Annotated in this window: 60 protein-coding genes (2 of these 60 cut by a window edge); 40 read left to right on the forward strand and 20 right to left on the reverse strand. The window is 70.8% G+C overall.

Going from position 1 to position 55,110, the window contains the following annotated elements; translation table 11 throughout:
* Positions 1–101 carry the final stretch of a response regulator gene (locus tag ACFO0C_RS07805; RefSeq protein WP_378065868.1) on the forward strand. 526 nt of this gene lie to the left of the window's left edge, so the window shows 101 of its 627 coding nt (coding positions 527–627); its start codon lies off the left edge, out of view; it ends in the stop codon at positions 99–101.
* 113 nt (positions 102–214) lie between these two features.
* Here ACFO0C_RS07805 and ACFO0C_RS07810 read toward each other — a convergent pair whose 3' ends face one another.
* Positions 215–1,402 (reverse strand): FAD-dependent oxidoreductase, encoded by a 1,188-nt coding sequence (locus tag ACFO0C_RS07810; RefSeq protein ID WP_378065869.1) that lies wholly within the window; start codon positions 1,400–1,402, stop codon positions 215–217.
* Positions 1,403–1,438: 36 nt separating this feature from the next.
* On the opposite strand from ACFO0C_RS07810, the gene ACFO0C_RS07815 reads away from it, so the two are divergent.
* Positions 1,439–2,248 (forward strand): AraC family transcriptional regulator, encoded by an 810-nt coding sequence (locus ACFO0C_RS07815; protein WP_378065870.1) that lies wholly within the window; start codon positions 1,439–1,441, stop codon positions 2,246–2,248.
* A 137-nt stretch (positions 2,249–2,385) separates the two neighbouring features.
* A complete protein-coding gene (locus tag ACFO0C_RS07820; protein WP_378065871.1) occupies positions 2,386–2,793 on the forward strand; it encodes a VOC family protein in 408 nt (135 codons plus the stop codon).
* Positions 2,794–2,991: 198 nt separating this feature from the next.
* On the opposite strand, the gene ACFO0C_RS07825 is transcribed toward ACFO0C_RS07820, so the two are convergent.
* On the reverse strand, positions 2,992–3,495 hold the full coding sequence (locus ACFO0C_RS07825) for a hypothetical protein (RefSeq protein WP_378065872.1): 504 nt from the start codon (positions 3,493–3,495) through the stop codon (positions 2,992–2,994).
* Between the two features lie 109 nt (positions 3,496–3,604).
* Here ACFO0C_RS07825 and ACFO0C_RS07830 point away from each other — a divergent pair, with 109 nt between their 5' ends.
* From ACFO0C_RS07830 to ACFO0C_RS07845, 4 genes are all read left to right on the forward strand, one after another.
* Positions 3,605–4,096, forward strand: coding sequence for an HXXEE domain-containing protein (locus tag ACFO0C_RS07830; protein WP_378065873.1), 492 nt, complete (start codon positions 3,605–3,607; stop codon positions 4,094–4,096).
* 339 nt (positions 4,097–4,435) lie between these two features.
* On the forward strand, positions 4,436–4,915 hold the full coding sequence (locus ACFO0C_RS07835) for a hypothetical protein (RefSeq protein ID WP_378065874.1): 480 nt from the start codon (positions 4,436–4,438) through the stop codon (positions 4,913–4,915).
* Positions 4,916–4,932: 17 nt separating this feature from the next.
* A complete protein-coding gene (locus ACFO0C_RS07840; RefSeq protein WP_378065875.1) occupies positions 4,933–5,103 on the forward strand; it encodes a LuxR C-terminal-related transcriptional regulator in 171 nt (56 codons plus the stop codon).
* Between the two features lie 12 nt (positions 5,104–5,115).
* On the forward strand, positions 5,116–5,790 hold the full coding sequence (locus tag ACFO0C_RS07845; protein ID WP_378065876.1) for an MBL fold metallo-hydrolase: 675 nt from the start codon (positions 5,116–5,118) through the stop codon (positions 5,788–5,790).
* A 21-nt stretch (positions 5,791–5,811) separates the two neighbouring features.
* On the opposite strand, the gene ACFO0C_RS07850 is transcribed toward ACFO0C_RS07845, so the two are convergent.
* From ACFO0C_RS07850 to ACFO0C_RS07870, 5 genes are all read right to left on the reverse strand, one after another.
* Entirely contained in the window at positions 5,812–6,708 is an 897-nt protein-coding gene (locus ACFO0C_RS07850) for a hypothetical protein (RefSeq protein WP_378065877.1), read from the reverse strand.
* Positions 6,709–6,720: 12 nt separating this feature from the next.
* Entirely contained in the window at positions 6,721–7,866 is a 1,146-nt protein-coding gene (locus tag ACFO0C_RS07855) for an LCP family protein (protein ID WP_378065878.1), read from the reverse strand.
* Between the two features lie 119 nt (positions 7,867–7,985).
* Positions 7,986–8,228: a hypothetical protein gene (locus ACFO0C_RS07860; protein ID WP_378065879.1), complete on the reverse strand. Its 243-nt coding sequence runs from the start codon at positions 8,226–8,228 to the stop codon at positions 7,986–7,988.
* 92 nt (positions 8,229–8,320) lie between these two features.
* The gene (locus tag ACFO0C_RS07865) at positions 8,321–9,958 is read right to left on the reverse strand and encodes a RecQ family ATP-dependent DNA helicase (protein WP_378065880.1); all 1,638 of its coding nucleotides are present in this window, start codon (positions 9,956–9,958) and stop codon (positions 8,321–8,323) included.
* Between the two features lie 68 nt (positions 9,959–10,026).
* On the reverse strand, positions 10,027–10,152 hold the full coding sequence (locus tag ACFO0C_RS07870; RefSeq protein ID WP_275413259.1) for a hypothetical protein: 126 nt from the start codon (positions 10,150–10,152) through the stop codon (positions 10,027–10,029).
* A 123-nt stretch (positions 10,153–10,275) separates the two neighbouring features.
* On the opposite strand from ACFO0C_RS07870, the gene ACFO0C_RS07875 reads away from it, so the two are divergent.
* Positions 10,276–11,844, forward strand: coding sequence for a glycoside hydrolase family 3 protein (locus ACFO0C_RS07875; protein WP_378065881.1), 1,569 nt, complete (start codon positions 10,276–10,278; stop codon positions 11,842–11,844).
* Positions 11,845–11,915: 71 nt separating this feature from the next.
* Here ACFO0C_RS07875 and ACFO0C_RS07880 read toward each other — a convergent pair whose 3' ends face one another.
* A complete protein-coding gene (locus ACFO0C_RS07880) occupies positions 11,916–12,203 on the reverse strand; it encodes a GNAT family N-acetyltransferase (RefSeq protein ID WP_378065882.1) in 288 nt (95 codons plus the stop codon).
* Positions 12,204–12,246: 43 nt separating this feature from the next.
* Between ACFO0C_RS07880 and ACFO0C_RS07885 the strand changes: the two genes are divergently transcribed.
* From ACFO0C_RS07885 to ACFO0C_RS07915, 7 genes are all read left to right on the forward strand, one after another.
* Positions 12,247–12,573: a hypothetical protein gene (locus ACFO0C_RS07885; protein WP_378065883.1), complete on the forward strand. Its 327-nt coding sequence runs from the start codon at positions 12,247–12,249 to the stop codon at positions 12,571–12,573.
* A 43-nt stretch (positions 12,574–12,616) separates the two neighbouring features.
* Positions 12,617–13,438 carry a DUF1206 domain-containing protein gene (locus tag ACFO0C_RS07890; RefSeq protein ID WP_378065884.1) on the forward strand — a complete coding sequence of 274 codons (822 nt, stop codon included), beginning with the start codon at positions 12,617–12,619 and terminating at the stop codon, positions 13,436–13,438.
* Positions 13,439–13,561: 123 nt separating this feature from the next.
* The gene (locus ACFO0C_RS07895; protein WP_378065885.1) at positions 13,562–14,731 is read left to right on the forward strand and encodes a mechanosensitive ion channel family protein; all 1,170 of its coding nucleotides are present in this window, start codon (positions 13,562–13,564) and stop codon (positions 14,729–14,731) included.
* Between the two features lie 48 nt (positions 14,732–14,779).
* Positions 14,780–15,214 carry a phage holin family protein gene (locus tag ACFO0C_RS07900; RefSeq protein ID WP_378065886.1) on the forward strand — a complete coding sequence of 145 codons (435 nt, stop codon included), beginning with the start codon at positions 14,780–14,782 and terminating at the stop codon, positions 15,212–15,214.
* Complete coding sequence (locus tag ACFO0C_RS07905) at positions 15,211–15,573, forward strand: DUF3618 domain-containing protein (RefSeq protein ID WP_378065887.1); 363 nt, start codon at positions 15,211–15,213, stop codon at positions 15,571–15,573. Before ACFO0C_RS07900 ends, ACFO0C_RS07905 begins: the two co-directional genes overlap by 4 nt.
* Entirely contained in the window at positions 15,573–15,845 is a 273-nt protein-coding gene (locus tag ACFO0C_RS07910; protein WP_378065888.1) for a DUF4235 domain-containing protein, read from the forward strand. Before ACFO0C_RS07905 ends, ACFO0C_RS07910 begins: the two co-directional genes overlap by 1 nt.
* Before the next feature lie 357 nt (positions 15,846–16,202).
* Positions 16,203–16,406, forward strand: coding sequence for a cold-shock protein (locus tag ACFO0C_RS07915; RefSeq protein WP_011905669.1), 204 nt, complete (start codon positions 16,203–16,205; stop codon positions 16,404–16,406).
* Positions 16,407–16,526: 120 nt separating this feature from the next.
* Here the strand turns inward: ACFO0C_RS07915 and ACFO0C_RS07920 are convergent, their stop codons facing one another.
* Both ACFO0C_RS07920 and ACFO0C_RS07925 read right to left on the reverse strand, forming a co-directional pair.
* Complete coding sequence (locus ACFO0C_RS07920) at positions 16,527–16,757, reverse strand: hypothetical protein (RefSeq protein WP_378065889.1); 231 nt, start codon at positions 16,755–16,757, stop codon at positions 16,527–16,529.
* On the reverse strand, positions 16,751–17,728 hold the full coding sequence (locus ACFO0C_RS07925; protein WP_378065890.1) for an aldo/keto reductase: 978 nt from the start codon (positions 17,726–17,728) through the stop codon (positions 16,751–16,753). The genes ACFO0C_RS07920 and ACFO0C_RS07925 overlap by 7 nt, the downstream gene beginning before the upstream one ends.
* Positions 17,729–17,800: 72 nt before the next feature.
* On the opposite strand from ACFO0C_RS07925, the gene ACFO0C_RS07930 reads away from it, so the two are divergent.
* Both ACFO0C_RS07930 and ACFO0C_RS07935 read left to right on the forward strand, forming a co-directional pair.
* On the forward strand, positions 17,801–18,565 hold the full coding sequence (locus tag ACFO0C_RS07930; protein WP_378065891.1) for a trans-aconitate 2-methyltransferase: 765 nt from the start codon (positions 17,801–17,803) through the stop codon (positions 18,563–18,565).
* Between the two features lie 11 nt (positions 18,566–18,576).
* Complete coding sequence (locus tag ACFO0C_RS07935) at positions 18,577–19,599, forward strand: adenosine deaminase (protein ID WP_378065892.1); 1,023 nt, start codon at positions 18,577–18,579, stop codon at positions 19,597–19,599.
* Here ACFO0C_RS07935 and ACFO0C_RS07940 read toward each other — a convergent pair.
* From ACFO0C_RS07940 to ACFO0C_RS07955, 4 genes are all read right to left on the reverse strand, one after another.
* Positions 19,590–19,736 carry a hypothetical protein gene (locus ACFO0C_RS07940; RefSeq protein ID WP_378065893.1) on the reverse strand — a complete coding sequence of 49 codons (147 nt, stop codon included), beginning with the start codon at positions 19,734–19,736 and terminating at the stop codon, positions 19,590–19,592. The two genes, ACFO0C_RS07935 and ACFO0C_RS07940, sit on opposite strands and share 10 nt — an antisense overlap.
* 15 nt (positions 19,737–19,751) lie before the next feature.
* Positions 19,752–21,974: an RICIN domain-containing protein gene (locus ACFO0C_RS07945; RefSeq protein ID WP_378065894.1), complete on the reverse strand. Its 2,223-nt coding sequence runs from the start codon at positions 21,972–21,974 to the stop codon at positions 19,752–19,754.
* A 251-nt stretch (positions 21,975–22,225) separates the two neighbouring features.
* Positions 22,226–23,647, reverse strand: coding sequence for a HAMP domain-containing sensor histidine kinase (locus tag ACFO0C_RS07950; protein WP_378065895.1), 1,422 nt, complete (start codon positions 23,645–23,647; stop codon positions 22,226–22,228).
* Positions 23,648–23,649: 2 nt separating this feature from the next.
* On the reverse strand, positions 23,650–24,339 hold the full coding sequence (locus tag ACFO0C_RS07955) for a response regulator transcription factor (protein WP_043525920.1): 690 nt from the start codon (positions 24,337–24,339) through the stop codon (positions 23,650–23,652).
* A gap of 96 nt (positions 24,340–24,435) precedes the next feature.
* Here ACFO0C_RS07955 and ACFO0C_RS07960 point away from each other — a divergent pair, with 96 nt between their 5' ends.
* From ACFO0C_RS07960 to ACFO0C_RS07975, 4 genes are all read left to right on the forward strand, one after another.
* Entirely contained in the window at positions 24,436–25,347 is a 912-nt protein-coding gene (locus tag ACFO0C_RS07960; protein WP_378065896.1) for an ADP-ribosylglycohydrolase family protein, read from the forward strand.
* A 53-nt stretch (positions 25,348–25,400) separates the two neighbouring features.
* Positions 25,401–27,398 carry a threonine--tRNA ligase gene (thrS, locus tag ACFO0C_RS07965; RefSeq protein ID WP_378065897.1) on the forward strand — a complete coding sequence of 666 codons (1,998 nt, stop codon included), beginning with the start codon at positions 25,401–25,403 and terminating at the stop codon, positions 27,396–27,398.
* Positions 27,399–27,501: 103 nt separating this feature from the next.
* Positions 27,502–29,535: a diguanylate cyclase domain-containing protein gene (locus tag ACFO0C_RS07970; RefSeq protein WP_378065898.1), complete on the forward strand. Its 2,034-nt coding sequence runs from the start codon at positions 27,502–27,504 to the stop codon at positions 29,533–29,535.
* A gap of 72 nt (positions 29,536–29,607) precedes the next feature.
* Positions 29,608–30,063: an HIT family protein gene (locus ACFO0C_RS07975; protein ID WP_378066080.1), complete on the forward strand. Its 456-nt coding sequence runs from the start codon at positions 29,608–29,610 to the stop codon at positions 30,061–30,063.
* Here ACFO0C_RS07975 and ACFO0C_RS07980 read toward each other — a convergent pair.
* On the reverse strand, positions 30,013–30,621 hold the full coding sequence (locus ACFO0C_RS07980) for a TetR/AcrR family transcriptional regulator (protein WP_378065899.1): 609 nt from the start codon (positions 30,619–30,621) through the stop codon (positions 30,013–30,015). The genes ACFO0C_RS07975 and ACFO0C_RS07980 overlap by 51 nt on opposite strands.
* Positions 30,622–30,675: 54 nt before the next feature.
* Here ACFO0C_RS07980 and ACFO0C_RS07985 point away from each other — a divergent pair, with 54 nt between their 5' ends.
* Positions 30,676–31,845, forward strand: coding sequence for an FAD-dependent monooxygenase (locus ACFO0C_RS07985; RefSeq protein WP_378065900.1), 1,170 nt, complete (start codon positions 30,676–30,678; stop codon positions 31,843–31,845).
* On the opposite strand, the gene ACFO0C_RS07990 is transcribed toward ACFO0C_RS07985, so the two are convergent.
* Positions 31,842–34,004, reverse strand: coding sequence for an elongation factor G-like protein EF-G2 (locus ACFO0C_RS07990; protein WP_378065901.1), 2,163 nt, complete (start codon positions 34,002–34,004; stop codon positions 31,842–31,844). The two genes, ACFO0C_RS07985 and ACFO0C_RS07990, sit on opposite strands and share 4 nt — an antisense overlap.
* Positions 34,005–34,181: 177 nt before the next feature.
* Here ACFO0C_RS07990 and pgsA point away from each other — a divergent pair, with 177 nt between their 5' ends.
* Genes pgsA through ACFO0C_RS08010 form a run of 4 tightly spaced genes read left to right on the forward strand, consistent with a single transcriptional unit; the run spans position 34,182 to position 37,398 of the window.
* The gene (pgsA, locus tag ACFO0C_RS07995) at positions 34,182–34,802 is read left to right on the forward strand and encodes a phosphatidylinositol phosphate synthase (protein WP_378065902.1); all 621 of its coding nucleotides are present in this window, start codon (positions 34,182–34,184) and stop codon (positions 34,800–34,802) included.
* On the forward strand, positions 34,799–35,665 hold the full coding sequence (locus ACFO0C_RS08000) for a phosphatidylinositol mannoside acyltransferase (RefSeq protein ID WP_378065903.1): 867 nt from the start codon (positions 34,799–34,801) through the stop codon (positions 35,663–35,665). Before pgsA ends, ACFO0C_RS08000 begins: the two co-directional genes overlap by 4 nt.
* An 8-nt stretch (positions 35,666–35,673) precedes the next feature.
* Positions 35,674–36,810: a glycosyltransferase family 4 protein gene (locus tag ACFO0C_RS08005; RefSeq protein WP_378065904.1), complete on the forward strand. Its 1,137-nt coding sequence runs from the start codon at positions 35,674–35,676 to the stop codon at positions 36,808–36,810.
* Between the two features lie 30 nt (positions 36,811–36,840).
* Entirely contained in the window at positions 36,841–37,398 is a 558-nt protein-coding gene (locus ACFO0C_RS08010; RefSeq protein WP_378065905.1) for a hypothetical protein, read from the forward strand.
* A 78-nt stretch (positions 37,399–37,476) separates the two neighbouring features.
* Here ACFO0C_RS08010 and pdxS read toward each other — a convergent pair whose 3' ends face one another.
* Complete coding sequence (gene pdxS / locus ACFO0C_RS08015; protein WP_360325349.1) at positions 37,477–38,373, reverse strand: pyridoxal 5'-phosphate synthase lyase subunit PdxS; 897 nt, start codon at positions 38,371–38,373, stop codon at positions 37,477–37,479.
* 132 nt (positions 38,374–38,505) lie between these two features.
* On the opposite strand from pdxS, the gene pdxT reads away from it, so the two are divergent.
* Genes pdxT through ACFO0C_RS08030 form a run of 3 tightly spaced genes read left to right on the forward strand, consistent with a single transcriptional unit; the run spans position 38,506 to position 40,459 of the window.
* A complete protein-coding gene (gene pdxT / locus ACFO0C_RS08020; protein ID WP_378065906.1) occupies positions 38,506–39,102 on the forward strand; it encodes a pyridoxal 5'-phosphate synthase glutaminase subunit PdxT in 597 nt (198 codons plus the stop codon).
* Between the two features lie 18 nt (positions 39,103–39,120).
* Positions 39,121–39,873: a YebC/PmpR family DNA-binding transcriptional regulator gene (locus tag ACFO0C_RS08025; protein ID WP_378065907.1), complete on the forward strand. Its 753-nt coding sequence runs from the start codon at positions 39,121–39,123 to the stop codon at positions 39,871–39,873.
* A gap of 31 nt (positions 39,874–39,904) precedes the next feature.
* Positions 39,905–40,459: a Uma2 family endonuclease gene (locus ACFO0C_RS08030; protein ID WP_378065908.1), complete on the forward strand. Its 555-nt coding sequence runs from the start codon at positions 39,905–39,907 to the stop codon at positions 40,457–40,459.
* Here ACFO0C_RS08030 and ACFO0C_RS08035 read toward each other — a convergent pair.
* Positions 40,456–40,974, reverse strand: a complete 519-nt coding sequence (locus ACFO0C_RS08035) for a hypothetical protein (RefSeq protein ID WP_378065909.1) — start codon at positions 40,972–40,974, stop codon at positions 40,456–40,458. The two genes, ACFO0C_RS08030 and ACFO0C_RS08035, sit on opposite strands and share 4 nt — an antisense overlap.
* Positions 40,975–41,075: 101 nt before the next feature.
* Between ACFO0C_RS08035 and ruvC the strand changes: the two genes are divergently transcribed.
* The 8 genes from ruvC (at position 41,076) to ACFO0C_RS08075 (ending at position 50,200) form a co-directional block, all read left to right on the forward strand.
* Entirely contained in the window at positions 41,076–41,603 is a 528-nt protein-coding gene (gene ruvC, locus ACFO0C_RS08040; protein ID WP_378065910.1) for a crossover junction endodeoxyribonuclease RuvC, read from the forward strand.
* A complete protein-coding gene (ruvA, locus tag ACFO0C_RS08045; RefSeq protein ID WP_378065911.1) occupies positions 41,600–42,202 on the forward strand; it encodes a Holliday junction branch migration protein RuvA in 603 nt (200 codons plus the stop codon). The genes ruvC and ruvA overlap by 4 nt, the downstream gene beginning before the upstream one ends.
* Positions 42,199–43,245 (forward strand): Holliday junction branch migration DNA helicase RuvB, encoded by a 1,047-nt coding sequence (gene ruvB, locus ACFO0C_RS08050; RefSeq protein ID WP_378065912.1) that lies wholly within the window; start codon positions 42,199–42,201, stop codon positions 43,243–43,245. The genes ruvA and ruvB overlap by 4 nt, the downstream gene beginning before the upstream one ends.
* A gap of 157 nt (positions 43,246–43,402) precedes the next feature.
* A complete protein-coding gene (gene yajC, locus ACFO0C_RS08055) occupies positions 43,403–43,798 on the forward strand; it encodes a preprotein translocase subunit YajC (protein WP_378065913.1) in 396 nt (131 codons plus the stop codon).
* A 163-nt stretch (positions 43,799–43,961) separates the two neighbouring features.
* Positions 43,962–45,878: a protein translocase subunit SecD gene (gene secD, locus ACFO0C_RS08060; RefSeq protein ID WP_378065914.1), complete on the forward strand. Its 1,917-nt coding sequence runs from the start codon at positions 43,962–43,964 to the stop codon at positions 45,876–45,878.
* A 1-nt stretch (position 45,879) separates the two neighbouring features.
* Positions 45,880–47,049 (forward strand): protein translocase subunit SecF, encoded by a 1,170-nt coding sequence (gene secF, locus ACFO0C_RS08065; protein WP_378065915.1) that lies wholly within the window; start codon positions 45,880–45,882, stop codon positions 47,047–47,049.
* An 81-nt stretch (positions 47,050–47,130) separates the two neighbouring features.
* A complete protein-coding gene (locus ACFO0C_RS08070; RefSeq protein ID WP_378066081.1) occupies positions 47,131–47,673 on the forward strand; it encodes an adenine phosphoribosyltransferase in 543 nt (180 codons plus the stop codon).
* 133 nt (positions 47,674–47,806) lie between these two features.
* On the forward strand, positions 47,807–50,200 hold the full coding sequence (locus ACFO0C_RS08075; RefSeq protein WP_378065916.1) for a RelA/SpoT family protein: 2,394 nt from the start codon (positions 47,807–47,809) through the stop codon (positions 50,198–50,200).
* 148 nt (positions 50,201–50,348) lie between these two features.
* Here ACFO0C_RS08075 and ACFO0C_RS08080 read toward each other — a convergent pair whose 3' ends face one another.
* Together ACFO0C_RS08080 and ACFO0C_RS08085 are read right to left on the reverse strand one after the other, a co-directional pair.
* Positions 50,349–51,233, reverse strand: coding sequence for a peptidylprolyl isomerase (locus ACFO0C_RS08080; RefSeq protein ID WP_378066082.1), 885 nt, complete (start codon positions 51,231–51,233; stop codon positions 50,349–50,351).
* A 32-nt stretch (positions 51,234–51,265) separates the two neighbouring features.
* A complete protein-coding gene (locus ACFO0C_RS08085) occupies positions 51,266–52,147 on the reverse strand; it encodes a peptidylprolyl isomerase (protein WP_378065917.1) in 882 nt (293 codons plus the stop codon).
* A 189-nt stretch (positions 52,148–52,336) separates the two neighbouring features.
* On the opposite strand from ACFO0C_RS08085, the gene ACFO0C_RS08090 reads away from it, so the two are divergent.
* The 3 genes in view from ACFO0C_RS08090 to ACFO0C_RS08100 are tightly spaced (at most 37 nt apart) and all read left to right on the forward strand, a layout consistent with a single transcriptional unit that may run on beyond the window.
* On the forward strand, positions 52,337–53,035 hold the full coding sequence (locus ACFO0C_RS08090; protein WP_378065918.1) for an MBL fold metallo-hydrolase: 699 nt from the start codon (positions 52,337–52,339) through the stop codon (positions 53,033–53,035).
* Positions 53,036–53,059: 24 nt separating this feature from the next.
* Positions 53,060–54,370, forward strand: a complete 1,311-nt coding sequence (gene hisS / locus ACFO0C_RS08095) for a histidine--tRNA ligase (RefSeq protein WP_378065919.1) — start codon at positions 53,060–53,062, stop codon at positions 54,368–54,370.
* A 37-nt stretch (positions 54,371–54,407) separates the two neighbouring features.
* Positions 54,408–55,110: the 5' portion of an acyl-ACP desaturase gene (locus tag ACFO0C_RS08100; protein WP_378065920.1), read on the forward strand. Its footprint extends 227 nt past the window's final position; the window shows 703 of its 930 coding nt (coding positions 1–703); its start codon is at positions 54,408–54,410; its stop codon lies off the right edge, out of view.

Below are 55,110 nucleotides of genomic sequence, written 5' to 3' on the forward strand. Positions count from 1 at the left end.
TCAAGACCCACCTGCTGCACGCCTACGCCAAACTCGGGGTCCGCGACCGGGCGGCCGCCGTCGCCACGGCCATGGAGCAGGGACTCATCCGCCGCGATTGATCCGGTACGGCCACGCCGGGTCCCGTGGCTGTCCCCGCGAGGCAGGCGGCCCTCCCGGCCGCGACGCGACCGCCGGGCCGGATGCGGTGGTCACCGTCACCCCACGCCCGCTGTCACGTGGCCGGCGGCCGCCAGCTGAGAATCGGGTCCATCTGGCGCAGGACGGTGTCCGGCCCGAACCGCCCGGCCAGCGCCATGGCCGTGTTCCGGAGCAGCTCGGCCACCGGGTTGCCGATCCCGGCGACACGCCCCACCCGCCGGGAGGCCCGGGCGACCTCGGTGGTGCGCGGCAGCCGCGCGGCCGTGTAGGCGGGCAGATCACCGGCGTGCCGGGCCAGGATCAGCGCGTCCTCGAGAGCCTGGCACGCGCCCTGCCCGAGGTTGGGCGTCATGGCGTGGGCGGCGTCGCCGAGCAGCGCGACCCGCCCGGCATGGAACCGTGGCAGTGGCTCGTCGAGACAGCGGATGTCGGTCCGCACCACCTCGGTGGCCGCCGCGATCAACGACGGGACCGGCTCGTGCCAGCCCCCGAAGAGCCGCAGCATCTCCGCCCGCTCCGCACCGTCCGAGGCCGCCGTGGTGCCTGGAGACGCCGCCGTGCCGTCTGGGGCCGCTGCCGTGTGACTGGGCGGGGCCGCCGTGCCGGCCGGGGCGGGGGCCGTCGCGTAGGCGTAGACACGGCCGTCGCCGAGCACCGCCGTGCCGAAGATCAGGCCGCCGCCCCACGTCTCGGACGGCATCAGGGTGCCGCCCGGATGCGGGACGACGATGCGCCAGCTCGTCACACCTGTGTGGACGGGGCCGGGATGCGACGGGAACAGTTTCGTCCGTACCGCTGAATGAAGTCCGTCCGCCGCGACCACCAGATCGGCGGTGAGCGTCCCGGCCGCGGTGACCACCCGGCCCGTCTCCGAGTCGACGTCCTCGGCCGGCAGGCCGAGACGGACCGTGCCCGGCTCCAGCGCCCCGGCGAGGGTGTCGACGAGAGTGGCCCGGTGCACGACGATGACGGGCTCGCCGTAACGGTCCGCGGCCTTGGTCGCATCGGTCCGGGAGATCCACCGGCCGTCCGGGCGACGGATCCCGGCGGCGCCCTGCAGCGAGGCGAGCCCGCGGATGTGCCCGCCGACGCCGAGAAGGTCCAGGACACGCAGCGCGTTCGGGGCGACGGCCAGCCCGGCACCGACCGGATCGAGGGACGGCGCGCGCTCCAGAACGGTCACCTCCCAGCCGGCCCGGCGCAACGCCAGCGCGGAGGCGAGCCCACCGATCCCGGCACCGATCACGACTGCGTGCGACATCCCCGCATCGTCGCAGAGAGCGGGCAGAATCGGGGAATGGACGAGTATGCGCGGGCCCGCCCGGCCCCGGCGCTGCGGCCGCACATCGGCTTCTACTCCGGGTACCGTCAGCGCGGCCTCGCCCCGGCGGTCCACCGGGGTCTGCCGTCGCCCTACCTGACGCTGATCTTCACGCTGGACGAGCAGCTGGTCGTCGACGCACACCCGGATCCACGGCAGGCGCCCGGGCGTTACCGGTCACTTCTCGGCGGCCTGCATCTCACCCCCGCCCTGATCAGTCACGACGGCAACCAGTCGGGGGTGCAGGTCGCGGTCCGCCCGGAGGGCTGCCGGGCGCTGCTGGGGCTGCCGGCCGCCGAACTGGCGAACCTCGACGTGGACGCGGCCGCCGTCTTCGGCGAGGCGTTCGTCGGTGAGGTCCGGGAGCGGCTGGCCGCGGCCGCGGACTGGCCGGACCGGTTCGCCGTCCTCGACCGGGTGCTGGGCGGCCGGTTGCGCGACACCACCGGCCCGGCACCGGTCACCCGAGCGTTCCACCTGGTCAACGACGGTGTCCCGGTGGCTGTGGCGGCTGAGTGGATCGGCTGGAGCGGGCGCCATCTGACCGACCGGTTCCGCGCCGAACTCGGCATCCGCCCCAAGGAGGCCGCCCGGATCGCCCGTTTCGACCGGGCCCGCCGCTCGATCCGCCCCGGTGTCCGCCTCGCCGACGTGGCCGCCGCCCACGGTTACGCCGACCAGTCCCACCTGGTCCGCGACTTCCGGGCCTTCGCGGGTTGCGCCCCGTCCCGCTGGCTGGCCGATGAGTCACCGCCCTTCCAGCCCGGCGAGCCGGACTTCTGCTGACCCGACGTGCCGCTGTCGCGCTGACCTGCCATGCCGTTCCTGCGCTGGTCCGGCGTGTCGTCGTTCCTCTGGTCCGATCGGCGGACGGGTTCGGTTTCGTCCAAGCCTGACGGCCCGCCGGCCGCGACGATGAGGCGATGACCGACACGAAGACCCCGCCACCGCAGGTGTGGCCGACACTGCGGGCGAACGACGCCCGCGCCCTGATCCGCTTCCTCACCGAAGCGTTCGGCTTCGAGGAGACGGTCGTCCACGGCGAGGGGGAGGTGGTCCATCACGCCCAGCTCGGCTGGCCGCTCGGCGGTGGCATCATGCTCGGCTCGGTCCGCGACGACCCGGACGACCCGTGGGCTCTCACACCGGGAACGTTCGGCGCCTACGTCGTCGCCGACGACATCGACGCGCTGCACGCCCGCGCGGCCGCCGCCGGGGCCGAGATCCTCCGCGAGCCGTTCACCACCGACTACGGTTCCCGCGACTTCACGGCCCGCGACCCGGAGGGCAACCTCTGGCAGTTCGGCACCTACCGCGGCGAACCACGCTGACCGGCCGGGTCGCGGCGCCGGCTGGAGGCCGCGACCGGGGGCGTTGGCGTGCCGGCTGGAGGCCGCGACCCGGGAGCTGCGGCGTGCCGGCTGGAGGCCGCGACCCGGGGCCGCGGTGCACCGGCCGGAGGTCGCCACCCGGGGGCCGCGACCGTGCGGCCCGGCCCCTGGGCCACGAGCCGAGGGAGGGGGCCGGGATCAGGCCGCGAGGGCCTTGGCGAGGTCGTCGCGGAAGGTCCGCTCGCTCTCGGTGACCGTCTCGGCGCCGATGCCGAGGACGCCGCCGCTGGAGGCCGCACCCACCACCTCGTCGGCGATCGCCACGATCCAGTGGCGGTAGGTCTCGGCGTCGGCCGGGGACGCCTTCGCGGCCAGCAGCGCCGCCACCTCACCGGCCCGGGCGACGACGTCCGCCGCGTATCCGGCCGGGTCGCCCGGCTGGATCACCGGGGGCTCCTCGCCGATCTCCGGGTCGCCGGCCTCGGCGACGGCGGCCGTCGCAGCCGCCGCGACCAGCGTGCTCGCCGACGACCGGGCTTCGGAGATGCGGTCCAGCCCGGCGGCGCTCTCGGCCCGGGTCTTGCGTGCACTGTCCGGGCTGGCGGCGCTGGCGGCGGTGAGCACCGACTGCGGCAGGCCGGTCAGCAGACCCCATTCGGCGTCGGTGAACCCCAGTTCGGCATAGAGCGGTCGATCCGTCACGCGCTTGTCCCTTTCTCACGTCGGCCGGCCCCGGCGAGAGCAGCCGGCGGCCGTCAGCATTCTTACCTACCCCTTTCCGCCGTCGTTGCATCCTGTGACGATCGAATCCATGTCTCGCCGGCTGGTCTGTTCCGGACTCTTCGTCGCCTGGGCGGTCCATGACGTGGAGGAGGTGCTGACCGCGTCCGCCTGGTCGGCCCGGACCGTGCCGCGTCTGCTGGCCGAGGGCTGGCCACCCGCCCTGGTGGACGGCATCGGCACGACGACACCCCGGTTCGCGCTGGCGGCCGTCGTGGTCGGGGTGGCGGTGCTGGCCGCGGCCGTGCAGGGCGTGCGGACCGACGGCCACTCGGCGTTCTTCCGGGCGGCCGTCCTGGTGTTCGGCTGGCACGGCGTGATCCATGCCGGACAGGCCCTGCTGGTGCGCGGCTACGTCCCCGGCCTCGTGACGGCGATCCTGCTGGTCATCCCGTACTCGATCCTGACGTGGCGTCACCTGCGCCCGGACCTCGTCCCCACCCGCACCGTCGTGATCGTGGCGGTCGCGGCCGTAGCCCTGACCGTCGCCGCCCAGACACTGTCCCGCGTGCTGCTTCCCTGACCACGGCCAGCCGGTGGGGGTGACCGGTACCGGCGGATTCAGCCCGGCGGTCGCGTCGCGGTCGTGCCCCCGCAGCCCCGTCGCGGTGTGGCGACGGGACCCGACCGATGCGGTCGTGGGCGGCGGACGGCGTACCGGATCAGGGTCTTGCCTCGTAGACCGAGGTGCCGGCGGCCGGTTCGACGATCATCCACGTGCCGTCGGGGGTGAGCCGGGAGCGCACGTGCCGGGCCGCGCCGAGCGGATCACCCATGTCGTGCAGCGCGTCGAACGTCGTGACCAGCTCGAACGGGCCGCGACCTGCCCGAACCGGCCGCCCTCGGCCTGGCGCTGCGCCGGTTGTCCCGGGTCAACCGGTACTGGGGCGACCGCCCGGCCGCCGAGACCGCCGCCACCGAGGCCGTCGACGTGCTGGAGAAGGTGGGCGACGACGCGGCGCTGGCGTCCGGTCTCAGCAACCAGTCGCAGCTGCACGCCCTCGCCGGTCAGGCCGACGCCGCCGTCACCGCGGGGGAGCGGGCCGTCGTCCTGGCCCGCGCGACCGGTTCGACCGGTGTGCTGTCGCACGCGCTGAACAACGTCGGCTACGCGCTCTGGGACCGCGGTGACCCGCGGGGCCGGCGGCTGCTGGAGGAGAGCCTGTCGGTCGCCCGGGACGCCGGCGAACTCCTCGACGAGGGCATGGCCTACGCCGAACGCCACGCCCGCTGGGAGGAGAACGCCCCGGCGATGATGCGCCGGCCCGCACTCGTGGTGCTCGGCCTGGTCCGGGCCCGCCGGGGACTGCCCGGCGCCGACATCGAGATCCGGCCGGCCTGACCGGTCGGCAGGCCGAGGTGCTCCGCCTGCTCGCCGACGATCTGCGCAACCCGGAGATCGCCGCCCGCCTGGTCCTCTCGGTCCGTACCGTCGACGCCCACGTCGCCGCGGTGATGGCGAAACTGGCCGCCGGTAGCCGCCGGGACGCGGTGGACCGAGCCAGATCCCTCGGGCTTCTCGGCGACTGAGAGAATCATGGTGTGCGAGAGGTGGTCGACGGGGTCTTCGAGCTCCGCCTGGGTTACGTCAACGTGCACCTGGTCGTCACCGACGACGGTGTGGTGCTGGTCGACACCGGTCTGCCCGGCCGGTCGCCGCTGATCGAGCGCGGCCTGCACGGCATCCGCCGCTCGCTCGGCGAGGTGACCACGATCCTGGTCACCCACCATCACCCCGATCACGTCGGCAGCCTCGCCACCCTGCGGGAGCGCACCGGCGCCCGGGTGATCGCGCACGCCGCCGAGGTGCCGTGGATCGGCGGTCACATGCCGCCCGCGCAGCCGGTGGGTGTCCTGGCCAAGCTGGTGGGCCGGATGGTCGGCACGGTCGAGCCGACGAAGGTCGACCAGCTGATCACCGCCGACGGTTCCGAGCCGCTGCCCGGTTTCACCGCCCTGCACACGCCCGGCCACACCCGCGGGCACGTCTCCTACCTGCTGGACCGTGCTGGTGGCGTGCTGTTCGCCGGTGACGCCGCCGCCAGCCGCCGGGGGCGGGTGACCGGCCCGCCGCGGGTGGTCACCGCCGATCCGGTCCGCGCCGGCGAGAGCCTGGCCCGTCTGGCCGAGCTCGAGTTCGACCACGCCGTCTTCGGCCACGGCAAGGCGGTCTCCGGCCTGGCCGTCGAGGCGTTCCGCAAAGCCGTCGCCGGCTGACAGTCGGTCGCCGCAGGCCGGTCAGTCCAGCAGGACGTCGTCCAGGTCGGTGAGTTCCAGGCCGTGCCCGGCCAGGAACGCCACGGCATCGGCCTCCCGGTCCCGGGCCCGCAGGCTGCGCACCACGATCAGGCCGGCCTCCCAGAACCACTCGTCGTCCTCCCGGCCCGCCCACGGCCGGGCCACCGCTTCGGCCTCGGCATACCGGCCCAGCTCCAGGAGCAGGAAGCCCTCCCGGGTCCGCAGGTCACCGTGGCCGACGGGGTCGCGGCGGGCCCGTGCCAGTGCCTGCTCCCGGCGGCCGAGCAGACCCTCCAGCCGGCACAGCTCGGCCCGCAGCGACGGCGAGACATCCTCACCGAGCAGAGTGTCCACGCGGGACACCAGCTCCGCCGCTTGCGGAGGGGTCCCGGTGGCCCGGCTCAGTGCCTCCAACGTCACCCTGGTCTCGGCGGCGGTGTCGCCCGCGTCCCGGTGGAGATCGGCGGCCTCCAGCAGCGGGACGGCGGGGTCACGGTGGCCGGGGTACCGGACGGACTGTTCCAGCAGGACGGCACGGGACGGCACCGATGCGGGCAACCGGGGTGCCGCCAGCAGCGCGCCGAACAGCGCGCCGATCTCCGCCTGGTGGTCGCGGCGGTGTTCGTACAGCTCGATCAGCAGCCAGCGCGCGGCCGTCGCGTCGTCGGTGAGCCCGGCCCGGTCCAGATCGCGCCGGGCCCGCTCGGCGGACTCGGTCGCATCGTCCCACCGGCCGGTGTCGCGCAGCAGGCGGGCCAGGTCGAGGCGGAGCCGTGCCGCACCGGCCGGGTCACGGGCCGCGGTCCGTGCGGCGATCGCGCGGACGAGGGCGTCGGCGGCCCGGCCGCTGTGGCCGGGGACCGGTTCAGCGTGCCCGGAGACCGGTGGATGCGGCATCGGGGGAGCCGTTCAGTTCGTCTCGTTGATGTAGGTCGGGTGGTCGAGCAGGAACGCCGCCACCTTGTCCTCGGTGACGGCCTCGAAGAAGTCGTCGACACCGGGCAGGAACTGCTCACCCAGGTAGCCGCCGCCGTAGACGCCCTCACCCGGCAGCTTCACCGTGATCATGTCGTCGACGTTCAGCGACTTGAGCTCCAGCGCCCAGTCCACGATGGAGTGCCCGCCGCCGGCGAAGGTGAGCGAACCGCCGGCCGCCTCCATCACGTTCAGCAGCTTGGCCGGGTCGGTGACGACGTCACGGCTCATCGCCTGCTTAGCCATCGCCTTGATGAACTGCTGCTGGTGCCGCTGCCGGTCGTAGTCGGTCATGTTCTCGCCGTACCGCTGGCGGACGTAGTCGAGTGCCTCCCACGCCTGCAGCCGCACCGGCTCGTCGCTCTTGGTGTAGACCTTCTGCGGGCCGGTGTACGGACGCGCGCAGCTGTACGACGTGTGGTCGTTCCGGCAGCGGGAGATGCGCTCCCGGGTCTTGCCGTCGGGCTGCAGGTGCTCGGACTTGACGTCCATGTCGATGACCATCTCGACGCCACCCATCGCCTCGACGATCTTCTTGAAGCCGCCGAAGTTGACGATCGCGCCGGCGTCGAACTTCCGGATCCCGGTGACGTTGCCGACCGTGGTCGCGAGCAGCTGGAACCCCTGGGCCGGGCTGTACTTGCCGTCACCGAGCCGGCTGCCGTACGCCATCGCGGCGTTGATCTTCGTCCGGTCGGCGCCGGTCCCCGATTTCGGGAACGCCGGGATGTCCACCCGCAGGTCACGCGGCAGCGAGAAGAGGTAGGCGCTGTGCCGATCGCGGGGGATGTGCGCCACCACGATCGAGTCGGCCAGCGGCGCCGTGTGGTCGTCGCGCGGGTCGATGCCGACGAGCAGGATGTTGACCGGCCCGTTGATGTCCGATTTCACCGGGGCGGCCTCGGCCGGTTTCGGCTGGATCGGGTCGAGCAGGCTCTCGTCGGTGACCGCCCCCGCATACCGCGACAGGAGGGCCTGGCCGGCCACCAGGGTGCCCGCGCCGGTGACCAGAACCACGGCCCCGATGCCGACGCAGATCCGCGCCCACAGCGGGGATCGTCGTTTCGTTGACGCAGCCACTTCCGCCTCCCCCGTGCCGGCATCGAGCGCATGATGGCACATTCACGCAACCGGCTGGGAGCGCTTCCGGAGGAGTCAGGACGAATAGTCGCCACCGCCGGCGGCAGCGCGGCCGTCCGTCAGGGTCGATGCTGCGCCCATTCCGTGCATTCGGCCCCGTATTTTGCTGCCCGGTCGGCGTCGGGGTTCCATCGCTGGTCGGTGAGCGAGCGGCGCTCACCGTCGCCGATGTCCATCCTGGTGCGCCCGGCGGCCATCAGGTCGGAGACCCACCGGCTGGGCAGCTCGTACTCGCCGCGCGTGTAGTCCTCGCCCCGCAACCCGCCCGTGGTGCCGGACGGCTCGGTGGCGGTCGCCAGCATCGCCGCGAGACCGTTCTGCTGCCCCTCGGGCGCGAGGCCCGGACATCACCCCCGGTGCGGGCGAGGCCGACGGGGCCGGTGCGCGAAAGCCGCTACTCCAGGTCGAGAAGGTTCTGCTGGATCACCACGGGGACGGACAGGGTCTTGTAGCCGACCGAATCGAAGAGGACTGTCATCCGGTCCTCTTCGTAGTTCATCACCATGCCGGTGCCCCACTCGCCGTGCCGGACCCGGGCGTGGACCGGGAACGGGCCCTCCGGCTCGGCGGCGGCGATCTCGTGGGCGGAGCCGTCGGCGCAGTTGTCGCAGTGGCCGCACGGCTTCTTCAGGTCCTCGCCGAAATAGGCCAGCAGCGTCTCGGTGCGGCACTGCCGGGACTGGGCGAAACCGCGCATCATGTCGGTCCGGGACCGCATGACCGCCTGCTGTCGTTCGTACTCCGCGCAGGCCGCCTCGGCCGCCGCGGCCGGGAGTGGCGCACGGGCCGGGACGGTCAGCTTGTGGCCGGTGCCGGCGGTGACGGCGCCGGCCTGCTCCAGCAGGTTGAGGTACTGCCCGAGCTTGCGCGGCCCGAGCCCGGTCGCCTTCTGCAGCGCGGTCTTGGAGGCCGGTCCCTTGTGGAGTTCGCCGGCCAGGGCGCTCAACTCCTCGGGATCGGGGGAGCCGCCCTGGAAGAACCGCTGGATGGCCTCGTCCTCGGAACGCCACAGCAGCAGGGCCCGAGCCTGTTCGCCGTCGCGCCCGGCCCGGCCGATCTCCTGGAAGTAGCTGTCCGGGGAGTCGGGCAGGGCGACGTGTGCGACCCAGCGGATGTTCGGCTTGTCGATACCCATGCCGAATGCCGACGTCGCCACCATGATGTCGACCTTGTCGGCGGAGAACTCCTCGTGGCGCTGCTCGCGCAGGCCGGTGGCCATCCCGCCGTGGTAGTAGGCGGCCGGGTAGCCGGCGGAGGTGAGCCGGTCGGCGAGTTCCTCGGCGGCACGCCGGGTGGCGACGTAGATGATGCCGGGCCGCTGCTCCTCGTCGAGCATCGCGGTCAGCTTGCGCCACCGGTAGTTGTCGTCGGGACAGTACGCCACCTCGAGGAACAGGTTGCGCCGGTCCAGCCCGGACACATGGATCTCGGGTTTCCTCAGCCTGAGCCGGGCGATGATGTCCTCGCGGACCGGCGGTGACGCGGTGGCGGTGAGTGCGAGGATCGGCGGCCGGCCGATCTGGTTGATCATGTCGCCGAGAGCGAGGTAGTCGGGCCGGAAGTCGTGGCCCCACGCGGAGATGCAGTGAGCCTCGTCGACGGCGACCAGGCCGGGCTTGAGCGCCCGCACCTCGGCCTGCCGGGCCGGGTCGCTGAGCTGCTCCGGGGTGATGAAGAGGAACTCGGCCTCGCCGCGGCGGACCGCCTCGATCGCCTCGCGCTGCTCCTTGGGCGTCTCCTGGGAGCTGACCCGGACCGCGCGGATCCGGGAGTCGCCGCGTTCGTTGAGGGCGGCGATCTGGTCCTGCTGGAGGGCGAGCAGCGGCGAGATGACCACGGTCGGGCCGGGCAGCAGCACCGCCGGGATCTGGTAGATCGCCGATTTCCCGGCACCGGTCGGGAGCACCACGAGGGCGTCCTTGCGGCGCAGCACGGCGCGCATCGGCTTGAACTGGCCGGGCCGCAGGGTGCGCCAGCCGAACTGGTTGCGGGCGACCCGGCGCAGGCGCGGGCCGTAGATCGGCAGTTTCATCGAGGGGAGGCTATCCGATCTTCGGGAGCGGGCCGGAGTCATGCGAACGCATGGCCGCCCCGTTACCCCTATTTGCCCCCGAACATGCGGCGGATCGCCCAGAGCAGGAACAGAACGGCCAGGGCGATGCCGAGGAGTCGCACGGCGTGCACCTCGGACCAGTCGACACCCGTTGCGGCGAGGGGAGTGAGCACGTGCACATCCTAGCGAGCGGGATGCCACAGCAAATAGAAAGGTTTGTTGACTAAAGTCTGGGAGGGGTGTGAACATAGGTCCCCGTAACGGGGGAGCCGAACGCATCGGAGGTACGGGGCCACATGTCCATTCACGGCGAATTGCCGGAACTGGCCGCTGCGGTACTGCAACCGGGCTTCGTGGGAACGTCCGCGCCGGACTGGGTCCGCCGCTGGCTCGCTGCCGGGCTCGGGGGCGTGGCCCTCTTCGCCCGCAACGTGGAGTCACCCGCTCAGGTGGCCGCGCTCACCGCGCAGCTCCGCTCGGAGTACCCCGATGTGATCGTTGCCATCGACGAGGAGGCCGGCGACGTCACCCGGTTCGAGTCGCGGCACGGGAGCTCGCGCCCGGGCAATCTGGCCCTCGGCGCGGTCGACGACGCCGAGCTGACCGAGCTGGTCGCCCGCGATCTGGGCCGGGAGCTGGCCGATGCCGGCATCACGCTCGACTACGCCCCGGACGCCGACGTCAACAGCAACCCCAGGAACCCGGTCATCGGGGTACGGGCATTCGGCGCCGAACCTCACCTGGTGGCCCGGCACACCTCCGCCTTCATCCGCGGGCTCCAGTCGGCCGGGGTGGCCGGTTGTGCCAAGCACTTCCCGGGTCACGGCGACACGGCTGTCGACTCGCACCACGACGTCCCGCTGATCGCCCGGTCCGAGGCCGAGCTGGCCGAGTGCGAGCTGGTCCCGTTCCGTGCGGCGATCGCGGCCGGCGCCCGCTCGGTGATGACCGGTCACCTGCTGGTCCCGGCCTACGACCCGGAGCTGCCGGCCACGCTCAGCCCGCGCATCCTGACCGGCCTGCTCCGCGAGGAGCTGGGCTTCGACGGCCTGATCGTCACCGACGGCATCGAGATGCAGGGGGTGCGCCGCCGCTTCGGCCTGGAGGGCGCCGCGGTCCGTGCGATCGCCGCCGGCGTGGACGCCATCTGCGTGGGCGGTGACCACGCCGACGAGCAGACCGCGATCCGCCTGCGGGACGCCATCGTCGCCGCGGTCCGCTCGGGCGAGATCCCCGAGGAGCGGCTGCGCGACGCCGTCCGGCGGGTGCGCGAGCTGGCCGCCTGGACCACCCGCACGCAGGTCGCGACCGGTGCCCGGGCGATCGCCGATGCCGCGGCCGGCGCCGAGGTCGCGGTGCTCGGCTCGACCGTCGGTTTCGCGGCCGCGCGCCGGGCGGTGCGGATCACCCGCGGCCCGCAGGGCCCGTCCCTGCCGGTGGCCGGGATCCCGCACGTGGTCGAGTTCGCGCCGCCGCGCAACATCGCGATCGGCAGCGAGACGCCGTGGGGTGTCGGCCACCCGCTCAGCGAGCTGCTGCCGGGCACCACGGCCGTCCGCTTCGAGGCCGGCGATCTGGAGCCGCTGGCCGACCCGTCGGTGCCGGTGCTGGCCGGCGCCGGGGAGCGGCCGCTGGTCCTGGTGGTCCGGGACGTGCACCGGCACCCGTGGATCGAGCGGACCCTGGCCGGTGTCCTCGCGGTGCGCCCCGACGCGATCGTCGTCGAGATGGGCATCCCGGTCACGGTGACCGGCGGGGTGCACATCGCCACCCACGGGGCGACCCGCGCGCTGGGCCGGGCCGCCGCCGAGATCATCGCCGGGGTCGACGTCCCGGAGCCGGCGCCGCAGCCGGTCGCCGCCTGAACCTTGCATCCCGGGGGCCGTCCCGCCTTCGCCGCGTCCACGAGACCACGGCGGAGGCGGGACGCCGCGTTTCAGCGGGTGACCACCAGGTCCTGGTAGCCGGGGTGTTCGGCGATCCACCTGGCGAAGAACGGGCAGGACGGGATGACCCGGTCGCCGCGCTCGCGGATCTGATCGAGGGTCTGCCGGGCCAGCTCGCCGGCCAGGCCACGGCCGCGCATCGCCGGCGCGGTCTCGGTGTGCAGGATGTTCACCACGCCGTCGCGCAGGCGGTAGGTGGCGAGCGCGCCCACCTCGCCGTCGACGACCAGTTCGAATCGATGCTCAGCGGTGTTGTCGTGGACCGGGTACTCGTTCACTCTTGTCACCTTAGGTTTGCTCGTACCCCGTACCGTCGAAAGGGTGTTGATCTCTATGCCGCGCCGCCGCATCGCCGCCGCTCTCGCCTCGGCCGTCCTCGGCCTCGGGCTGCTCACCGGTTGCGGTGACGACGTCAGCTGTGGCCTCGACCAGTGCACCGTGACCATCGCCCGGGAGACCAACGCGAGCGTCGAGGTGCTCGGGGTGGAGGCCAAGTTCGTGTCCGCCGACGACAGCACGGTGACGCTCGACGTCGCCGGCGAGCAGATCCAGGTCACCAAGGGCCAGCAGGCCGTCGACGTCGGCGGGCTCCAGGTCTCGCTGTCGAGCGTGACGCAGGACGCCGTGCAGATCCAGGTGTCCCGGTGACACCGGGGTTTGGCGATCGTCGCCGCTGGTCACATTGGGGGGCATGACAGCAGCCTCGAACGTCAGGAACACCGCGTCACGGGCCGCCGAGAGCAAGCCCCTGGAGCTTCTGGCCCGGGGCGGGTTCGTCGGATACGGCATCATCCACCTGCTCTTCGCCTGGATCGCGCTGCAGGTGGCGCTCGGAGGCTCCGGACAGGACAGTGACCAGTCCGGAGCGCTCCAGACCATCGCCAAGCAGCCGTTCGGCAAGACTCTCCTGATCGTCATCGCCGTCGGCCTCGTCGCCATGGCGATCTGGCAGGCCTTCGAGGCCGCGATCGGCGAGAGCGGCCCGCAGGACCGCCGGGCGATGGCCGAGCGGGTCCTCTCCGGCGCCCGCACGATCCTCTACGGCTACCTCGCGTGGACCGCGGTCAAGGTCGTCCAGGGCGCCGACGCCTCGATGGGCGACTCCAACGCCGGCAACGCCTCCGGCCTGATGGACTCCGACGGCGGCCGCTGGCTGGTCGGCCTGATCGGGCTGGTGGTGCTCGGCGTCGGTGTCGGCATGGCGATCTACGGCTACAAGAAGAAGTTCACCCGGCACCTGAACACCCAGCAGATGCCGGCCGGCACCCGCCAGCCGATCATCCGCCTGGGCATGGCCGGCTACACCGCCAAGGGCGTGGCCTACGCGATCGCCGGTCTCCTCGTGGTGGCCGCCGCGGTCAACTACGACCCGGAGAAGGCCCGTGGCCTGGACGCCGCGCTGAAGACGCTGGCCGGCTACTCCTGGGGCGTCTGGCTGCTCTTCCTGATCGCCGCCGGCATCGCGGCCTTCGGCGTCTACTGCCTCGCGCAGGCCAAGTACCGCAAGATCTGACACCTGGACGGAACGCGGCGGCGGATGTGAGCTATCTCTGACATCCGCCGCCGCCGGTGTCTCCGTCCACCACCGCGGGCAAGGCTGGACGTCGGCATGTGACGCCCGTGGGAAGGAAGCCAAGTGTCCAGTGTTGTGACCGCTCTGCTCGCCGTCGTCGGTGCGGCGGGCGCGGCGATCGTGTTCGTCGAGATCGTCCACTGGATCGTCAAACGGGTCGGACGGCGTTATCCGCTCGCCGCCGCCCTGGCCCGGACCATGCACCGGCCGTTCCTGGCCACCGTCACGCTCACCGCCGTGCAGCAGGCCGTCCGGATCTGGGCCGGTGACTTCCCCGGCCGTTCCGGCGTGGTGCACGTGCTGGTGCTGCTCTGCATAGCGGCCGCCGCCTGGCTGGTCGGCTCCACGCTGCTGGTGCTGGAGGACATGGCGCTGGCCCGGTGGCGCACCGACGTGCCGGACAATCTGAAGAGCCGCCGGATCAAGACCCAGGTGGTGATGCTGCGCCGGGTCACGGTGGCCGCCATCGTGGTGCTGACCGTCGGCGTCATGCTGATGACGTTCCCCGACATCCGGGCGCTCGGTGCCAGCGTGCTCGCCTCCGCCGGCCTGATCAGTGTCGTCGCGGCGCTGGCCGCGCAGAGCACCCTGGGCAACGTGTTCGCCGGGCTCCAGCTGGCCTTCAGCGACGCGATCCGGGTCGACGACGTGGTCGTCGTCGAGCAGGAGTGGGGACGGATCGAGGAGATCACCCTGACCTACGTCGTCGTGCAGATCTGGGACGACCGGCGGCTGATCCTGCCGACCTCCTACTTCACCACCAAACCGTTCCAGAACTGGACGCGCACCTCCTCGGCGGTGCTGGGCACGGCCGAGGTCGACGTGGACTGGGCGACCCCGATCGAGCCGGTACGGGCCGAGCTCCAACGTGTCTGCGAGGAGTCCGACCTGTGGAACCGCAAGGTCTGCGTGCTCCAGGTGACCGGGGCGACCGACGGCGTGATCCGGCTGCGGGCCCTGGTCAGCGCGAACGACGCGGCGGCCCTGTGGGATCTGCGCTGCCTGGTGCGGGAGCGGCTGGTCGGCTGGATCTGGCAGCACCAGCGGGCCGCCGTGCCGCGGATGCGCGCCGAGCTGGAGAAGGCCGCGCTCGCTCCGTCCCAGCGGGAGCCGCACCACGGGCCGGATGCGGACTCGGACGCCGCCCGGGTGTTCAGCGGTGGACTCGACGGTGACGCCCGCGGGGTGGTGTTCGGCGGACCGGTGCCGGTTGTACCGGAGAGCCAGGATTGAGGGAGCTCTGATCAGGGCATACCCCGATCACACGGAAAGGGGGACATGATGACCGATGTCGTTAACGGCGTTCCCGTCCGGCCGACGACCGAGAAGTCGACCGCGGAGCTGGTGCAGCAGGCGAGTGAGCAGCTGAGCCGTCTGGTCCGGGACGAGATCACCCTGGCCAAGGCCGAGCTGGCCGAGAAGGGCAAACGGGCCGGTATCGGTGCGGGCCTGTTCGGCGGCGCGGGCGCGTTCGGGCTGTACGGGCTGGGTGCGGCGATCGCGACCGGGATCATCGCCCTCGACCTGGTGCTGCCGCTCTGGCTGGCCGCTCTGATCGTCACGGTGACGCTCTTCGTGATCGCCGGGGTGCTCGCGCTGCTCGGTAAGAAGCAGCTGAGCCGGGCCGTCCCGCCGGAGCCGCTGGCCGCGATCGAGAGTGTCAAGGCCGATGTCGACGAAGTGAAACACGCGGTCAAGGAGCGTAGTCGGGTATGACAGACACGAACGGAGCCGCCAAGCCGGACCTGGTGGCGTTGCGCGAGGACATCCGGCAGACCCGGGCGGATCTCGGGGAGACGGTGCAGGCGCTCGCCGCGCGTGCGGACGTCAAGGCCCGCGCCCGTGAGCAGGTGCAGGAGACCAAGCAGCGGGTGCTGACCCAGGCCGCGGTGATGACCGGGCGGGTGCGCGAGGCCGCGGCCGACGCCGCCGGGCGGGTGCGCGAGACGCCCCCGCGGGAGCTGGCGCATCAGGCCGGTGTGCGGGTGCGTGCCAATCCGATGCCCACCGTGCTGGTGATCGCCGGGATAGCGGCCCTGGCCGGGATCATTCTGGTCGTCCGAGGGAGGCGTTGATGGCGGGCAAACTGTCGAAGGTCGCACTGAAGCCGGTCAACGTGGCACTCGGTTTCGCCGCCGGTGCCGCCGCCGGTTTCCTCTTCAAAGAGGCGTGGAAGCTGGTCGCCGGAGAGGACGACGCACCGGACGCCGGCGACCCGGATCGGGGCTGGGGCGAGATCCTCACCGCGGCCGCGTTGCAGGGCGCGATCTTCGCTGTGGTGAAGGCGGCGGTCCATCGTGGCGGTGCCATCACCACGCACAAACTGACCGGAACCTGGCCCGACTAGATCAACAACTGTATAGACAACTGTCTTGGCGGCTCCCCACTTCGTACCGGACTCCGTTCCGCAGAAGTGGGGGGCCTTTTCCATATCGGTCACCCATTATTGGATTCCTTCGAGGGGCAGCTTTACGGCCCGATTTTCGGGTACAGTGTGGCCAGTTTTTGCGTACGTGGTTCGCTAGCTTCCGCTGGACCCGCGGGACGCCGGCCCCACCCCGGGAGGGTCGGCAGGTGTCACAAGGGCCGAGCGGATGGGACGTCCTCTGAAAGGGCCGCCTCGCGGTACCGCTGCTCGAAAACGGTCATCGGCCCCGCGCTGCCGCGGTTGGGCGGGCCGGCATTTTCAGAAGGAGAGTTCAGCATGGCGCAAGGAACCGTGAAGTGGTTCAACGCAGACAAGGGCTTCGGCTTCATCACCGTCGACGGCGGGGGTGCTGACGTGTTCGTCCACTTCTCGGCCATCCAGACGAGCGGTTACCGCACTCTGGAGGAGAACCAGCGGGTGGAGTTCGAGATCGCCCAGGGCCAGAAGGGCCCGCAGGCGGAGCAGGTTCGCCCGCTCTGAGACCTTAGCCGCCGGTCGTGAGACCGGTTCGCCGGCCGCCTGGCGGAGGTCGGCCCGACCGTGGCCCCGCATCCTCCACGAGGTTGCGGGGCCTCTTTCGTCAGCCCTGCCCGCGGGTGATCAACTCGGCCCGCGTGAGCGCCGGCGCATCCCAATGATGATCAATAACAGACCGACGACGATCAGCGCACCGCCGACCGCCGCCCACACCGTCTGCCCGCTCATCAGGCTGTCGCCGAGGTAATCGAGCCCCTGGAGCGTCCACACGCCACCGAGCACCATGGCGAGCAGACCGAGGGACATGGTGAGCCAGCCTCTCAACCGCGGCGGCTCGGTTTCATTGTTCACCATTTGTCGTGCACCTGCGGGCGAATCAACTCATCGTAGACCGCGGTGATCATTTCTCGGGTTTCCGGCGACAGCGGCGCGAGATCGGCGGCGGCCGCGTTCGCCCGCGCTTGTTCCGGGTTACGGGCACCGGGGATCACCGCTGTCACGCCCGGCTGGTCGATGATCCAGCGGAGGGCGAATTGCGCCATGGTCGCGCCGGCCGGCACGAGCGGGCGCAGCCGGCCCACCGCCTCCAGGCCCACGCCGAAGTCGACACCGGAGAACGTCTCGCCGACGTCGAAGGCCTCGCCGTGCCGGTTGTAGTTGCGGTGGTCGTCGGCGCCGAACGTGGTGCTCGCGTCGTAGCGACCGGAGAGCAGACCGCTGGCGAGCGGGACCCGCGCGATGATGCCCACCCCGGCCTCGGCGGCGGCCGGTAGCACCCGCTCCAGCGGCTTGAGGCGGAACGCGTTGAGGATGATCTGGACGCTGGCCACACCGGGCCGGGCGATCGCGGCCAGCGCCTCCTCGACGGTCTCGACGCTCACCCCGTACGCCGCGATCCGCTTCTCCTCGACCAGGATGTCGAGGGCGTCGTAGACCTCGTCCGAGCTGAACACCGGCGTGGGCGGGCAGTGCAGCTGCACCAGGTCCAGCGTGTCCACGCCGAGGTTGGCCCGGGAGCGGTCGGTCCAGGCCCGGAAGTTGTCCAGCCGGTAGTTGGCGGGATCCTGGGGCAGCCGGCGGCCCATCTTGGTGAAGACGGTCAGGCCGGGGTGGTCTTTCCGGAACGAGCCGATGATCTGCTCGCTGCGGCCGTCGCCGTAGACGTCGGCGGTGTCGATGAAGGTCACGCCCGCGTCGACGGCGGCCTGCAGGGTCGCGTGCGCGTCGGTCTCACTGACCTCGCCCCAGTCGGCGCCGAGCTGCCAGGCTCCGAGACCGACCACGCCGACACTGCGTCCCAGCTTGCGAAAGCTTCGATTTTCCACGTGGAGACCCTACCGCCCACCTGTTAGGGTTAAACAAAACGTACGTACGGTTTAGTGTGCACGGAGGGCAACATGTGGGATCCCGCTGTCTACCGCCGTTTCGGCTCCGAGCGTTCCCGGCCGTTCTTCGACCTGGTCCGGCAGATCGGGGCGGAGAGACCACGGACCGTCGTCGACCTCGGCTGCGGCCCCGGTGAGCTCACCCGCACGCTGGCCGATCGCTGGCCGGGCGCGCGGGTCGTCGGCGTCGACTCGTCACCCGAGATGATCGGGAAGGCGTCCGCCGACCCCGGCCCGGTCGAGTTCCGCCTCGGCGACATCGCCGACTGGGAACCCACCCCGGACGTCGACGTCGTCGTCACCAACGCGGCCCTGCAGTGGGTGCCCGGCCACCAGGAGATGCTGACCCGGTGGACACGCGGGCTCCCGGCCGGCGCGTGGATCGCGATGCAGGTGCCGGGCAACTTCGCCAGTCCCGGCCACCGTGCCGTGTGGGATCTGGCGTCCTCGGCCGATCTGCGGGACGACGTCGAGCTGCGGGACGACCCCGTCGACGACGCGCAGGGCTATGCCGAGCTGCTGACCGCGGCCGGCGCGACCGTGGACGCCTGGGAGACCACCTACCTCCACCTGCTGCCCGTCGAACCGGAGCAGGACCACCCGGTGCTGCGGTGGATGGAGGGGACCGCCCTGCGCCCGGTCCGGGCGGCTCTGAGCGACGGCGAGTGGACCGCCTTCCGGGCCACGCTCGCCGAGCGAATCGCGGTGGAGTATCCGGAGCGGCACGGCCTCGTGGCATTCCCGTTCCGCCGTATCTTCGTGGTGGCTTCTACCTAGGGAGAGAACTCTTGACCGACCTGACGTCGTTCATCGCCGGCCTGCCCAAGGCCGAGCTGCACGTCCACCACGTCGGCTCGGCGTCCCCGCGGATCGTCGCCGAGCTGGCCGCACGGCACGAGGGCAGCTCGCCGGTGCCGGCCGACCCGGCCCGGCTGGCCGACTACTTCGAGTTCCGCGACTTCGCGCACTTCATCGAGGTCTACCTGAGCGTGGTCGACCTGATCCGCGACGACGAGGACGTGCGCCTGCTCACCTACGAGATCGGGCGGGAACTGGCCCGGCAGAACGTGCGGTATGCGGAGCTGACAGTCACGCCGTACTCGAGCGTCAAGCGGGGCATCGCGGCCAAGGCGTTCTGCGAGGCGATCGAGGACGCCCGGGCCGGAGCCGCCCGCGACTTCGGCGTGGAGCTGCGCTGGTGCTTCGACATCCCGGGCGAGGCCGGGCTGCCGTCGGCCGAGGAGACGCTGCGGATCGCTCTGGACGAGCGACCCGACGGGCTGATCAGTTTCGGACTCGGCGGGCCGGAGATCGGTGTTCCGCGGCCGCAGTTCAAGCCGTACTTCGACAAGGCACGCGCGGCCGGCCTGCACAGTGTCCCGCACGCCGGGGAGACCACCGGCCCGCAGACCATCTGGGACGCGCTCACCGACCTCGGCGCCGAGCGCATCGGCCACGGCATCGCCGCCGCCCAGGACGAGCGGCTGATGGCCCACCTCGCCGAGCGGCAGATCCCGCTGGAGGTGTGCCCGACGTCGAACCTGCGGACCCGGGCCGTCGCCGACCTCGACGAGCACCCGATCGCCCGGCTGGTGGCGGCCGGGGTCCCGGTCAGCGTCAACTCCGACGACCCGCCGATGTTCGGCACCACCCTGGAGCAGGAGTACGCGACCGCCGCCCGCCTGCTGAAGCTGGACGTGGACGGCGTCACGGACCTGGCCCGCGACGCCGTACGGCACAGTTTCCGCTCACCCGAGGGCAAGACCGCGCTGCTCGCCGAGATCGACGCCTACCGCGCCGCTCAGGGGTAGAGCGGGTCCTGCCAGCAGGCGACCATCGTCAGGGTGCCGATGGTGAGGATCGTCAGCCACCGCACCAGCCGACGGCGGGTGAACCGGGCCGGATTGTCGTCCGGCTCGGTCTCGGGCCTGCTCAGCACATCGGGCATCGCTTTCTTCTCCCGTCAGTCCGGCACCGCGGTCCAGCTCTGGTGCCGTTGCTCGGTGTCCTCCTGTAGCACCAGCACGCGTTGCGTGCCGAAACGCTGTGCACCCGCCCCGACCACCAGATCGCCGCCGGCGGCGCGGAGGGTGAAGCCGTACGCCGACGCCCGCAGTGTCCAGCGCGCGCCGGTGGCGGCCTGGCAGTCGCCCTGTACCAGCGGCGCCCCGGCGACCACGTCGCCGCCGAGCGGGATCACGCACCGGTTGCTGGCCTTCGAGACCAGCGAGTAGGTGTTGTTACCGGCCGGCACCAGCTGCCACTGCTGCTGGGTGCCGCCCTCGTCGCTGCCGAGCGTGACCGGGGTGCCGTCGGTGGAACGGGCCGCGTAGAGATCGGCTGCGCCACCGGTCAGCGAGTTGGTCAGCACGAACCACGAGTTCTGCACCGGGCTGGCCGCGGGCGCCGTCGTCGCGGTGCCCTTGGCCAGGTAGCCGAGTTTGCGGTTCCGGACCTCGACCAGGTACTTCGCGTCCGGCTTCAGGCCGATCAGGCGGGCCCGGGTGGCGCGGGTGGAGGCCACCGGCTCGCCGTCGACGGACACCTCGTAGTCGGCGTCGTTCGCTGCGGCGCTCCAGTTCAGCCGGACCGAGCCGCTCGTCGCCTCGCGGATCTCCAGGACCGCCTGCACGCCGTCGTTCGTCACACCGGGCGGTGCGCCGAGACCGTCGCTGTCGCCGGTGCCGGCCGGGGGAGTGGCGGTCGGGCGGTGCTGCGCGACCGGGGTCACCGCGATCTCCGGTCCGGTCGCCGAGACGGCCGGGTCCGGGATGGACGGTACGGTCGCCGAGACGCTCGGGCTCGGCGAGGTGGAGACGCTCGCGCTGGGCGCCGGTGCACCCGCCGACGGGCCGGCCGACGGGCCCGCCGAGGGCTGCGCGTCCGGGGTGTCCTGGTCGGGCACCGTGGCGCCGGGCACGTCGGGGATGTCGTCGCCGCCGTCGCTGCGGAGCAGGAACTCGCTGAGCGCCACGTTCCAGTGGTCGGCCAGGTAACTGCCGGGCTCCGGGTTGGTGCTGAAGTAGTCGTCGTGGCCGCAGTCGAGGCGGTTGTCGTTCTTCTTCGGGCACACGTTCTTCACCGGCTTGCCGGTCCGGTCCTTGCCGCAGAGCAGGTCGTACTCGTCGAGGCAGCTGCCCGCGCCGGTGGCGTTCGGTGAGTCGGTCAGCACCGCGCCCAGCGTGTGGGTCAGCTGGTGGGCGGCCATCGCGGCGCTCCAGCAGCCGGAGTCGACCCGGGCGTACGACGGGCCGCCGTTGTTGCGGTTGCCGCGGCCCGGCCGGGTGTCGTTGACGTAGGTGGCGATCCCGCAGTAGAGGTTCGTGTCGGCGAACATCAGGTACTTGCGGTCGGTCCGGTTGTAGCCGAGACCGCGCAGCGCGTCGATGGTCGACGCGAACGACCGCAACGAACCCTCCGGCAGCTGCACCTCGGCCACGTCGGCCCGGCACTCCGGCGTCGTCACGTAGCGGATGTGGCGGGAGCCGCCGGTCTCGCCGGCGCTCGCGTCGTAGATCGCGTCCACGCCGGCCGCCCAGGTGCGGAACGAGTTGAGGAACTTCCCGTACCGGCTGGCCGACGCCGCCTCGTGCAGGTAGAGCAGCTGCACGCGCTTGCCGGTACGGCCGTCGCCGGCGCACGCCACGTCGTCCGGCCCGAGGATGAAGTCGGCCTGGCCGGGCGCGGCGTCCGGGATCAGGGCCGGTGCGTCCGCGGTGATCGCGCTGCCGCCCTCGTCGCGGGCGATCTCGGCGTCACCGGGCACGCCACCGGTCTCCCGGCGGACCGCCGTCACCTCGGCGGTGCCCGCGGTCACCGGGGCGACGTCACGGCGGACCGAGAGACCGTCCGGTGCCGGGTCGGGCCCGTGCGAGCAGGTCTCCTCGAAGATCAGGTAGGCGCCGGCGCAGACCGAGCCGGATGACGCCAGCCGCAGGCCGCTGTAGACGAGCCCCTGCTCGGGGGCGTCGGCGGGCAGTGCGGTCAGGGCGTAGTCGTCCTCCGGCGGACCGTAGTTGATCACGCTCGGGCCGACCACGCCGCCGACGCCGAGGAGTGCCAGGCCGAGGGCTACCGGAAGGAGCCGGAAGGTTGCGGAGCGTGGCCGCCGAGGTTTCGGGGTCCCCGCCGCGCGGCGCCGTCCGGACGGCGACCCGCGGAACGTCGGCCGGCGATGCGCGGACACGGCGTCTCCTCGTCGAGCGGGTTGGCGGTGGGAGGGGTCCATGGGGTGACCGCCTCCCACCGCGCTCTGGCTTCGCGAATCGCGGCGATGGGGACGCGCTGCGGGTTGCGATCCGGGAAGCCGGATGGGATCTAACGGAACAGTGCCAGCCTGCGCGGAGAAGGGGAACCTTCTTAAAGCAGATATAAGCAAGCGCTGTTTCTTCCGGGGGACACGGTCCTCGACGGGGTCGCGGCGGTGGAAGCCCTTGCTCATTCCTGTCCTCGTTGCCAGCGGCGTCTGCCGGGGTCTCGCTCACGTGCCAGCCGGCCGCGGCCGACCAGGCCGAACCGGCTCGGTTGTCTCGGGGTGGCGTCCGCGTCGGCCAGCAGCATCACCACGCTGGCGCCACCCATGGTGGCCCGGTCCAGGCTGACCGAGCCGCCGGTAGCCTGAGCCACGCGGCGGGCGATGTCCAGCCCCAGTCCGGTGGAACCCTGCTGGCTCTGGCCGCGACGCAGTGCCTTCTCCGGGTCGGGGATGCCGGGACCGGCGTCGTCGATACGCAGCGCCACCCAGCCGTCACGGCGGGAGAGTGCCACCTCGAAGGCCGCACCCTGCGGGGTGTACCGGAAGACGTTGCCCAGCACCGCGTCGAGCGCGGCGGCCAGCTCGGCCCGGGCCACCGGCACGGGGATGCGCAGGTGTGCGCCGACCACCCGGTACTGCCGGTCCTGGTCGGAGGCGAGCGCCGACCAGAACATCATCCGTTCCCGGACCACCTCGCTGGCGTCGCAGAGCCCGTCCTCCGGCTCGGTGGCGACCCGGTCCGCGACGGCCTGCCGGGTGGTGGTGATCAGGTGGTTGACCTCGTCCTCCAGCGTGGTGATCGCGGTCCGGATGCGCCGGATGCCGCGACGCCGGTCCACCTCGTCGGCGGTCAGGTCGATGATCTGGGTGTCGTCCGGGTCGAGGGCCTCGGCGTCCAGGCGCAGCGCGGTCAGCGGGGTCCGCAGCCGGTGCGACAGGTCGGCGACCAGCTCACGCTCGTCGGTCCGGGAGGTGACCAGGCGGTCGGCCATCCGGTTGAAGGCGTAACCGGCCTCGGCCAGCTCGCGTGGGCCGGACGGCTGGATGCGCATCTCCAGGTCGCCGTCACCGACCGCGAGGGCCGCGTCGACGAGGTTGCGGGCCGACTCGACGGCGCCGCGGGCCAGCCGGTCCACCACGAAGACGGCGCCGCCGACGAGCACCACGGCCAGGCCGAGCAGCAGCCACCAGTCACGCGCGGTGTTGTGGTTGAGCGCGCTGTCCGGCACGAACGCCTCGACCACCAGCGTCTTACCGGCCACGGTGACCGGCTGGAGCCGGACCGTCCCGCCGCCGACGCCCTCGATCGTGGGCCCGGCCGCGACCGCGGCCCGGTCGATCAGCTCCGCGTCGGCCCGCCCGCCGGAGGAGGCGGCCAGGCCCGGTGTGTGCACGACGACCGAGCCACCGGTCGCGGCGACAGCGGCGGCGACACCTTTCTCCCCGGCGCCGGCGGTTATCGCGCCGGCCACCGTCGAGGTGCGCTGCGCGGCCTCGGCCAGCGCGGCCTCCCGGTGGTCGTTGCGCAGCTCCCAGCCGAGCGGGACCAGGAAGACCAGTGCGGCTACGGCGGTCGTGGCGGCGGTCGTATACGCCAGCCGCAACCTCAGTCCGGCGCCACCAACCGGAATCCGACCCCCCGCACGGTGCGCAGGTAGCGGGGCTTCGCCGCGGACTCGCCCAGTTTCCGGCGAAGCCAGTACAAATGCACGTCGATGGTCTGGTCCTCGCCGACCGATGGCTGTCGCCATACCTCCTCCAACAGCTCGCGACGGGAAACCACTCGGCCCGGACGGGCGGCGAGGTAGGCCAGCAGGTCGAACTCCTTGCGGGTCAGCGCCAGCGGCTGATCGCCGAGGGTGGCGCTGCGCTCGCCGACGTCGACCCGGAGCTCGCCCACCTCGTGGACGGCGGGTTGCGCGGCGCGACTGGCCCGGCCGACGCGGCGCAGCACGGTGGCTATTCGCGCGTCCAGATGGGCACCGGTGAACGGCTTCACCATGTAGTCGTCGGCGCCGGCCCGCAGCAGCCGCACGACGGTCTGCTCGTCGTCGCGGGCGGTGGCGATGATGATCGGCACATCGGTGATGCCACGGAGCATGCGCAGCGCGTCCGACCCGTCCAGGTCGGGCAGCCCGAGATCGAGAACGACCAGGTCAGGTGTCTCGGCGGCGACCCGCCGGAGCGCTTCCAGAGCGGTGCCGACGGCGTGCACGGCGTGCCCCCGGTCGGCGAGCGAACGGAGCATGGCGCCGCGCACGACATGGTCGTCTTCGACGAGCAACACCGTGGCCATGCGAAGACCGTAGCGTCCCGGACGGGGAGAACCTAAAGGGTGATCGAACGAGAGTCTTTAATGACGCTCAGTGATGGAATACGATCCGAAGTACCGATGTCATTCACACTTTTCCCCGGTACCCGTCTGACTCTGGCCCTGGAGAGCCTCGCCGGTCTCAGCGTCGGTGACGCCCTCGGAGCGCAGTACTTCGTGCCCGGCAACGCACCGGGCGACCTCCTCGAGGGCCGTGTCCCGGATCCGCCCTGGCAGTGGACCGACGACACCGAACAGGCCTGTTGCCTGGTGTCCACGCTGGCCGAGGGCGACTTCGACCGGGACGCCTTCGCCGAGCTGCTGGCCGAGCGGTTCGAGCCCTATCGCGGCTACGGTCCCGGCGCGGTCGTCATGCTCCGCGAGATCCGCGAGGGCCTGCCATGGCCGATCGCCGCGGCCGCGGCGTTCAACGGGCAGGGCTCCTGCGGAAACGGAGCGGCGATGCGGGCCGCACCGCTGGGCGCCTGGCATGCGGATTCCCTGGCCCATGCGGCGATTCAGGGGGTACGGGCCGCCGAGGTCACCCACGCGCACCCGGAGGGCCTGGCGGGTGGCGTGGCGGTGTCGGTGGCCGCCGCGTTCGCCGCCGCCGCGCGTCTCAACGGGCACCGCCCCGACCCCGGTCAGATGCTGCTCGCCGCAGCCGCGCACACGGCGCCGGGCGTGGTCCGCGACGGGCTGACCACCCCGGTACGCGGTGGTGTCGCCGAGGCGGCCGAGCGGCTGGGCAACGGCTCCCAGGCGACCGCGCAGGACACCGTTCCGTTCGCCCTCTGGGTCGCCGACCGCTACCTGGACGACTTCCCGGCGGCCGTGGCGGCGTGCGTGGTGGCCGGCGGTGACGTGGACACCACCGCGGCGATCGCCGGGGGAGTCGTGGCGGCGTACACCGGGATCGACGGCATCCCCGGTGACTGGCTCGCCCGCCGGGAGCCGCTTCCGGCGTGGCTGGCCGCCGGGAGCGGGGCCTGATCCGCAGGCGGATAGCATCAGGGCGACTCATCACCGTCTGAATGGAGATCACCGTGTCTGCACCCCGTACACCCGCCGTGGCCGACCCACTAGTCGTCCCGGCCGGGACTACGGCGGCCGACGCGGTGGCCGCCGCCGGGCTCCCGGCGCACGGGCCGAAGGCGGTCGTCGTGGTCCGTGAGGCCGACGGCCGGCTGCGCGACCTCGCCTGGTCGCCGGCCGCCGACACCGAGGTGACCCCGGTCGCGATCGACACCCCGGACGGGCTCGACGTGCTGCGCCACTCCACCGCGCACGTGCTGGCCCAGGCCGTGCAGGACGTGTTCCCCGAGGCGAAGCTGGGCATCGGCCCGCCGATCCGGGACGGTTTCTACTACGACTTCGACGTGGAGAAGCCGTTCCAGCCCGACGACCTGGCGAAGCTCGAGAAGCGGATGCAGGAGATCGTCAAGGCCGGGCAGACCTTCCACCGCCGGGAGTACGGCACGCTCGACGAGGCGAAGGCGGAGCTGAAGGCTGAGCCGTTCAAGCTCGAACTGGTCGACATCAAGGGCGACGTGGACGCGGAGGCCGCCGCGGTCGGCGCCGGCGAGCTGACCCACTACGACAACGTCGACAAGGACGGCAACCGGGTCTGGGGCGACCTGTGCCGCGGCCCGCACCTGCCGTCGACCCGGCTCATCCCGGCCTTCAAGCTGATGCGCTCGGCCGCGGCGTACTGGCGGGGCAGTGAGAAGAACCCGCAGCTGCAGCGGATCTACGGGACGGCGTGGCCGTCGCGGGACGAGCTCAAGGCGTACCTCACCCGTCTCGCCGAGGCCGAGCGCCGGGATCACCGCAAGCTGGGCACCGAGCTGGACCTCTTCTCCTTCCCCGACGAGATCGGGTCGGGTCTGGTGGTCTTCCACCCGAAGGGTGGCGTGATCAAGCGCGAGATGGAGGACTACGTCCGCGCCCGCCACATCGAGGAGGGCTTCCAGTACGTCGGCTCGCCGCACATCACCAAGGAGGGCCTGTTCCACACCTCGGGCCACCTGCCGTACTACAAGGACACCATGTTCCCCCCGATGGAGCTGGAGGGGGCGAACTACTACCTCAAGGCGATGAACTGCCCGATGCACAACCTGATCTTCAGGTCGCGCGGGCGGTCCTACCGTGAGCTGCCGATGCGCCTGTTCGAGTTCGGCACGGTGTACCGGTACGAGAAGTCCGGTGTGGTGCACGGCCTGACCCGGGTGCGCGGCCTGACCCAGGACGACTCGCACTCGTACGTGACGGCCGAGCAGGCGCCGGGCGAGATCAAGCACCTGCTGAACTTCGTCCGGTCGTTGCTCGACGACTTCGGCCTGGACGACTACTACCTGGAGCTGTCGACCCGCGACCCGGACAGCTCGAAGTTCATCGGCACCGACGAGCAGTGGGAGAAGGCCACCAGGGTCCTGGCCGACGTGGCCACCGAGTCCGGCCTGGAGCTGGTGATGGACCCGGGTGGCGCGGCGTTCTACGGCCCGAAGATCAGCGTGCAGGCGAAGGACGCGATCGGGCGTACGTGGCAGATGTCGACCATCCAGTACGACTTCAACCAGCCCGCCGGGTTCGGTCTGGAGTACCAGGCGGCCGACGGCACCCGGCAGGAGCCGGTGATGATCCACTCGGCGAAGTTCGGCTCGATCGAGCGGTTCTTCGGCGTGCTGGTCGAGCACTACGCGGGCGCGTTCCCGGCGTGGCTGGCGCCGGTGCAGGTGGTCGGCATCCCGATCCGTGACGACCACGCCGACTACCTGGCCGAGTTCGTGGCCAAGCTGAAGAAGGAAGGCATCCGGGCCGAGGTCGACTACTCGACCGACCGGATGCAGAAGAAGATCCGGACCGCGCAGCAGCAGAAGATCCCGTTCATGGCGATCGCCGGCGACGACGACGTCAACGGTGGCACGGTGTCGTTCCGCTACCGGGACGGCTCGCAGCGCAACGGTGTCACCCTCGACGAGGCCGTCGTGCACGTCGTCGAGGTGGTCCGCTCCCGGGTCAACACGGGGCCGTCGGCCGCCTGATCCGGCCCCACCCGCATCGGGTTTCCCCTCAGCTCGCAGGCTGTCCTTCCGACCGTCAGGCCGAGACGCCGGACGGCGTCTCGGCGGCGGGACGGGAGGATCGATGCGTTACCGGACACCACCGGTCGCCACGGCCGCCCTCACCCTGTCCGGGATCTGGGTGGTCCTGCACCTGACCGGTGCCGGTGGCTGGCAGTTCCAGTTCTACGGATACCGGGTCTGTGCCCCGCTGTTGCTGCTGGCCACCGCGTGGGTGGCCGGGCGGACCGGGTGGCTGGCCGCCGGCCGGGGCGCACGCCGGTTCTCGGCTCTGGTCGCGGCCTCCAACGTCACGATGACGGCCGGTTCGGCGATCGCCCTGGTCCAGGCGGTGACGACCGGGGCGGCCGTCTATCCCACCGATAACCCGGTGATCCAGGTGCTCGACCTGGTGGCGCTGCTGTTCACGCTCGCCGCGCTGCTCAGCGTGCCGGTCCGGGTCCGGTGGTCGGCCAGTGGCGTGCGGCTCGGGCTGGACATGGCCGTCGTGCTGGTCACCGCGGTCCTGTTCTGCTGGTACTTCTTCGTCCATCCGGCGTTCGGGGCCACCGACGGCACCTTCGTCCCGGTGGTCGTCCTGATCCGTACCTGCGGATTGCTGGTCGCGGTCTTCGCGGTGCTCCGGCTGGTGCTCGGCGGTGCCGCCGAGGTGAGCCGCCGGGCGCTGATGATCTGGGCCGGCGCCGGCGTCGCGGTCGTCATGGTCACCGTCCTCCAGCGGGTCCTGCCCGGGCAGTACCTGCACATCGCCCTGGCCGCGTGGGCGCTCGCCGTCCACCTGGGGTTGTGGATGACGGTGCTGCAGCACCGGAAGGTGACCGGCCACACCGAGGCGGCCCGTCCGGCGCCGGTGCAGCGGCCGACCAGCCTCACTCCCTACGTGGCGGTGGCCGCGGCGTACGCGCTGCTGGTGACCGGTCTGTTCCGCGGTCTCGACTCCGGGTCGTGGCCGCTGGTGGCCGGGGCGATCCTGCTGACCGGTCTGGTGATGACCCGGCAGTTCATCGGTCTGCGCGACAACGGCCGGCTGGTGGTGCGGATCGACGCCGGCATGCGGGCCCTGCGCGAGGCGATGGAGCGCGAGCAGGTGCTCAGCGACCTGGGCACCGGCCTGCTCACCACCAACGACTCGGCCGAGGCGCACCGGCTGGCCGTCCGGGCCGCGGCCGCCCTGGTCAGCGGGTGTCCCGCGGCGCGGGCCGCGATCATCCGGGTCACCCCGGAGGATCCGGAGAACTGGACGGTGCTGGAGGCGGCCGGGGTGCGGGCCGAGGCGGTCGAGGGCATCCGGCTGCCGGGCGAGTCCGTACCGGACGAGCTGCTGGCCCGGCTCTCCGCCGGGGAGGTGATCGCCGGTCTCGGGCCGACGGCGCTCGGCGTGACCGGTCCGGCGGTGGTCGACGACCGGCCGGTGACGTTGTTCCCGCTGCTCAACGGCACGCGGTTCTTCGGCATCCTGGCCGTGGCGGCGGAGGAGCCGCTGCCCGGCGACGTGATCGAGTCACTGCGGACGCTCCGGACCCAGGTGTCGCTGGCGCTGGACAGTGTGGCGCTGACCGAGGAGCTGACCCGGCGGGCGATGCACGACATGCTCACCGGACTGGGCAACCGGGCGCTGCTCTGGGACCGGATGGCCGCGGCCCTGGCCCGTGCGCGGCGCAGCGGCAAACCGGTCGGGGTGCTGCTGCTGGATCTCAACGGCTTCAAACCGGTCAACGACACGTACGGCCACGACGCCGGCGACACGCTGCTGAAGGTGGTGGCGGAGCGGTTGAAGACGTGTGTGCGCACCGAGGACACGGTGGCCCGGCTGGGCGGCGACGAGTTCGTGGTGCTGACCGAGGACCTGGCCGACGTGGGCGGTGCCCTGGTGGTGGCCGAGCGGGTGGTGCGGGCGCTGGACGAGCCGGTGACCGTCGGCGGGCACGAGCTGCGCACTCCGGCGAGCATCGGGATCGCCCTGACCTACGGTTCCAGCGCCCCCGACGAGGTGCTGCGGGACGCCGACGCCGCGATGTACGTGGCGAAACGGCGGGGCGGTGGCTGTTACCACGTGCACGGAACGGCCACGCCGGAAACCGCGCTCGATTCCGCATAGGATGCGATCGTGGACGAGCGGGCGGGCGCGAGTGGGCCGGACGGGCTGGAGCGACTCTGGACGCCGCACCGGATGGCCTACATCTCCGGGGAGGACCGGCCCGCCGGCTGCCCGTTCTGCCTGGCCCCTTCCCTGCCGGAGGCGGAGACCCTGGTGGTGGCCCGCGGCACGCTGGTCTACGCGGTGCTCAACCTGTATCCGTACAATCCCGGGCACCTGATGGTCTGCCCCTACCGGCACGTGGCCGACTACACCGACCTGACCGAGGAGGAGACCGTCGAGGTGGCGGCCTTCACCCGGACGGCGATGCGGGTGATGCGCGCCGTCAGCACCCCGCACGGTTTCAACCTGGGGATGAACCAGGGGGCCATCGCGGGTGCCGGCATCGCCGCCCACCTGCACCAGCACATCGTGCCGCGGTGGGGTGGCGACGCCAATTTCATGCCGGTGATCGGGCTGACCAAGGTGCTCCCGCAGTTACTCCTCGACACCCGTGACCTGTTGACCAAGGCCTGGCCCGCCGCCTAGCGCGCGGATCCCGGCGACCACCTCCTCCGGCGACGGTGCGGTCGCCGGGTCGGTCAGCCACTGGGTGAGCACGCCGGACATCAGCGCCATCTGCACCGACCCGAGCGACCGGATGGTCTCCACACCGATCTGATCCTCCGGTACGCCGGTGAGCATCGCCGCCATGCCGGAACGGCCGGCCTGCATGCCCTCGGCCATCTGCTCCCGCAGCGCCGGGTTGTGCTCGGCCTGCAGCATCGCCTCGATGCTGGCCAGCCACAGCTGCCGGTCGGCCTGGATGGAGCGGATCACCCGCCGCCAGAACCGCAGCATCGGGTCGTCGCCCGCGTCCTCGTCGGGGTCGGGGGTGGCCAGCACGGTGCCCAGCGCCTCGCCCCACTCCTCGATGGCACTGAGCATCGCGGCGGTCATCAGCGCCTCGGTCGAGCCGTAGTGATAGCCGATGGAGCCCAGGTTGGTGCCGGACAGCGCCACGACGTCGCGTGCCTTGGTGCGCGCCCAACCCTTCTCCAGCAGCGCCTTCTTGGCGCCTTTCAGCAGCTCTTCGCGGTGACCCATGGGCGTGATCCTATCGTCTATACAAAATTATAAGACATCTGTATAGTAACTCTCATGACGATCTCACGGGTACTGATCTCCGGCGCCGGCATCGGTGGTCCGGCTCTCGCCTACTGGCTCACCGGGCGGGGCTTCGAGGTGACCGTCGTGGAGCACGCCGCCGGCCTGCGCGAGGGTGGCTACAAGGTGGACGTGCGTGGCTCGGCCACCGAGGTGCTGCGCCGGATGGGCCTGCTCTCCGCCGCGCAGGCAGCCGACACCGGCATGCAGCGGATCACCTACGTCAAGAGCAACGGTGGCCCGATCGCCACCCTCCCCGCCGACCTGCTGATGGGCCGGCGCGGCGACGACCTGGAGATCATGCGGTGGGATCTGAGCCGCATCCTGCACGACGCCACCGCCGACCGGGCCCGCTACGTGTTCGGCGACTCGATCGCCGCCCTCGATGACGGTCCCGACGGCGTCGACGTCACCTTCGCGTCCGGCGCGACCGGCCGTTTCGACTACGTCGTCGGCGCCGACGGGCTGCACTCGGCGACCCGGCGCAAGGTGATGGGCGAGGTCCCGCTGAGCCACCTCGGCGCCTACATCGCCATCTACACGGTGCCCAACCTGCTCGGCATCGAGCGCGAGGAGATCATGTATTCGCGGCCCGGCCGGCTCGTCTTCGCCTACGCGATGGAGCGTGACCAGCCGGCCCGGGTCGGCCTCACCTTCGCCGCGCCCCGGCTCGACTACGACCGGCACGACGTCGCCGCACAGAAGGCGCTCGTCCGGGAGGCGTTCGACGGCCAGGGGTGGCGGGTCGGCGACTTCCTGTCGGCGATGGACGCCGCCCCCGACTTCTACTTCGACGCGATGAGCCAGGTCGAGCTGCCCCACTGGTCGTCCGGGCGGGTCGCGCTGCTCGGCGACGCCGCCCACTGCCCGGCGCCCGCCTCCGGCCAGGGCACCAGCCTGGCGCTGGCCGGGGCCTACGTGCTGGGCCGGCACCTCGGCACGCCCGGCGGGTTCGCCGCCTACGAGCGCGAGATGCGGCCGTACACGGAGAAGAACCTCGCCTTCGGCCGCAAGATGGCCAAGGACATGGTGCCCGGTGGCCGCCTCGGCATCGCCTTCCGTAACTACGGGATGCGGACCCTGAAATACCACCCGCGCAAGGAGCAGATGATCGACAGGATCCTCGCGCCGATGCACGAGGCGGCCAACGCCATCGCGATCTAACGCGCCGTGGCGTGCTCCTTGCGGACCGCGTCGGCCAGGTGCGGCGGCATCGGCTCGTGCCGGACGTACCTCCTGGTGAACGTGCCGGTGCCGGAGGTGAGGGCGCGCAGCTCCACCACGTACCGCACCAGCTCGGTCGCGGGGACCTCGGCCCGGACCGTGCTCGCCTCGCCCGTACCACCGGATTCGCTGCCCATCGGGCGGCCGCGCCGGCCGGAGAGATCGCTCATCACCGCGCCGACGAACGCCTCCGGGACCTTGACCTCGATCTCGTCGACCGGCTCCAGCAGCGTGATGGCACCCTGCTCGGCGGCGGCCCGCAGAGCCAGCGCACCGGCCGTCTGGAAGGCGGCGTCCGACGAGTCGACGCTGTGCGCCTTGCCGTCGTAGAGCGTCACCTTCAGGTCCACCACCGGATAGCCGGCCGCGATCCCCTTCTCCAGCTGGGCCCGGACACCCTTCTCCACCGACGGGATGTAGTTGTGCGGCACCGCGCCACCGACCACCTTGTCCACGAAGACGAAACCCTCGCCGCGCGGCAGCGGTTCGATCTCGATGTCGCAGACCGCGTACTGACCATGGCCGCCGGACTGCTTGACGTGCCGCCCGTGACCCTTGGCGGTCGAGCCGAACGTCTCGCGCAGCGCCACCTTGACCGGCTCGGTGTCCAGCTCGACGCCACCGGAGCGGAGCCGGTCGAGGACCACGTCGGCGTGTGACTCACCCATCGTCCACAGCACCAGCTGATGGGTCTCCGGGTTGCGCTCCAGGCGCAGCGTCGGGTCGCCGGCGACCAGCCGGGCCAGGTTCTTGGCGAGCGCGTCCTCGTCGGAGCGGGTCTTGGCCACCACGGCGATCGGCAGCAGCGGCTCCGGCATCGTCCACGGCGCCATCAGCAGCGGATTGTCCTTGCCGGACAGGGTGTCGCCGGTCTCCGCGCTGCCCGACTTGGTGATCGCGCAGATGTCGCCGGCGATCGCCTGCGGCACCTCGCGCAGCTGCGCGCCGAGCGGCGAATAGACGTGCGCGACCCGCTCGTCGGCGTCGTGGTCCGGGTGGCCGCGCTCGGCCATGCCGTGCCCGGAGACGTGCAGCGTCTGGTCCGGGCGCAGGGTGCCGGAGAAGACGCGGACCAGCGAGACCCGGCCGACGTGCCGGTCGATCGTGGTCCGCACGACCTCGGCCACCAGCGGGCCGGCCGGGTCGCACTGGATCGGGGACCGCGGTGAGCCGTCCACCCCGGTGACCACCGGCAGATCGTGCTCCAGCGGCGACGGGAAGCCGCTGACCAGCAGATCGAGCAGGGCGTCGAGGCCGACACCGGTGTGCGCGCAGACCGGGACGACGGGGTAGAAGTTGCCGCGCGCGACCGCCTTCTCCAGGTCCGGGATCAGCGCGTCGGTGCTGATCAGCTCACCGCCGATGTAGCGGTCCATGAGGGTCTCGTCCTCGCTCTCGGCGATGATGCCCTCGATCAGCGTGTTCCGGTCGTCGGCGATCGGGTTCAGGTGCTCCTGCTCGGCCTCCCGGGCGACCGGCGGATAGCCCGCCGAGTAGTCCAGCACCCGTAACGTGACCAGGCCGAGAAGGCCCGCGACCGACTGGCCGTCGTCACCGAGCATCGGCTGGAACACCGGCATCACGTTGTCGCCGAACGCCTCCTGGCAGTCCTGGAGCGCCTGGTCGTACTCGGCCCGGGGGTGGTCGAGCCGGGTGATCGCGACGGCGCGCGGCATGCCGACCGCGGCGCACTCCTCCCACAGCGCGACGGTGGAGTCGTCCACACCGTCGACCGCCGAGACCACGAACAGGGCCGCGTCCGCCGCGCGCAGGCCGGCCCGCAGCTCACCGACGAAGTCGGCGAACCCGGGGGTGTCCAAGAGATTGATCTTCACGTCGTCGTGCAGCAGCGGCGCGCAGGCCAGCGCCACCGAACGCTGCTGGCGGATCGCCGCCGGATCGTGGTCGGTCACCGTGGTGCCGTCCGCCACACCGCCGGCCCGCGAGATCGTCCCGGTCGCCGCGAGCAGCGCCTCGACCAGGGTCGTCTTCCCGGAACCGGAGTGGCCCACCAGCACCACGTTGCGAACTCTGCCGGGCTCGGTCACCACCGGCGCACCGGCGCCGGCTAGCCCTTTCTCCGAAGTCTTCTGCGCCATGCCGAGCGCTCCCGTCGTTTCCTGTTTGTTACGCCGCTGTTGTTTGAATCCCACACCCGGCGCGGTAGTGGTCGCAAGGACCTTCAGCCCTCCAAAGGTGCCGGATGGTGACGATACGGCCAACCCGGGGGCCGAGCCGTACCACCGCTGGTCGCACGCCGTTATGGTGAGACAGCCATGGCAAAGATCGTTCAAACAACGGCCCGTGCCGTCGTCTCGTACGGCGTCAACCCGCTCGCCCGTTTCCTGCTCCGGATCGGTGTGTCGCCCAACGCGGTCACCGTCGCCGGCACTGTCGGTGTGCTGATCGGCTCGTACTTCGGTTCGCAGGGACACCTCTTCTGGGGCACCGTGATCGTAACCGCGTTCGCGCTCACCGACGTGCTCGACGGCACAATGGCCCGGATGAGGGGCGGTTCCGGAAAATTCGGGGCGCTCCTCGACTCGTCCATGGACCGGATCGCCGACGGCGCCGTGTTCGGAGCCGTCGTCTACTACCTGGCCACCGAGGGCAATCCCTACGGCGGTGTGGTCGCGACCCTGATCAGCCTCGTTTTCGGTCAGGTCGTGTCGTATGTGAAGGCCCGCGCCGAGAGCCTCGGGCTGAACGCCGACGTCGGCATCGCCGAGCGCCTCGAACGGCTGCTCATCGTCGGCGCCGGCGGCCTGCTCGGTGCCGCCGGACAGGACTGGGGCATGCCCGCCGCGATGTGGGTGCTCGCCGCCCTCGCCGTGATCACCGCCTTCCAGCGCCTCGTCCACGCCGCCAAGACCGAGCCGAAGGTGCCGACAGAGTGAAGGACCGCCTGATCGACCTCGGCTACTCGGCCGGGTGGGGGATCGTCCGCGCGCTGCCGCTGCCGATCGCGAAGAAGCTGTTCCGGGCCGCCGCCGACCGCGCCTACCGGGGCAACGGGCCGGCCACCCAGCGGCTGCGCGGCAACCTGCGCCGGGTCGTCGGCGACGACATGCCGGACACCCTGGTCCGCGACGGGCTGCGGTCCTACGCCAGGTACTGGATGGAGGCGTTCCGCCTGCCGTCGCAGGGCCGGGCCGACTTCCTCAACGGGTTCTTCATGCGCCCGGAGAGCTACCAGAAACTGAAGAAGGGCGCCGCCGACGGCCGCGGCGTGATCCTGGCGCTGCCGCACATGGCCAACTGGGACGTCGCCGGTGCCTGGGTGTGCTCGCACGACTGGCCGCTGATCACGGTCGCCGAACGGCTCAAGCCCGAGTCGCTGTTCGAGCGGTTCCTGGCGTACCGGGAGAAGCTCGGCATGAAGGTGCTGCCGCTCACCGGAGGGCAGCGGCCACCACTCGACGAGCTCGCCGAACACCTGGAGAAAGGCTGGGTGGTCGCCCTCCTCGGCGACCGTGACCTCTCCAGGAGCGGCGTCGAGGTGGAGTTCTTCGGCGGCCGCACCCGGATGCCCGCCGGACCGGCGATCCTCGCCATCCGCACCGGTGCCCCGCTCTACGCCGTCGACCTGTGGTTCGACGAGCATCGCACCACGTCGCTGATGCGCGAGGTCGTCCCGCCCGCCGACGGGCCCCTCGACGAGCGGGTCAAGAAGACCACCCAGATGCTCGCCGACGCGTACGCCGCGGGAATCGCCGACCATCCGCAGGACTGGCACATGCTCCAGAAGCTCTGGCTCTAGGAGGCCCGGTGCGGATCGGGATCGTCTCGCCCTACTCCTTCGACGTCCCCGGCGGTGTGCAGAACCACATCATGGACCTGGCCGAGGCCCTGCTCGAACTCGGCCACGAGGTCAGCGTCCTCGCGCCGGCCGACGACGACGCCGACGTGCCCGCCTATGTGGTGTCCGCCGGACGGGCCGTGCCGCTGCCCTACAACGGTTCGGTCGCGCGGATCTCGTTCGGTCCGATCTCCACGGCCCGGGTCCGGCGCTGGCTCAAACAGGGCGAATTCGACGTGCTGCACGTGCACGAGCCGTTCTCGCCCAGCCTGTCGTTCCTCGCCGTCGTATCCGCCCGAGGGCCGGTCGTCGCCACCTTCCACACCGCGATGACCCGCTCCCGGGCGCTCGCCGGCCTGCAGAACTTCCTCCAGCCGGTGATGGAGAAGATCACCGCCCGGATCGCGGTCAGCGAGCTCGCCCGCAAGGTCCAGGTCGAACACCTCGGCGGTGGCGCGGTCGAGATCCCCAACGGCGTCGCGGTCCGCAAGTTCGCCTCGGCTGCGCCATTGCCCGGATGGCCCGGCGACGGCGGCACCCTCGGTTTCCTCGGGCGTTTCACCGAGCCCCGCAAAGGCTTCCCCCTGCTGCGTACGGCGTACGTCACGCTCGCCCGGCAGCGGCCCGGCCTGCGGCTGCTCGTGGCCGGGCCCGGCGACCGCGACGAGCTGTACGACGACATCCCGAAGGAGCTGCACGACCGGGTCGAGTTCCTGGGCCTCGTCTCCGAGCCGGACAAGGCCCGGATGCTGCGCAGCGTCGACGTCTACGTCGCCCCCAACACCGGCGGTGAGAGCTTCGGCATGATCCTCACCGAGGCGATGGCGGCCGGTGCCACGATCGCCGCCAGCGACCTCGACGCGTTCCGCCGGGTCCTCGACGGTGGCCGGGCCGGAGCCCTCTTCCCCAACGGCGACCAGGCATCTCTCACCCGCCTGCTCGGCGACCTGCTGGATGATCCGGCCCGCCGCGCCGAACTGGCATCGTGCGCCCGGCTCGCCGTCGGCGCGTTCGACTGGCCGAGCGTGGCCAACCGGGTACTCGAGGTGTACGCCACCGCCATCGAAGCCACCGACGGGAGGGTTTTCGACGAGGAGTGGTCCTGACCACTGGTGTCGTCACACTTGGGCACTACGATGCCCGGCATGTGGTGGGTGGTGGGAGTCGTCGTGCTGGCCGCGATCTTCTCGGCGTACCTCGGCTGGACCGCCCAACGGGTGGAGCGCCTGCACACGCGGGCGCAGTCAGCCGAGCGCGCCCTCGACGCGCACCTGATGCGCCGGGCGGCCGCCGCCGCGGTCGTCGCCGAACAGGCCGACACGGTCGAGCTCTACGCCGCCGCCCGCCTGGCCCTCGACGCCGAGCCGGGTGACCGCGAGTCCGCCGAGAACGACCTGACACGCCAGCTCCAGGCCGTCACCCTCGATCCGGCCGACCCGGCGGTCCGCACGTTGATCGCCACCAGCCGCCGGGTCGTCCTGGCCCGCCAGGTCCACACCGACCTGGTCCGCGACGCGTTGAGCGCACGCCGCCGCCTCTTCGTCCGGTTGCTGCGCCTGGCCCGCCGCTACCCCCGCCCGGAGTACTTCGACATCGTCGAGCCGGTCCTGCCCGACCTGCCGCCGCTGCTCCTCCAGGCAGTCCCGACCCCGGCCCCGCCGGCCGAGCCGCCACTCCCGGCCCAGGCCCGCTGACCCGCCACCGGCGGTGGACCGCGACGGTGTGGCGGGGATGGCGAAGGCCCCGCCGGAGCGGGGCCTTCGGGGGCGGGACTACCAGCCGCGCTCGGAGAGACGGTGGGGGACCGGCTCGTCGTCGACGTTGATGCCGACCATGGCCTCGCCGAGGCCCCGGGAGACCTTGGCGATCACGTCCGGGTCGTCGTGGAACGTGGTGGCCTTGACGATCGCGGCGGCGCGCTGGGCCGGGTTGCCGGACTTGAAGATGCCGGAGCCGACGAAGACGCCCTCCGCGCCGAGCTGCATCATCATCGCGGCGTCGGCGGGAGTGGCGATGCCGCCGGCGGTGAACAGGACCACCGGGAGCTTGCCGGCCTCGGCGACCTCCTTGACCAGCTCGTACGGGGCTTGCAGCTCCTTCGCCGCGACGTAGAGCTCGTCCTCCGGCAGGGTCTGCAGGCGGCGGAGCTCGGCGCGGATCTTGCGCATGTGGGTGGTGGCGTTCGACACGTCGCCGGTGCCGGCCTCGCCCTTCGAACGGATCATGGCGGCGCCCTCGGTGATGCGGCGCAGGGCCTCGCCCAGGTTGGTGGCGCCGCAGACGAAGGGCACGGTGAACTGCCACTTGTCGATGTGGTTCGCGAAGTCGGCCGGGGACAGCACCTCGGACTCGTCGACGTAGTCGACACCCAGCGACTGGAGCACCTGCGCCTCGACGAAGTGGCCGATCCGGGCCTTGGCCATCACCGGGATGGAGACCGTGTTGATGATGTTCTCGATCATGTCGGGGTCGGACATGCGGGAGATGCCGCCCTGCGCCCGGATGTCGGCGGGGACGCGCTCCAGCGCCATGACCGCGACGGCGCCCGCGTCCTCGGCGATCTTCGCCTGCTCGGCGTTGACCACGTCCATGATCACGCCGCCCTTGAGCATCTCCGCCATGCCGCGCTTGACGCGGGCGGTTCCGATGGCGGGCTGGTTCTCAGACATGGGGATTCGGCTCCTCGTGCGGTTTGTCGGATGAACGGGATCGTACGAACTCGTCACGTGCGTTCCGATAGCCAATCGGCCCCACGGTGGCCTGCTTTACCCCGCCCGGCCACGGCTTCCTATTGTTGGGCCGTGAACATCGGAGTGCTGGCCCTCCAGGGCGACGTGCGTGAACACCTGACCGCGCTGGCCGAGTCGGACGTGCTGGCGCGTCCGGTCCGGCGTCCCGAGGAGCTCGCCGACGTCGACGGGCTGGTGATCCCGGGCGGTGAGTCGACGGCGATCAGCAAGCTCGCGGTCACGTTCGGGCTCCTCGACCCGATCCGCAAGCGGATCGCCGACGGCATGCCGGTGTACGGGTCCTGCGCCGGCATGATCATGCTGGCCGCGACCGTGCTCGACGGCCGTGCGGACCAGGAGTCCTTCCATGGCATCGACATGACGGTGCGCCGCAACGCGTTCGGCCGGCAGGTCGATTCGTTCGAGGCCTCGGTCGAGATCGAGGACATCGAGGGCGGCCCGTTCCACGCCGTCTTCATCCGCGCCCCGTGGGTCGAGGAGACCGGCCGCGACGTGCGGGTGCTGGGGCGCGTGGCTGAGGGGACCGCCGCCGGTAGGATTGTGGCCGTTCGGCAGGGGAACCTGCTCGCCACGGCTTTCCACCCGGAGCTCACCGGCGACCTTCGTGTCCATCGGTACTTCGTCGAGATGGTCCGCCAGGCCCTTTGATCACAGCGGAGGTTACGCATGTCCGGCCACTCCAAGTGGGCGACGACCAAGCACAAGAAGGCCGTCATCGACGCCAAGCGCGGCAAGATGTTCGCCAAGCTGATCAAGAACATCGAGGTCGCGGCCCGGACCGGTGGTGGTGACCCGGCCGGTAACCCCACGCTCTACGACGCCATCCAGAAGGCGAAGAAGTCGTCGGTCCCGAACGACAACATCACCAACGCGGTCAAGCGGGGTTCCGGTGCCGAGGCGGGCGGCGCCGACTGGCAGTCGTTCATGTATGAGGGTTACGGCCCGAACGGCGTCGCCATCCTGATCGAGTGCCTCACCGACAACCGGAACCGGGCGGCCACCGAGGTGCGCACCCGGCTCACCCGCAACCACGGCTCGTTCGCCGACGCGGGTTCGGTGACGTTCCTGTTCAACCGCAAGGGCGTGGTGATCGTCCCGAAGGCCGGCTCCAGCGAGGACGACGTGATGCTCGCCGTCCTCGACGCCGGCGCCGAGGAGGTCAACGACCTGGGCGATGCGTTCGAGGTGGTCAGCGAGCCGAACGACCTGGTCAAGGTACGGACCGCGTTGCAGGGTGCGGGTATCGACTACGACTCGGCCGAGTCGTCGCTGGTGCCGACGATGACCGTCCCGCTCGATGAGGACGCGGCCCGCAAGGTGCTCAAGTTGATCGACGTCCTCGAGGACTGCGACGACGTCCAGAACATCTACTCGAACGCCGACATCTCGGATGAGGTCCTGGCGGCTATTGACGAGTGACATGATGTCCAAGGACTAGTAGGGTGAGGGGGTGACCGTGTTGACCGAGCCAGGTTTTCGCCTGCCCCCGCTCGAGGACATCGATGTCGAGGATCTCGCCGCCCTGCCCAACGAGTACCGGTATGAACTGCACGTCGGGAACCTCGTTGTCATGACGCCGTCCAGCTTCTGGCACAAGGACATGGCGGGGCGTCTCTACTTCATGCTTCGTGTGGCCGGTCTCCGCGTCTTCCAGGATCCTGGAGTGCGTGGAGCCCGGCCGCGTGACTGCCGGCTGCCGGACGTCGGAGTGGTGACCGGGCTGCCACCCGGCACGGTCGGATATTCGAATCTGGCGCCGTCTTACTTCAGCCTGGTTGTCGAGGTTGTTTCGAAGAACTCACCCAACGGTGAGTTCGTGGCGAAGAGGCTTTGGTATGCCGAGCACGGCATACCTGAGTACTGGATCGTCGAAGAAACCCCGGACCACCGGGACGATGACGGGGTGGTTACGATCCTGCGGCTGGACGAGACCGGCGACGAGCCGGACTACGTCGAGGTGCGGTCGCTGCTCCTCTCCGAACTCGAAGCGGAGTACCGGCGCTAGGCGGGGTCGACGCCGAGCCAAGTGATGTACTGGACAATCACGGCCAGGAGCAGGATGCTGCCGATCACGTAACGGAGCAGGCGGCGCCACTGGGATCTCAGGTAGGCGTGTACCCAGGCGATCTCCGCGTCGGCCAGTGCGTCCAGGCCGGCTCTGGTCGTACCCCCGATGATCTCGGCCTTGCGTAAGGCCAGGCTGCCGCCCTCGGAGAAGACCGGGACCACCGGATCCGGCGGCCGTAGGACGCGGACCTCGACCTCGTAGACCTGATCGTCGCGCCACTGGGCGGTCCGGGCCGTCAGCCGCTGCCGCATGTGACTTTCGGTGATCCCGAGGAGGCGGAGGCGCCGCCACCGGCCGGCCAGGTCGGTGAGCACGGCCAGGTAGATCTGCTCGGCCACCGGCGCGCCACCGACCAGCCGGGTGGCCTCGGCGCGCAGCCCGGGAGCGTGCAGGGTGACGAAGGCGACGTAGTCCGGTGGCGGCTCGTCGTCCATCGGCGGAATCAGGTGCATGACCGGCCTCCCGGACTCCATCGTCGAGGCGTGTCGGCGAAGGCCGCAAGAGGCTCGCGTATTAGGGTGTCGAACACACGTTCGCGAGGGGGAGGCAGTCTGTGCGGGTGCTCGGCATCGATCCGGGGCTGACGAGATGCGGCGTCGGCGTCGTCGAGGGGATGCCGGGGCGGCCGGGCAAGCTGATCGGCTACACCGTCGTGCGTAGCGACCCCGACGAGGACATCTCCCAGCGTCTGCTGCATCTGGACCGGACGCTGGCCACCCTCGTCGAGCAGTACGAGCCGGAGAGCGTCGCCGTCGAGCGGGTGTTCGCGCAGCACAACGCCCGGACGGTGATGGGCACGGCGCAGGCCAGCGGAGTGGCGATCCTGGCCGGCGCGCGGGCCGGGCTCCCCGTCCAGACGTATACGCCGAGTGAGGTCAAAGCGGCCGTCACCGGCTCCGGCACCGCCGACAAGGTGCAGGTCACCGCTATGGTGACCCGGTTGCTGAAACTGGCCGAGCCGCCGAGACCGGCGGATGCGGCCGATGCCATCGCCATCGCCATCTGCCACATCTGGCGCGGGGGCACCCGCGCTCGTCTACAAGCCGCGGCAGTGGCCGCCGCCCGCAGGAGCAGCCGATGATCGCCAGCGTGCGCGGTGTGGTCACCGCGATCCTCCACGACAGCGCCGTGGTCGAGGTGGGTGGTGTCGGCATGCGGGTCCTCTGCACGCCGGGCACGCTCGCCGGGCTGCGTACCGGCACCGAGGCGCGGCTCGCCACGACGCTCATCGTCCGCGAGGACTCGCTGACCCTGTTCGGCTTCGCCGACGAGGACGAGAAACAGCTCTTCGAGCTGCTCCTGACGGCCAACGGTGTCGGGCCGCGGATCGCGCAGGCGGTTCTCGCGGTTCATCAACCCGATGTGGTACGTCGTGCGCTCGCCGGTGGTGAGGTCGCGGTTCTGACCGCCGTCCCGGGTATCGGCAAGCGCGGCGCCGAGAAGATGATCGTCGAGCTCAAGGACAAGATCGGCCCGATCGGGCTGGGCGGGACCGGGTCGGCCGGCCTGCTCAGCGGCGGCTGGCAGGAGCAGGTCCGGCAGGGTGTGCTGGCGCTCGGCTGGACGGCGTCGCAGGCCGATCAGGCGGTGGCCGCGGTCACCGAGACGATCGACGGTGAGACGCCGCCGGTGCCGGTGCTGCTGCGCCAGGCGATCCGCCTGCTGGGCAAGACCCGATGAGCGAGGAACTCGTCTCGCCGGAGCCGTTCGACGAGGAGCTGGACGCGGAGGCCAGTGTCCGGCCGCGCCGGCTGGCCGACTTCATCGCCCAGCACCGGGTCCGTGACCAGCTGGAGCTGCTGCTCAAGGCCTCGATGGGCCGGGGCACACCACCCGATCACATCCTGCTGTCCGGCCCGCCCGGCCTCGGTAAGACGACGCTGGCCAACATCGTGGCCGCCGAGCTGGGGACCGGTATCCGTACGACGAGTGGCCCGGTGATCGAGCGTTCCGGCGACCTGGCCGCGATCCTGACCGGCCTGGCCCCCGGCGACGTGCTCTTCATCGACGAGATCCACCGGATCGCGAAACCGGCCGAGGAGCTGCTCTACAGCGCCATGGAGGACTTCCGGGTCGACGTGGTGGTCGGCAAGGGGCCGGGCGCGACGGCGATCCCGCTGGACGTGGAGCCGTTCACCCTGGTCGGTGCGACCACGCGGGCCGGTCTGCTGTCGGGGCCGATGCGTGACCGGTTCGGTTTCGTCGCGCATCTCGACTTCTACTCGCACGAGGATCTCGACGCGCTGCTGCACCGGTCGGCCCGGATCCTCGGGGTGCAGATCACGCCGGAGGGGTCGGCGGAGATCGCCCGCCGGTCCCGGGGCACACCGCGTATCGCGAACCGGCTGCTGCGCCGGGTGCGTGACTTCGCGGAGGTGCGGGCCGACGGGGTGGTGACCGAGGAGGTGTCGAAGGCGGCACTTCAGGTTTACGACGTCGACGCTCTCGGCCTGGACCGGTTGGACCGGGCGGTGCTGCGCGCGCTGATCGACTCGTTCAAGGGCGGTCCGGTCGGTCTGTCCACACTCGCTGTAGCGGTCGGCGAACAGTCCGACACGGTCGAGGAGGTCTGCGAGCCGTTCCTGGTCAGGGCCGGATTGCTGGCCCGGACCCCGCGGGGCCGGGTCGCCACCGAGGCCGGCTGGGCCCATCTGGGTAGGACTCCGCCTACGGACGGTCGCCATGGCGTGTTCCAGGGTGACCTGTTCGCCCGGGACGCGTGATCCGCGCAACTTATCCCTCGTGATGTGAACGTGACGTGTGCCGCATTCGTTATCTCCAGGTTGACCTATTAGACTCGCCGCCGTTCCATCCGGATTCGCATATCGCCGCGGCGCCCGCCCACCCGTTGCGCCGGCGGCTGACGGAAGGCCTTTTTTCGTGCGTGAGGCAAGCTATGCCCAAGCCGCCGGCGGCGGCGGTGATTTCTCGTTCTTCCTGATCATCGCGCTGTTCTTCGCCGTCTTCTACTTCTTCATGATCCGTCCGCAGCAGAAGCGGCGCCGTGAGGCGCAGGACATGCAGAACACGCTCGGTCCGGGCGACCAGATCGTGACGATCGGCGGCCTGCACGGCACCGTCACCGGCGTGGCCGACGGCGAGGTCCTTCTGGAGATCTCGCCCGGCGTCGAGGTGCGTTTCGCGCGTCCGGCGATCGCCAAGGTCGTTCAGAAGTCCGGCGAGGTCATTCCGGAGCCCGACGGTCCCGCGCCCGACGCGGAAACCGACGTGGACGAGCCGGAGAGCCCCGTCACCGAGACCCGCAAGCAGGACTGAACCGCATTTCCCCGTACGCACCGGATCCGTTGAGGTATCAACGGGCCGGTGCGTCAGCCCGCCGTTCGACAGTCGACGGCCGGTCACAGACAGATGGTGCCGCGCCGTGCGCGGCCGGAACACAGGGAGACCAAAAGCCGTGGCACGACCACCACAGGGACAAATGCATCCTGGACGCCAACTCGGCGTGCTCGGTCTGGTCTTCGCAGTCCTCTATCTGCTCGTCTTCTTCGCCGCCGGCGCGTCGGGCAGCTGGAAGGACCGGCTGGAGCCGAAGCTGGGCCTCGACCTGATCGGCGGCACCCAGGCCACCTACATCGCGTCGCAGGCCGGCGGCACGCCCGCGCCGGACGCCATGGAGAAGGCCCGCGAGATCATCCAGAGCCGCGTGGACGCGCTCGGTGTCTCCGAGGCCGAGGTCGTCATCCAGGGCAACGACACCATCGTCGTGTCGCTCGCCGGTGAGGCCAAGGAGCAGCTGAAGAGCCTCGGCCAGGCCGCGAACATGCGGTTCCGCCTGATGACCGCGGTGACCGGCGACGTGTCGGCCGCCGCGATCAACCCGCCGAGCCCGACCCCGAGCGCCTCGGCGAGCGGCAGCGCCGCCCCGTCCGGGTCGCCGTCGGTCAAGCCGTCGGCCGGCGCCAGCGGTGCCGCCCCGGCGGTCTCCTCGTCGCCGTCGACCGGTGGCCAGGGCGGCGGCATGCTCGCGCCGAGCCCGAGCGTCACCCCGTCGGCCGAGCCGTCCGCGGCGGCCCCGGCGGCGTCCGCGTCGGCCGCCGCCGCCGCTCCGGCTCCGGTCACGCCCGACGTCAACGCGCAGCGTGAGGCGATCGCGAAGAAGGTGGGCGCGGCCTGGGCCGCGGCCGAGAAGCTGACCGCGCCGGTGGACCTGACCACCGACCCGGAGGCGGGCCTGCCCTTCAAGGCGTTCGGGTCGCTGACCGGCGAAGAGGTCAACGCTCTCGACCCGAAGATGCAGTTCAACGTGCCGACGATCGGCTGTGAGCAGCTGGAGCAGCGGCCCAACGGTGCGATCGACGACATCAGCCGGGAGGTCGTCGCCTGCTACCAGGGCGCCAAGGTGACGCTGGACAAGGCCGAGGTCGTCGGTGACGACATCAGCGAGGCCGCCCCGCAGCTCGACAGCACCACCGGTCAGTGGGTCGTCTCGCTCGACTTCAAGAGCGAGGGCCAGAAGAAGTGGGCCGCCCTGACCCGTAAGGCCTTCCAGGCCACCGCCACCGAGCCCTGCTACATCGCGGCCAGCGCGTTCGGCTCCTCGGGGGAGACGCACTGCTCCGTCGCCGTGGTGCTGGACAAGACGGTCATCTCCGCGCCGCAGATCCAGGCCGTCCTGACCGGCCAGTCGCAGATCACCGGTGACTTCGACGCGGCGAGTGCCAAGGAGCTGGCCGACCAGCTGAACTTCGGCGCGATCCCGGTGACGTTCACGCCGGGCCCGGCCCAGACGATCACCGCGACCGTCGGTGACCAGCAGCTGGAGGCTGGTCTGCTCGCCGCCGCGATCGGCCTCGGCCTGGTGGCGATCTACGCGTTCTTCTACTACCGCATGCTCGGCCTGGTCATCTTCCTGAGCCTGGGCCTGTCCGCGCTGCTCACCTTCGGCGCCCTGGTCTTCCTGGGCCGCTCGATCGGCTTCACCCTGACGCTGGCCGGCATCGTCGGTTTCATCGTCTCGCTCGGTGTGGCGGCGGACTCGTTCGTCATCTACTTCGAGCGCCTCAAGGACGAGATCCACGAGGGCCGGAGCCCGCGCAGCGCGGTCCCGCGGGCGTGGCACCGGGCCCGGCGCACGATCATCTCGGCGAACGCCATCACGATCATGTGTGCCGTGGTTCTCTACATCGTGTCGATCGGCCAGGTGCAGGGCCTCGCCTTCGCGCTCGGTCTCTCGACCGTGCTCGACCTGGTCGTGGTGTTCCTGTTCCGTCACCCGATCATGACGATGCTCGCCAGCACCAAGGCGTTCCTGTCGCCCAGGGTCAGCGGCCTCGGTCGCGTCCTGCGCAGCAGCCAGACCGAGGAGTCCGTCTCCTCGCGCGTGAAGGAGGCCTGACATGGCCAATTCCTCGAGTCTCGCCAACCGCCTGTACCGTGGCGAGGCGAACATCAACATCGTCGGCCGCCGGAAGATGTGGTTCTCGATCGCCGCGGTGCTCGTGCTGATCGCGATCGGCAGCTTCTTCATCCGGAGCTTCCACCTGGGCATCGAGTTCGCCGGTGGCAGTGAGTTCTCGGTCCCGGCGCAGGTCGCCGGGAAGACCCTCACGCAGACCGAGGTCTTCGACGCGGTCAAGACCGCGGTCCAGGCGGTGGAGCCGGAAGCGCAGGTCAACGCCGCGCAGCAGGTCGGCTCCGGCAGTGAGGCCAACTTCAAGGTCCGGTCGGCCGCGCTCAGCCCGTCCGAGATGACCGAGGTCAAGGCGGCCCTCGCGACCGACCTGGGCGTCGCCGAGAGCGACATCAGCGACCAGCAGGTCTCCTCGGCCTGGGGCGGCGCGGTCATCAACAAGGCACTGCTCGGCCTGGCGATCTTCCTGGTGCTGGTGACCGCCTACCTGGTGGTCACCTTCGAGTGGCGGATGGCCGTGGCGGCGCTCGCGTCGCTGTTGCTCGACCTGCTCGTCACCGCGGGCGTCTACTCGCTGGTCGGGTTCGAGGTCACGCCGTACACGGTGATCGGCTTCCTGACGATTCTCGGTTACGCGCTGTACGACGTGGTCGTCGTCTTCGACAAGGTCCGGGAGAACACCCGGGGAATCACCGGCGGCAGCACCCGGACGTACTCCGAGGCCACGAACCTCGCGGTGAACCAGACCCTGATGCGCTCGCTGAACACCGGTCTGGTGGCGCTGCTGCCGGTCGGTGGCGTGCTGTTCATCGGTGCCGGCCTGCTGGGCGCGGGCACGCTGAAGGACCTGGGCCTGGTGCTCTTCGTCGGTATGGGTGTCGGCGTCATCTCGTCGATCGTGTTCGCCGCGCCGGTGCTGAGCTACCTGAAGGACCAGGAGCCGCGGATCAAGTCGCACAACGCCCGTGTGCTGGCCCGCCGGGCGCAGCGCTCGGAGGACGTGGCGGCCGGTGGCGAGCGTTCCCGCTCGGGTAACCGGACCGCGTCGGACGAGGTTCCGGCGTTCGCCGGTGGCACCACCCCGCGGCCGGGCGCCCGCCCGGTGGCCAAGCGGCAGGGCGGGGCCGGCAACCGGCCCGGTGGCAAGCGCCGCTGAGTTCTCCCATGCTGGGCAACGGCCCGCCGCCCCGAGGGGGTGGCGGGCCGTTCCATTAGGCTGTCCGCCGTGAGTAGCGAGATGACCGGCGACAGCGGCCCGGAGATGGCGGCGCTGGTCGCCGGCGGCACTGTCGACGTGCTGGACTTCCCGAAACCGGGCATCGTCTTCAAGGACCTGATGCCGTTCTTCGGTGACGGGCCGACGTTCCGCAAGGTGATCGACGGCATCGTCGACCACTACGGCGCCGGGTCGTTCGACGTGGTGGCCGGGGTCGAGGCCCGCGGCTTCGTGATGGCGGCGGCGATCGCCTATGCCACCGGCACCGGTGTGGTCCCGGTCCGTAAGGCGGGCAAGCTGCCGCGGCCGGCCTTCTCCGCCTCCTACGGGCTGGAGTACGGCGAGGCCACCCTGGAGGTCAGCGAGGGCGCTTTCGTGGCCGGACAGCGCGTTCTGGTGGTCGACGACGTCCTCGCCACGGGCGGCACCGCGGGTGCGACGATGGACCTGGTCGAGCAGGCCGGCGGCGTGATCGCCGGGTTCACCGTGCTGATGGAGCTGGGTTTCCTGGACGGCCGGGAGCGGCTCAGCCCCCGCAAGGTACACGCGCTGTTGACCGTTTGATCCGTCTTCGATGTTATTCGCCCGGTGGGACCTGCTTATTCGTAGGTTCGGCCGGGGTATTCGGTGAGGCGGTGCGGGTAGGATGGGCGTTCCGAACAGACCAGATGATCCCGGCGAAAGTGTGAGGAGGCCGGTGTCCAGCGACGTCGCCCCTCCGGCGGAGGGCACGGTGCAACCGACCCAGAGTCCGGGCGAGAGCCCGGCTGGCGATCCCGATCCCACCCAGTCACCAGCGCCCGCGGACGATTCCGGCAGTGGTTTCGGCCTGGCGAGCGCACCCACCGGCCGGCGGGTCCGCGCCCGTCTCGCCCGGTTCAACGCGCCGTGGCAGAGCACGCAGGTCAGTGAGGTCCTGGAGCCGCTGATCGCGACCCACCGGGCCAGTCATCCCAAGGCTGACGCACGGGCGCTGCAGAAGGCGTTCGACGTCGCTGCCCGGTGGCACTCCGGGCAGTATCGGAAGTCCGGCGACCCGTACATCACGCATCCGCTCGCGGTCGCCACGATCCTGGCCAACCTCGGGATGGACACCACGACGCTGGTCGCGGCGCTGCTGCACGACACGATCGAGGACACCGACTACTCGCTCGAGAGCATGCGCAACGACTTCGGCGCCGAGGTGGCGCTGCTGGTCGACGGTGTGACGAAACTCGATCGGGTCAAGCTCGGTGACGCGGCCAAGGCCGAGACGATCCGCAAGATGGTCGTGGCGATGGCCAAGGACCCGCGCGTCCTGGTGATCAAGCTGGCCGACCGGCTGCACAACATGCGCACCCTGACCTTCCTGCCCCGCGCCAAGCAGGAGCAGAAGGCCAAGGAGACGCTGGAGATCCTGGCCCCGCTGGCCCACCGCCTCGGTATGAACACGATCAAGTGGGAGTTGGAGGACCTGGCCTTCGGCACGCTCTTCCCCAAGCGGTTCGAGGAGATCAACCGCCTGATCGGGGAGCACCAGCCGCAGCGCGAGGCGTTGTTGCGCCAGGTGACCAACCGGGTCAGCCTCGACCTCAAGTCGGCGAAGATCAAGGCCGAGACGACCGGCCGGCCCAAGCACCTCTACTCGATCTATCAGAAGATGATCGTGCGGGGCCGTGACTTCAACGACATCTACGACCTGGTCGGCGTCCGCATCCTGGTCGACACGGTCCGCGACTGCTATGCCGCGCTGGGCGTCATCCACGCGAACTGGCAGCCGGTGCCGGGCCGGTTCAAGGACTACATCGCGATGCCGAAATTCAACATGTACCAGTCGTTGCACACGACGGTCATCGGCCCGACCGGTAAGCCGGTCGAGATGCAGATCCGGACCTTCGCGATGCACCGCACGGCCGAGTTCGGCATCGCCGCCCACTGGAAGTACAAGGAGCAGAAGGGCGCGACGATCGTCGGCCCGCCGGCGCACATCGACGAGATGACCTGGCTGCGGCAACTGCTCGACTGGCAGCGGGAGGCGAGCGACCCGTCGGAGTTCCTCGACGCGTTGCGGTTCGACCTCTCCAGCCAGGAGGTCTACGTCTTCACGCCCAAGGGCGACGTGATCCCGCTGCCGACCGGTTCGACGCCGGTCGACTTCGCCTACGCCGTGCACACCGAGGTCGGGCACAAGTGCATCGGCGCCCGGGTCAACGGCAAGCTGGTGCCGCTGGAGTCACCGCTGTCCAACGGCGACGTGATCGAGATCTTCACCTCCAAGTCGGCGACGGCCGGTCCCACGCAGGACTGGCTCGGCTTCGTGAAGAGTCCGCGCGCCCGGACGAAGATCAGGCAGTTCTTCAACAAGGAGCGGCGCGAGGAGGCGATCGAGGACGGCAAGGAGGCGATCGTCAAGGCCATGCGCAAGCAGGGCCTGCCTCTTCAGCGCATGCTGACCAGCGAAAACCTCATGACGATCGCCCGCGACCTGCACCTGCCGGACGTCGCGTCGCTCTATGCCGCGGTCGGGGAGAACGCCGTCTCCGCCCAGTCGGTGGTGCAGAAACTGGTCGCCGGTTTCGGCGGCGAGGAGGGCGCGGTCGAGGACATCGCCGAGACGGCAGTCGCGACCCGCCCGCCGCGTAACCGTAGCCAGGCCCAGGATCCGGGTGTGGTGGTGAAGGGCGTCTCCGACGTCTGGGTCAAACTGGCCCGCTGCTGCACCCCGGTCCCCGGTGACGCGGTCTTCGGGTTCGTCACCCGGTCCGGCGGTGTGAGCGTGCACCGTGACGACTGCGCCAACGCGCAGGACCTGCGTGACCAGTCCGAGCGGATGGTCGAGGTCAGCTGGAAACCGACGTCGGCGTCCACGTTCCTGGTGGCGATCCAGGTCGAGGCGCTCGACCGGCACAAGCTGCTGGCCGACGTCACCCGGGTCCTCTCCGAGGAGCGGGTCAACATCCTGTCCGCGACGGTCACCACGACCCGGGACAGGGTGGCGGTGAGCCGGTTCACGTTCGAGATGGCCGACCCGAAACACCTGGGCCACCTGGTCGCGGCGGTCCGCAAGGTGGACGGCGTCTTCGACGCCTACCGGGTCACTTCCGGCGCCTGACGAAACGAGAAAGCGGGCGAGCCCTTCCGGAGGGCTCGCCCGCTTTTCCGTGCCGCGAAGTGCATCGAGGTGCCGCGAAGTGCTTCTCAGCAACCGGGCCGGCGCCGAGGTGTGATCCTCGATGCCGGCCCGGGATGTTCTGCGGGGATCAGGCCGCGGTGAGCGTCATCGTCTTGATGACGACCTCGGTCTTCGGCCGTCCGCCACCGGGCGACGGCTCGAAGGCGCCGTCGTCGCCGGCCTTGACCACGTTACGGACGATGTCCAGGCCCTTGTTGATCGTGCCCAGCAGCGTGTAGTTGGCCGGGAGCACGGTGTCCTCGGAGCAGATGAAGAACTGGCTGCCGGTGCTGCCGGCCGCGCCGGTGTTGGCCATCGCGATCGAGCCTGCCGGGTACGGCTTCTCGGCGTTGGTCGGCAGGTTCTCCTCGACCATGGTGTAGCTCGGGCCGCCGGTGCCGTCGGTGTCGCGGTAGCCCTCGCCGGTGGCGAACGGGTCGCCGCACTGGAGGACCTTGAAGCCGTCCTTGTTGACCAGCCGGTGGCACTTGGTGTTGTCGAGGAACTTCTTCTCGGCCAGGTGCTTGAAGCTGGCGCCGGTGCACGGTGCCTTGCTCAGGTCGATGTCGGCCGAGATGGCGCCGAGGTTCGTCTCGAACGTCAGGGTGGACTTGCCGGTGTTCGGCACGTTGAACGGCGGGGTGCCGACGTCCTTGACCTTGCCGCCGCCGGACTCGTCCGCCGGGGTCCAGACGCAGTTGACCGTGCCGGGGCCGGCCGGGGGCAGGCTGGCCGCCGGGTCGGCGCCCGTGCTTGCCGAGGCGTCCGGGACGGCCGCCGCCTCGGTGGTCTTGTCGTCCTTCATCGCCTGGACGATGAAGAACGCCGCACCGGCGATGACCACGACCGCGAGGGCCGATCCGATGATCGCCTGCCGTTGCCGGCGCTTGCGGGCGGCCGCGGAGCGCTCGGCCATCTCCTTCTCGAGCCGGGCACGCGCTGCCGCACGCTGCCGGTCCTTGATCGACGACACGGTGTCCTCCATGCTGCTGTCTCTGCCTTCACTCACGACTGGGCGCCTGTCGAGGGGGCAGCGCTGGCAGCGGCGGAAGGAGCCGTGCCGGTGGCTGCCGTGCCGACGGTCAGGGTCTGGATGGTGATCTTGTCCTTGGGCTTGACCTTGTCGCCGGCGCTGTTCTCGACCGTCGGGATCTTGGCGATGGTGGCCAGCGTGTCCAGGCCACTGCTGACCTTGCCGAGGATCGAGTACTGCGGATCGGCGGTGGCGAAGTCCTTGTGGAAGATCAGGAACTGGCTGCCGTTGACGCCCTTGGGGTTGCCGAGCACGGCGACGGTGCCCTTGGGGTAGAGCACGGTGGCGGCGGCGGCCGAGGCGCTGGGTGCGGGCTCGGGGGCGGCCGGCGGGTTCTCGTCGTAGTAGGTGTAGGTGGGACCGCCCTGCCCGGTGCCGCTCGGGTCACCGCAGCGCAGCGCGCCCTCGGTGGTGAGCTCGTGGCACTCGGTGTTGTCGAAGAACTGCTTGCCCGCCAGGTACGAGAAGCTGGCGGCGGCACACGGCGAGCTGGCCACATCGATGTCCACGACGATCGGGGCACCCTTGTCGGTGGTGATCGTCATGGCCTCGGTGCCGGACTCGGGAAGGTCTTTCGTGGGCGGTGTGCCGACCTCCTTGAGGTCGGCGTTGCTCTCCACCCCCAGCGGCGTCCACAGGCACTGATCGAGGGCGCTGGTGTCGGTGGCCGCCTCGTCGTCGTCGAAGGCGCCGCCGATCCAGGCGCCCCCGGCGGCGATGAGCAGGACGGCGAGGGTGGTGCCGACGGCCGCCGAGACCCGGCGGCGGCGGCGCTCACGCTCGGCCCGGCGGGCCTGCTGCCGGTCGAATTTGGCCCGCGCGAGCTTGCGCTGCCGGTCCTTGCTGGAAGCCACCGAACGCTGTCCTTCCCTGCCTGGGATCACAGGAACGCCTGCCCGGAATCACAGGAGCACCTCTGTATGTCAAGGGGTGCGGCACGCCACACGCCCGCAAGAGTGTACGGGTACCTCCTGAGAAAGTGGCGTGCGCCCGCCCGGCTACTCTCGTTACGATTCGCACCCGATTCCCGAGAGGTTGCCACCGTGCTCGTCACCGGCTTTCCGGCCCAGGCCTTCGGCACCAACTGTTACGTGGTGGCCGCCGGTCCGGGAGAGCAGTGCCTGGTGGTCGACCCGGGCATCGGGGTTCTCGGCCAGCTCGAGGAGACCCTGGCCGAGCACCGCCTCTCACCTGCGGCGGTGCTGCTCACGCACGGGCACCTGGATCACACCTTCTCCGTCGCGCCGGTCTGCGGCGCGCGCGGCATCACGGCCTACGTGCACCCCGGCGACCGGGAGATGCTCGCCGATCCGGCCAAGGGCCTGAGCACGGACCTCACCGCGATGTTCGGCGGCCGGCTGCCCTACACCGAGCCGGAGGACGTGGCGGAGCTGACCGACGGCGCGGTCCTCACCATCGCGGGCATCGAGGTGACGGTCGACCACGCACCGGGCCATACCGGCGGGTCGGTGCTGTTCCGCCTGCCGGGTGCGGGCTCCTCGTGGGACGCCGAGGAGCTCTGTCTCTCCGGGGACGTGCTCTTCGCGGGCTCGATCGGGCGCACCGACCTGCCGGGTGGCAGCACCCCGACGATGATGACCAGCCTGCGGGACAAGATCCTGCCGCTGGCCGACGACACCGTCGTGCTGCCCGGCCACGGACCGGCCACCACCATCGGCCGTGAGCGCGCGTCGAACCCGTATCTGCGGGATCTGATCGCCGCGCCCGGTCGCTTCCTGTAGACGTTTCCGCTAGGAGAGACCCCAGTGCCCATTTCCGGCTTCCCCGAATGGCTGCCGCCCCAGCGCATCATCGAGCAGCAGGTGCTCGACCGGATCAGATCCACATTCGAGCTGTACGGTTACGCCTCCCTCGAGACGCGTGCGGTCGAGCCGCTGGAGACCCTGCTGTCCAAGGGCGAGACCTCGAAGGAGGTCTACCTGCTGCACCGCCTCCAGGAGGAGGAGGGCGTGAAGCGTGAGGACCAGCTGGGCCTCCACTTCGACCTGACGGTGCCGTTCGCCCGGTTCGTCACGGAGAACCACGGCAGGCTGCAGTTCCCGTTCAAGCGTTACCAGATCCAGAAGGTGTGGCGGGGGGAGCGGCCGCAGGAGGGCCGGTACCGGGAGTTCCTGCAGGCCGACATCGACGTGGTGAACCGGGACACTCTGCCGTTCCACTTCGACACCGAGATGCCGCTGGTGATCGGCGACGTCTTCAAGTCCCTGCCCATCCCGGCCGCGACGATCCTGGTCAACAACCGCAAGGTCTGCGAGGGCTTCTACCGGGGCCTCGGCCTCGCCGACACGGCGCAGGTGCTGCGTACGGTCGACAAGCTCGACAAGATCGGCCCGGAGAAGGTGGCGGCCGCCCTGGTGGAGACGGCCGGCGCGACCGACGCCCAGGCCGCCGCGTGCCTGGCGCTGGCCGCGATCTCGGCGACCGACGGCTCGTTCGTGGACCGGGTGCGTGCGCTCGGGGTCACCGACCCGATGCTCGACGAGGGTCTGGCCGAGTTGCTCCAGGTCGTCGAGGCGGCCAACGAGCACGCGCCGGGCCTGGTCCGCGCCGAGCTGAAGATCGCCCGTGGGCTGGACTACTACACCGGCACGGTCTACGAGACGATGCTGGAGGGCTACGAGCGGTTCGGTTCGGTGACGTCCGGTGGGCGCTACGACACCCTGGCCTCGGTGGGCAACACCCGCTTCCCGGGGGTGGGCATCTCGATCGGGGTGTCGCGCCTGCTCGGCCTGCTCTTCGGGCAGGACGCGCTGGCCGTCTCCCGGTCGGTGCCGACGTGTGTGGTGATCGCCCTGGCCAGCGACGAGAAGCGGGCCGAGTGCGACCGGATCGCGTCGGCCCTGCGTCGCCGGGGCATCGCGACCGAGGTGGCGCCGACGGCGGCGAAATTCGGCAAGCAGATCCAGTACGCCGACCGTCGTGGCATCCCCTTCGTCTGGTTCCCGGGGGAGCCGGACACGGTGAAGGACATCCGTTCCGGTGAGCAGGTGGAGGCGGACGCCGTGACGTGGCAACCGCCCGCTGCCGACCTGTACCCGAACGTGTCTGCGCGCTGACACTGTGTGATTCTGGTCCGGCGGTTACCGTGAGCGGATGCCGCTGGACCAGATTGCGCTGCTGACCGAGCTGGAGCCGGTTGTCGCGACCAACCTCGACCGGCACCTGGCGCTCGCCAAGGAGTGGTTCCCGCACGAGTACGTGCCGTGGAGCGACGGCCGGACCTTCGACGGGCTGCTCGGTGGTGAGGCGTGGCGGCCGGACGACTCGAAACTGCCGGACGTGGCGCGGACCGCGCTGATCGTCAACCTCCTCACCGAGGACAACCTGCCCTCGTACCACCACGAGATCGCCACGCTCTTCGGGCGGGACGGCGCGTGGGGTACCTGGGTGCACCGGTGGACCGCGGAGGAGGGCCGGCACGGCATCGCGATCCGTGACTATCTGACGGTCACCCGCGGTGTGGACCCGGTCGAGCTGGAGCGGGCCCGGATGGACCACATGCAGTCCGGCTACGTGAACGTCAACGGCCACGAGGTGCTGCACTCGATCGCCTATGTGGCGTTCCAGGAGCTGGCGACCCGGATCTCGCACCGCAACACCGGCAAGGCGACCGGTGACCCGATCGCCGAGCAGCTGCTGGCCCGGGTCGCGGCGGACGAGAACCTGCACATGGTCTTCTATCGCAATCTGCTGTCGGCGGCCTTCGAACTGGCGCCGGACCAGGCGATGCGGGCGGTGGCCGATGTGACGGAGAACTTCCAGATGCCGGGGGCGAACATCGCCGGCTTCGGGCGCA

It is taken from the genome of Actinoplanes subglobosus (assembly GCF_042650585.1).
Lineage (GTDB): Bacteria > Actinomycetota > Actinomycetes > Mycobacteriales > Micromonosporaceae > Actinoplanes > Actinoplanes subglobosus.

Coding starts and splice junctions, on each gene's coding strand:
- ACFO0C_RS07810 (WP_378065869.1), bottom strand. CDS start 1,402: ATGTCGCACGCAGTCGTGATCGGTGCCGGGATCGGTGGGCTCGCCTCC.
- ACFO0C_RS07815 (WP_378065870.1), top strand. CDS start 1,439: ATGGACGAGTATGCGCGGGCCCGCCCGGCCCCGGCGCTGCGGCCGCAC.
- ACFO0C_RS07820 (WP_378065871.1), top strand. CDS start 2,386: ATGACCGACACGAAGACCCCGCCACCGCAGGTGTGGCCGACACTGCGG.
- ACFO0C_RS07830 (WP_378065873.1), top strand. CDS start 3,605: ATGTCTCGCCGGCTGGTCTGTTCCGGACTCTTCGTCGCCTGGGCGGTC.
- ACFO0C_RS07850 (WP_378065877.1), bottom strand. CDS start 6,708: ATGCCGCATCCACCGGTCTCCGGGCACGCTGAACCGGTCCCCGGCCAC.
- ACFO0C_RS07860 (WP_378065879.1), bottom strand. CDS start 8,228: ATGCTGGCGACCGCCACCGAGCCGTCCGGCACCACGGGCGGGTTGCGG.
- ACFO0C_RS07865 (WP_378065880.1), bottom strand. CDS start 9,958: ATGAAACTGCCGATCTACGGCCCGCGCCTGCGCCGGGTCGCCCGCAAC.
- ACFO0C_RS07875 (WP_378065881.1), top strand. CDS start 10,276: ATGTCCATTCACGGCGAATTGCCGGAACTGGCCGCTGCGGTACTGCAA.
- ACFO0C_RS07890 (WP_378065884.1), top strand. CDS start 12,617: ATGACAGCAGCCTCGAACGTCAGGAACACCGCGTCACGGGCCGCCGAG.
- ACFO0C_RS07900 (WP_378065886.1), top strand. CDS start 14,780: ATGACCGATGTCGTTAACGGCGTTCCCGTCCGGCCGACGACCGAGAAG.
- ACFO0C_RS07905 (WP_378065887.1), top strand. CDS start 15,211: ATGACAGACACGAACGGAGCCGCCAAGCCGGACCTGGTGGCGTTGCGC.
- ACFO0C_RS07910 (WP_378065888.1), top strand. CDS start 15,573: ATGGCGGGCAAACTGTCGAAGGTCGCACTGAAGCCGGTCAACGTGGCA.
- ACFO0C_RS07915 (WP_011905669.1), top strand. CDS start 16,203: ATGGCGCAAGGAACCGTGAAGTGGTTCAACGCAGACAAGGGCTTCGGC.
- ACFO0C_RS07920 (WP_378065889.1), bottom strand. CDS start 16,757: ATGGTGAACAATGAAACCGAGCCGCCGCGGTTGAGAGGCTGGCTCACC.
- ACFO0C_RS07930 (WP_378065891.1), top strand. CDS start 17,801: ATGTGGGATCCCGCTGTCTACCGCCGTTTCGGCTCCGAGCGTTCCCGG.
- ACFO0C_RS07940 (WP_378065893.1), bottom strand. CDS start 19,736: ATGCCCGATGTGCTGAGCAGGCCCGAGACCGAGCCGGACGACAATCCG.
- ACFO0C_RS07955 (WP_043525920.1), bottom strand. CDS start 24,339: ATGGCCACGGTGTTGCTCGTCGAAGACGACCATGTCGTGCGCGGCGCC.
- ACFO0C_RS07960 (WP_378065896.1), top strand. CDS start 24,436: ATGTCATTCACACTTTTCCCCGGTACCCGTCTGACTCTGGCCCTGGAG.
- ACFO0C_RS07970 (WP_378065898.1), top strand. CDS start 27,502: ATGCGTTACCGGACACCACCGGTCGCCACGGCCGCCCTCACCCTGTCC.
- ACFO0C_RS07975 (WP_378066080.1), top strand. CDS start 29,608: ATGGCCTACATCTCCGGGGAGGACCGGCCCGCCGGCTGCCCGTTCTGC.
- ACFO0C_RS07980 (WP_378065899.1), bottom strand. CDS start 30,621: ATGGGTCACCGCGAAGAGCTGCTGAAAGGCGCCAAGAAGGCGCTGCTG.
- ACFO0C_RS07985 (WP_378065900.1), top strand. CDS start 30,676: ATGACGATCTCACGGGTACTGATCTCCGGCGCCGGCATCGGTGGTCCG.
- ACFO0C_RS07990 (WP_378065901.1), bottom strand. CDS start 34,004: ATGGCGCAGAAGACTTCGGAGAAAGGGCTAGCCGGCGCCGGTGCGCCG.
- pgsA (WP_378065902.1), top strand. CDS start 34,182: ATGGCAAAGATCGTTCAAACAACGGCCCGTGCCGTCGTCTCGTACGGC.
- ACFO0C_RS08010 (WP_378065905.1), top strand. CDS start 36,841: ATGCCCGGCATGTGGTGGGTGGTGGGAGTCGTCGTGCTGGCCGCGATC.
- pdxS (WP_360325349.1), bottom strand. CDS start 38,373: ATGTCTGAGAACCAGCCCGCCATCGGAACCGCCCGCGTCAAGCGCGGC.
- ACFO0C_RS08025 (WP_378065907.1), top strand. CDS start 39,121: ATGTCCGGCCACTCCAAGTGGGCGACGACCAAGCACAAGAAGGCCGTC.
- ACFO0C_RS08035 (WP_378065909.1), bottom strand. CDS start 40,974: ATGCACCTGATTCCGCCGATGGACGACGAGCCGCCACCGGACTACGTC.
- ruvA (WP_378065911.1), top strand. CDS start 41,600: ATGATCGCCAGCGTGCGCGGTGTGGTCACCGCGATCCTCCACGACAGC.
- ruvB (WP_378065912.1), top strand. CDS start 42,199: ATGAGCGAGGAACTCGTCTCGCCGGAGCCGTTCGACGAGGAGCTGGAC.
- secD (WP_378065914.1), top strand. CDS start 43,962: ATGCATCCTGGACGCCAACTCGGCGTGCTCGGTCTGGTCTTCGCAGTC.
- secF (WP_378065915.1), top strand. CDS start 45,880: ATGGCCAATTCCTCGAGTCTCGCCAACCGCCTGTACCGTGGCGAGGCG.
- ACFO0C_RS08070 (WP_378066081.1), top strand. CDS start 47,131: ATGACCGGCGACAGCGGCCCGGAGATGGCGGCGCTGGTCGCCGGCGGC.